At 63.0% G+C, this 55,227-nt stretch carries 53 protein-coding genes, 1 tRNA gene and 1 riboswitch (2 of these 55 only partly in view); of the genes, 22 read left to right on the top strand and 32 right to left on the bottom strand.

All coding sequences use genetic code 11. From position 1 onward, the window contains the following. Positions 1–983: the 3' portion of an ornithine carbamoyltransferase gene (gene argF, locus FYJ44_RS05540; RefSeq protein ID WP_154509961.1), read on the top strand. It extends 40 nt beyond the left edge of the window; only the last 983 of its 1,023 coding nucleotides appear in the window; its start codon lies off the left edge, out of view; it ends in the stop codon at positions 981–983. Between the two features lie 232 nt (positions 984–1,215). Here argF and FYJ44_RS05535 read toward each other — a convergent pair whose 3' ends face one another. Next, positions 1,216–1,803, bottom strand: a complete 588-nt coding sequence (locus FYJ44_RS05535; RefSeq protein WP_154509959.1) for a lysozyme inhibitor LprI family protein — start codon at positions 1,801–1,803, stop codon at positions 1,216–1,218. Between the two features lie 91 nt (positions 1,804–1,894). After that, the gene (locus FYJ44_RS05530) at positions 1,895–2,584 is read right to left on the bottom strand and encodes a LexA family transcriptional regulator (RefSeq protein WP_154509957.1); all 690 of its coding nucleotides are present in this window, start codon (positions 2,582–2,584) and stop codon (positions 1,895–1,897) included. Positions 2,585–2,891: 307 nt separating this feature from the next. On the opposite strand from FYJ44_RS05530, the gene FYJ44_RS05525 reads away from it, so the two are divergent. Next, entirely contained in the window at positions 2,892–3,125 is a 234-nt protein-coding gene (locus tag FYJ44_RS05525; protein ID WP_154509955.1) for a molecular chaperone DnaJ, read from the top strand. An 80-nt stretch (positions 3,126–3,205) separates the two neighbouring features. Here the strand turns inward: FYJ44_RS05525 and speB are convergent, their stop codons facing one another. The 4 genes from speB to dctP (FYJ44_RS05505) form a co-directional block, all read right to left on the bottom strand. Then, the gene (gene speB, locus FYJ44_RS05520) at positions 3,206–4,159 is read right to left on the bottom strand and encodes an agmatinase (protein WP_154509953.1); all 954 of its coding nucleotides are present in this window, start codon (positions 4,157–4,159) and stop codon (positions 3,206–3,208) included. A 31-nt stretch (positions 4,160–4,190) separates the two neighbouring features. After that, on the bottom strand, positions 4,191–5,504 hold the full coding sequence (locus FYJ44_RS05515) for a TRAP transporter large permease (RefSeq protein WP_154509951.1): 1,314 nt from the start codon (positions 5,502–5,504) through the stop codon (positions 4,191–4,193). Continuing rightward, positions 5,501–6,007, bottom strand: coding sequence for a TRAP transporter small permease subunit (locus tag FYJ44_RS05510; protein WP_154509950.1), 507 nt, complete (start codon positions 6,005–6,007; stop codon positions 5,501–5,503). Before FYJ44_RS05510 ends, FYJ44_RS05515 begins: the two co-directional genes overlap by 4 nt. Positions 6,008–6,108: 101 nt before the next feature. Next, positions 6,109–7,107, bottom strand: a complete 999-nt coding sequence (gene dctP, locus FYJ44_RS05505) for a TRAP transporter substrate-binding protein DctP (RefSeq protein ID WP_154509948.1) — start codon at positions 7,105–7,107, stop codon at positions 6,109–6,111. A gap of 409 nt (positions 7,108–7,516) precedes the next feature. On the opposite strand from dctP (FYJ44_RS05505), the gene FYJ44_RS05500 reads away from it, so the two are divergent. After that, the gene (locus FYJ44_RS05500) at positions 7,517–8,245 is read left to right on the top strand and encodes a GntR family transcriptional regulator (protein ID WP_195840960.1); all 729 of its coding nucleotides are present in this window, start codon (positions 7,517–7,519) and stop codon (positions 8,243–8,245) included. 94 nt (positions 8,246–8,339) lie between these two features. On the opposite strand, the gene FYJ44_RS05495 is transcribed toward FYJ44_RS05500, so the two are convergent. Then, on the bottom strand, positions 8,340–9,359 hold the full coding sequence (locus tag FYJ44_RS05495) for an FUSC family protein (RefSeq protein WP_154509944.1): 1,020 nt from the start codon (positions 9,357–9,359) through the stop codon (positions 8,340–8,342). A 153-nt stretch (positions 9,360–9,512) separates the two neighbouring features. Here FYJ44_RS05495 and FYJ44_RS05490 point away from each other — a divergent pair, with 153 nt between their 5' ends. From FYJ44_RS05490 to FYJ44_RS05465, 6 genes are all read left to right on the top strand, one after another. Beyond that, positions 9,513–9,968, top strand: coding sequence for a LexA family protein (locus FYJ44_RS05490; protein WP_154509942.1), 456 nt, complete (start codon positions 9,513–9,515; stop codon positions 9,966–9,968). Then, positions 9,949–11,250 carry a Y-family DNA polymerase gene (locus FYJ44_RS05485; protein ID WP_154509940.1) on the top strand — a complete coding sequence of 434 codons (1,302 nt, stop codon included), beginning with the start codon at positions 9,949–9,951 and terminating at the stop codon, positions 11,248–11,250. The genes FYJ44_RS05490 and FYJ44_RS05485 overlap by 20 nt, the downstream gene beginning before the upstream one ends. 103 nt (positions 11,251–11,353) lie before the next feature. After that, positions 11,354–12,121, top strand: coding sequence for a GntR family transcriptional regulator (locus tag FYJ44_RS05480; RefSeq protein WP_154509938.1), 768 nt, complete (start codon positions 11,354–11,356; stop codon positions 12,119–12,121). 336 nt (positions 12,122–12,457) lie between these two features. Next, entirely contained in the window at positions 12,458–13,714 is a 1,257-nt protein-coding gene (locus tag FYJ44_RS05475) for an aconitase X (protein WP_154509936.1), read from the top strand. Further along, positions 13,711–14,118, top strand: a complete 408-nt coding sequence (locus FYJ44_RS05470; RefSeq protein WP_154509934.1) for an aconitase X swivel domain-containing protein — start codon at positions 13,711–13,713, stop codon at positions 14,116–14,118. The genes FYJ44_RS05475 and FYJ44_RS05470 overlap by 4 nt, the downstream gene beginning before the upstream one ends. Positions 14,119–14,480: 362 nt before the next feature. Continuing rightward, positions 14,481–15,731 carry an SLC13 family permease gene (locus FYJ44_RS05465; protein WP_154509932.1) on the top strand — a complete coding sequence of 417 codons (1,251 nt, stop codon included), beginning with the start codon at positions 14,481–14,483 and terminating at the stop codon, positions 15,729–15,731. Between the two features lie 93 nt (positions 15,732–15,824). Here the strand turns inward: FYJ44_RS05465 and FYJ44_RS05460 are convergent, their stop codons facing one another. The 5 genes from FYJ44_RS05460 to FYJ44_RS05440 form a co-directional block, all read right to left on the bottom strand. Further along, positions 15,825–16,751 carry an Lcl C-terminal domain-containing protein gene (locus FYJ44_RS05460; protein ID WP_154509930.1) on the bottom strand — a complete coding sequence of 309 codons (927 nt, stop codon included), beginning with the start codon at positions 16,749–16,751 and terminating at the stop codon, positions 15,825–15,827. A 218-nt stretch (positions 16,752–16,969) separates the two neighbouring features. Next, positions 16,970–17,045: transfer RNA gene (locus tag FYJ44_RS05455), tRNA-Asn, on the bottom strand. Between the two features lie 72 nt (positions 17,046–17,117). Beyond that, complete coding sequence (locus FYJ44_RS05450; protein ID WP_154509928.1) at positions 17,118–17,741, bottom strand: epoxyqueuosine reductase QueH; 624 nt, start codon at positions 17,739–17,741, stop codon at positions 17,118–17,120. Continuing rightward, entirely contained in the window at positions 17,714–20,245 is a 2,532-nt protein-coding gene (locus FYJ44_RS14590; protein WP_154509926.1) for an Rne/Rng family ribonuclease, read from the bottom strand. Before FYJ44_RS14590 ends, FYJ44_RS05450 begins: the two co-directional genes overlap by 28 nt. 232 nt (positions 20,246–20,477) lie before the next feature. Continuing rightward, positions 20,478–21,167: a metallophosphoesterase family protein gene (locus FYJ44_RS05440; RefSeq protein WP_154509924.1), complete on the bottom strand. Its 690-nt coding sequence runs from the start codon at positions 21,165–21,167 to the stop codon at positions 20,478–20,480. 114 nt (positions 21,168–21,281) lie between these two features. On the opposite strand from FYJ44_RS05440, the gene FYJ44_RS05435 reads away from it, so the two are divergent. The 6 genes from FYJ44_RS05435 to cobI all read left to right on the top strand — a co-directional run bounded on the left by FYJ44_RS05435 (position 21,282) and on the right by cobI (position 26,503). Next, positions 21,282–21,887 (top strand): 5-formyltetrahydrofolate cyclo-ligase, encoded by a 606-nt coding sequence (locus FYJ44_RS05435; protein WP_229772517.1) that lies wholly within the window; start codon positions 21,282–21,284, stop codon positions 21,885–21,887. Further along, complete coding sequence (locus tag FYJ44_RS05430) at positions 21,878–22,642, top strand: purine nucleoside phosphorylase YfiH/LACC1 family protein (protein WP_288230917.1); 765 nt, start codon at positions 21,878–21,880, stop codon at positions 22,640–22,642. Before FYJ44_RS05435 ends, FYJ44_RS05430 begins: the two co-directional genes overlap by 10 nt. A gap of 36 nt (positions 22,643–22,678) precedes the next feature. Then, a riboswitch (cobalamin riboswitch) is annotated at positions 22,679–22,872 on the top strand. Positions 22,873–23,012: 140 nt separating this feature from the next. Beyond that, positions 23,013–24,074 carry a FecCD family ABC transporter permease gene (locus tag FYJ44_RS05425; RefSeq protein ID WP_154509920.1) on the top strand — a complete coding sequence of 354 codons (1,062 nt, stop codon included), beginning with the start codon at positions 23,013–23,015 and terminating at the stop codon, positions 24,072–24,074. A 32-nt stretch (positions 24,075–24,106) separates the two neighbouring features. Then, positions 24,107–24,949, top strand: a complete 843-nt coding sequence (locus FYJ44_RS05420; protein WP_154510159.1) for an ABC transporter ATP-binding protein — start codon at positions 24,107–24,109, stop codon at positions 24,947–24,949. Between the two features lie 19 nt (positions 24,950–24,968). Next, a complete protein-coding gene (locus FYJ44_RS05415) occupies positions 24,969–25,787 on the top strand; it encodes an ABC transporter substrate-binding protein (protein ID WP_308579421.1) in 819 nt (272 codons plus the stop codon). Beyond that, positions 25,784–26,503, top strand: coding sequence for a precorrin-2 C(20)-methyltransferase (cobI, locus tag FYJ44_RS05410; protein ID WP_154509918.1), 720 nt, complete (start codon positions 25,784–25,786; stop codon positions 26,501–26,503). The genes FYJ44_RS05415 and cobI overlap by 4 nt, the downstream gene beginning before the upstream one ends. Before the next feature lie 151 nt (positions 26,504–26,654). Here the strand turns inward: cobI and FYJ44_RS05405 are convergent, their stop codons facing one another. The 3 genes from FYJ44_RS05405 to rfbF form a co-directional block, all read right to left on the bottom strand. Then, on the bottom strand, positions 26,655–27,134 hold the full coding sequence (locus tag FYJ44_RS05405; RefSeq protein WP_154510155.1) for a dTDP-4-dehydrorhamnose 3,5-epimerase family protein: 480 nt from the start codon (positions 27,132–27,134) through the stop codon (positions 26,655–26,657). A 53-nt stretch (positions 27,135–27,187) separates the two neighbouring features. Next, complete coding sequence (gene rfbG / locus FYJ44_RS05400; protein ID WP_154509916.1) at positions 27,188–28,321, bottom strand: CDP-glucose 4,6-dehydratase; 1,134 nt, start codon at positions 28,319–28,321, stop codon at positions 27,188–27,190. Positions 28,322–28,390: 69 nt separating this feature from the next. Beyond that, positions 28,391–29,155 carry a glucose-1-phosphate cytidylyltransferase gene (gene rfbF, locus FYJ44_RS05395; RefSeq protein ID WP_154509914.1) on the bottom strand — a complete coding sequence of 255 codons (765 nt, stop codon included), beginning with the start codon at positions 29,153–29,155 and terminating at the stop codon, positions 28,391–28,393. A gap of 202 nt (positions 29,156–29,357) precedes the next feature. On the opposite strand from rfbF, the gene FYJ44_RS05390 reads away from it, so the two are divergent. Together FYJ44_RS05390 and tnpA are read left to right on the top strand one after the other, a co-directional pair. Continuing rightward, complete coding sequence (locus tag FYJ44_RS05390; RefSeq protein ID WP_154509912.1) at positions 29,358–30,053, top strand: hypothetical protein; 696 nt, start codon at positions 29,358–29,360, stop codon at positions 30,051–30,053. Between the two features lie 264 nt (positions 30,054–30,317). Continuing rightward, the gene (gene tnpA / locus FYJ44_RS05385; protein WP_154509910.1) at positions 30,318–30,776 is read left to right on the top strand and encodes an IS200/IS605 family transposase; all 459 of its coding nucleotides are present in this window, start codon (positions 30,318–30,320) and stop codon (positions 30,774–30,776) included. A gap of 172 nt (positions 30,777–30,948) precedes the next feature. On the opposite strand, the gene FYJ44_RS05380 is transcribed toward tnpA, so the two are convergent. From FYJ44_RS05380 to FYJ44_RS05345, 8 genes are all read right to left on the bottom strand, one after another. After that, on the bottom strand, positions 30,949–32,274 hold the full coding sequence (locus tag FYJ44_RS05380) for an MmgE/PrpD family protein (RefSeq protein ID WP_195840959.1): 1,326 nt from the start codon (positions 32,272–32,274) through the stop codon (positions 30,949–30,951). A 131-nt stretch (positions 32,275–32,405) separates the two neighbouring features. After that, positions 32,406–33,407, bottom strand: a complete 1,002-nt coding sequence (dctP, locus tag FYJ44_RS05375) for a TRAP transporter substrate-binding protein DctP (RefSeq protein WP_195840958.1) — start codon at positions 33,405–33,407, stop codon at positions 32,406–32,408. A 52-nt stretch (positions 33,408–33,459) separates the two neighbouring features. After that, the gene (locus FYJ44_RS05370) at positions 33,460–34,761 is read right to left on the bottom strand and encodes a TRAP transporter large permease (RefSeq protein ID WP_154509904.1); all 1,302 of its coding nucleotides are present in this window, start codon (positions 34,759–34,761) and stop codon (positions 33,460–33,462) included. After that, positions 34,752–35,240 (bottom strand): TRAP transporter small permease, encoded by a 489-nt coding sequence (locus FYJ44_RS05365; protein ID WP_154509902.1) that lies wholly within the window; start codon positions 35,238–35,240, stop codon positions 34,752–34,754. Before FYJ44_RS05365 ends, FYJ44_RS05370 begins: the two co-directional genes overlap by 10 nt. A 44-nt stretch (positions 35,241–35,284) precedes the next feature. Continuing rightward, a complete protein-coding gene (locus FYJ44_RS05360; protein ID WP_154509900.1) occupies positions 35,285–35,560 on the bottom strand; it encodes a Rid family hydrolase in 276 nt (91 codons plus the stop codon). A 12-nt stretch (positions 35,561–35,572) separates the two neighbouring features. Beyond that, positions 35,573–36,451: a MurR/RpiR family transcriptional regulator gene (locus FYJ44_RS05355; protein ID WP_195840957.1), complete on the bottom strand. Its 879-nt coding sequence runs from the start codon at positions 36,449–36,451 to the stop codon at positions 35,573–35,575. Between the two features lie 195 nt (positions 36,452–36,646). Then, on the bottom strand, positions 36,647–38,296 hold the full coding sequence (hflX, locus tag FYJ44_RS05350; RefSeq protein ID WP_326833670.1) for a GTPase HflX: 1,650 nt from the start codon (positions 38,294–38,296) through the stop codon (positions 36,647–36,649). A 47-nt stretch (positions 38,297–38,343) separates the two neighbouring features. Continuing rightward, positions 38,344–38,934, bottom strand: a complete 591-nt coding sequence (locus FYJ44_RS05345; protein WP_154509894.1) for an IMP cyclohydrolase — start codon at positions 38,932–38,934, stop codon at positions 38,344–38,346. A gap of 206 nt (positions 38,935–39,140) precedes the next feature. Between FYJ44_RS05345 and FYJ44_RS05340 the strand changes: the two genes are divergently transcribed. After that, positions 39,141–39,947, top strand: coding sequence for an exodeoxyribonuclease III (locus FYJ44_RS05340; protein ID WP_154509892.1), 807 nt, complete (start codon positions 39,141–39,143; stop codon positions 39,945–39,947). Positions 39,948–40,050: 103 nt separating this feature from the next. On the opposite strand, the gene FYJ44_RS05335 is transcribed toward FYJ44_RS05340, so the two are convergent. Next, on the bottom strand, positions 40,051–40,419 hold the full coding sequence (locus tag FYJ44_RS05335; protein WP_154509890.1) for a hypothetical protein: 369 nt from the start codon (positions 40,417–40,419) through the stop codon (positions 40,051–40,053). Between the two features lie 233 nt (positions 40,420–40,652). Here FYJ44_RS05335 and FYJ44_RS05330 point away from each other — a divergent pair, with 233 nt between their 5' ends. Continuing rightward, positions 40,653–44,627 carry an EAL domain-containing protein gene (locus FYJ44_RS05330; protein WP_154509888.1) on the top strand — a complete coding sequence of 1,325 codons (3,975 nt, stop codon included), beginning with the start codon at positions 40,653–40,655 and terminating at the stop codon, positions 44,625–44,627. 87 nt (positions 44,628–44,714) lie between these two features. Here FYJ44_RS05330 and FYJ44_RS05325 read toward each other — a convergent pair whose 3' ends face one another. From FYJ44_RS05325 to FYJ44_RS05300, 6 genes are all read right to left on the bottom strand, one after another. Next, positions 44,715–45,026 carry a pseudouridine synthase gene (locus tag FYJ44_RS05325; protein WP_154509886.1) on the bottom strand — a complete coding sequence of 104 codons (312 nt, stop codon included), beginning with the start codon at positions 45,024–45,026 and terminating at the stop codon, positions 44,715–44,717. Between the two features lie 142 nt (positions 45,027–45,168). Further along, entirely contained in the window at positions 45,169–45,795 is a 627-nt protein-coding gene (locus tag FYJ44_RS05320) for a tetratricopeptide repeat protein (RefSeq protein WP_154509884.1), read from the bottom strand. Continuing rightward, positions 45,792–46,184: a hypothetical protein gene (locus FYJ44_RS05315; protein ID WP_154509882.1), complete on the bottom strand. Its 393-nt coding sequence runs from the start codon at positions 46,182–46,184 to the stop codon at positions 45,792–45,794. Before FYJ44_RS05315 ends, FYJ44_RS05320 begins: the two co-directional genes overlap by 4 nt. 6 nt (positions 46,185–46,190) lie before the next feature. Next, positions 46,191–46,859 (bottom strand): YkgJ family cysteine cluster protein, encoded by a 669-nt coding sequence (locus FYJ44_RS05310; RefSeq protein WP_154509880.1) that lies wholly within the window; start codon positions 46,857–46,859, stop codon positions 46,191–46,193. A 133-nt stretch (positions 46,860–46,992) separates the two neighbouring features. Next, positions 46,993–47,181 (bottom strand): ferredoxin, encoded by a 189-nt coding sequence (locus FYJ44_RS05305; RefSeq protein ID WP_022655044.1) that lies wholly within the window; start codon positions 47,179–47,181, stop codon positions 46,993–46,995. 189 nt (positions 47,182–47,370) lie between these two features. Further along, positions 47,371–48,738, bottom strand: a complete 1,368-nt coding sequence (locus FYJ44_RS05300; RefSeq protein WP_154509878.1) for a trypsin-like peptidase domain-containing protein — start codon at positions 48,736–48,738, stop codon at positions 47,371–47,373. Between the two features lie 400 nt (positions 48,739–49,138). Here FYJ44_RS05300 and cobT point away from each other — a divergent pair, with 400 nt between their 5' ends. Together cobT and FYJ44_RS05285 are read left to right on the top strand one after the other, a co-directional pair. Further along, positions 49,139–50,278, top strand: a complete 1,140-nt coding sequence (gene cobT, locus FYJ44_RS05290) for a nicotinate-nucleotide--dimethylbenzimidazole phosphoribosyltransferase (protein WP_154509874.1) — start codon at positions 49,139–49,141, stop codon at positions 50,276–50,278. Beyond that, the gene (locus FYJ44_RS05285) at positions 50,279–51,301 is read left to right on the top strand and encodes an ABC transporter ATP-binding protein (RefSeq protein ID WP_154509872.1); all 1,023 of its coding nucleotides are present in this window, start codon (positions 50,279–50,281) and stop codon (positions 51,299–51,301) included. 64 nt (positions 51,302–51,365) lie between these two features. Here the strand turns inward: FYJ44_RS05285 and speA are convergent, their stop codons facing one another. Continuing rightward, on the bottom strand, positions 51,366–53,282 hold the full coding sequence (gene speA, locus FYJ44_RS05280) for a biosynthetic arginine decarboxylase (RefSeq protein WP_154509870.1): 1,917 nt from the start codon (positions 53,280–53,282) through the stop codon (positions 51,366–51,368). A gap of 225 nt (positions 53,283–53,507) precedes the next feature. Between speA and FYJ44_RS05275 the strand changes: the two genes are divergently transcribed. Then, positions 53,508–54,599 carry an efflux RND transporter periplasmic adaptor subunit gene (locus tag FYJ44_RS05275; RefSeq protein ID WP_154509868.1) on the top strand — a complete coding sequence of 364 codons (1,092 nt, stop codon included), beginning with the start codon at positions 53,508–53,510 and terminating at the stop codon, positions 54,597–54,599. Between the two features lie 17 nt (positions 54,600–54,616). Here FYJ44_RS05275 and FYJ44_RS05270 read toward each other — a convergent pair whose 3' ends face one another. Further along, positions 54,617–55,227, bottom strand: partial view of a YigZ family protein gene (locus FYJ44_RS05270; protein ID WP_154509866.1) — the 3' portion only. The gene runs 31 nt beyond the window's last position; 611 of the gene's 642 nt are visible here — the last part of the coding sequence; the start codon falls outside the window, past its right edge — the gene reads right to left on this strand; its stop codon occupies positions 54,617–54,619.

Below are 55,227 nucleotides of genomic sequence, written 5' to 3'. Positions count from 1 at the left end.
ATTTCACCCCGGAAGATCTGACCTATCTTCTGGATCTGGCAGCCTGGCTCAAGGCTGCCAAGAAAGCGCGGCGCGAGCCCAAATTCATGAAGGACAAAAATATTGTGATCCTTTTTGAAAAGGATTCCACGCGCACCCGCTGCTCCTTTGAAGTGGCCGCCCATGATCAGGGCGCGCACGTCACCTATCTGGGACCGTCCGGCTCGCAGATGGGCAAAAAGGAATCCATGGCCGATACGGCCCGTGTGTTGTCCCGCTTTTTTGACGGCATTGAGTACCGGGGCTATGCGCAGGCCCGCGTGGAAGCCCTGGCCGAATTCTCTTCCGTGCCGGTCTGGAACGGACTGACCAATGAATGGCATCCCACCCAGCTTCTGGCCGACATGCTGACCATGCGCGAGTGCTGCCCCAAGCCTCTGAACCGGCAATGCCTGGCGTATCTGGGCGACGCCCGCTACAATATGGGCAATTCCCTGATGATCGGTTCGGCCATGCTGGGCGTAAACTTCCGCTCCGTGGCCCCCAAGGCCCTCTGGACCTCGGACGAAGTCTTTGAAATGGCGCGGCATATCGCCCGGGACACCGGGGCCGAAATCACGCGCACCGAAAGCGTGGAAGAGGGCGTCAAGGGGTGCGATTTCCTTTACACTGACGTCTGGGTTTCCATGGGCGAGCCGGACGCGGTCTGGAAGGAGCGTATCGAGTTGCTCACTCCCTACCGGGTGGACATGGCCGTCATGGACAAGACGGGCAATCCGGACTGCAAGTTCCTGCATTGCCTGCCCAGCTTCCACAACCGAGACACAGTGGTGGGCGAGGATATTTACCGGCGTTTCGGGCTTGAGTGCATGGAAGTGGACGACGCTGTTTTTGAATCCGGACGCAACATGGCTTTTGAAGAAGCGGAAAACCGGATGCATACCATCAAGGCCGTGATGGTGGCCACTCTGGCTGAAGAGCCGCTGGTCTTCGAGCGGGCCTAGGCTCAGCCCCCATTAAACCGCAGACCGAGAAAAGCTGAATTTTTTCAGGCAGGCGTAAAGCAGGAATTGTCTGAAGCTGCATTGGCACACTGCAAGGTCAATTTCTGTTTTGCAACTCCGCTGTTATGGAAAAAAGGCAGCTTTGCAGCAGGCGGTTTAATGGGGGCTGAGCCTAGGCAGGCTGAAAAGCCAGGTTCCGGAGCGGAGCGCGTTCCGCGCCGCCGGACCGGGTTTACTGCTGGCTGACGCTTTTCTCCAGGTCGTCCAGCCAGCGGGTCATGCGCGCGGTCTGCTCCAGATACCAGAGGGCGGAAATCACTGTCGCCAGCGTGCCGCCCTCGGGATCATACATGGCGGCCGATCCGTTTTTACGCAGGCTCTCCCAGGCGTCCAGCGTGTCATTCAGGGCTTTGGCCCGTTCTTCGGAAAGCATGGGAACAAGGCGGGCGCGCCGCTCGGCCAGATGCTTTTCCAGGCGTTCCACCTCGGCGTTCATGCAGTCCTGCATGGGGACAGTGACGCCCGCCGCCGCGTCCATGCAGACATGGTAATCCCGGCTGAGCAGCCGGTCCACCACGGCGGCGTTTTCCGCATCTCCGCCCTCATTTCCGGCCGTATCCGGAGCCGCATCGTCGGAAGGTTCATCGGCGTCCGGCGTGGTGGGAGCGGAGGCGGAAGGCGCAACCTCGGGCGTTGCCGCCACAGGCGCGGTCTGCCCGGAATCGGCGGCGACAACCGGTACGGAGCCGAAGCCCGCCAGCAAGAGCAAAGCAAGCAGCAGGGGAACCGGGATAGCGGAAGCAGCACAATATTTCAGCATGAACAACTCCTTCGGCGTGGGCGCGGCTGCGGTCTTCGCTGTTGATCAGCCTAGCCGAGAGCAGGGAGGGACACAAGCAACCGGATCCCGGTCAGCGGTATTCGCGGCCGGACCAGAGTACGCGACCGATGACCCGGAACTGGTCCGCGCAGTCGCCGCGCAGATCCAGACTCAGCGGCGGATAGGCCGGATTGACGCTGTGCAGGATGATCTTGCCCGGCAGTTTGTCGATGCGCTTGATGTAGATGGCGTCCTCAAAGCCCACGGCATAAAGACGGCCCGGACTGATTTCGGTCTGGCCCCGGTCCAGAAGCACCAGATCATTGTCAAAGATTTCCGGCACCATGCTGTCGCCGGACACCCGCATCAGCACCATGCGTCGGGGGTTGCCCTTGCGGCGCAGAAAATCGCCGCGAAAAGCATAGCCGCCCTCGGTGTCGGCGCTGACTTCCATGCTTCCGGTTCCGGCGGATAACCGCGCTTCGGCCAGCGGAATGGTGATCAACTCGGTTTCGCAGTCTTCCTGTATGCTGGGCAGTTCACCTTCGGCGGCTTCGGGCAGGCGCATGGGGCCGCTGCCGAAAAAGAGCCAGTGGGCATTGACACCGGTCTGCGCGGCGCAGGCCTGAATCCAGGCCGGCGGCACTTCGCCGCGTTTGCGCGCGCCGCTCACGGATTGGGGCGTGATGCCCAGGGCGCGGGCCAGTTCGGCGTCGCTGGCGGCATCCAAAGCCTGCAGCAGCCGGGCCAGAGTCTGGGAAAAAGACGTGTTGTCGGACATGGTAAACCTCATGATCCTGCGGTAAAGCGCGAAAGCGCGCACACTGATGCGCTCATTTTTTCAGGTTGATTGAAGTAAATCTTAAATGAATTATATCAACCTTAACTATTGATAGCAAGGGCTTTACTTCGTAAAAAACTGAAGCTTGATCCGGCATGTCGGGGAAAATTCGCGATGGGGAGTGACGAAGCATTGACCATGCCACATGCATCAGGTTATCCAGGCCCGTGCGGCGAGGGCGACGGTCCATATGGGCCGTATTTCGCGCGCCTTTTTGTAACCTTTTCCCCCTTGAGAGGAGCGCGCCATGCAACTCTGTGAACAATGCGACGGTACCGGCAGGATTTCCTGCGGAGCCTGCTGGAACGGCCAGCGCCGGCCCATGTGCCCTGAGTGTACCGGCCGGGGCGTGATCCGGACCGAATACGGCGATCTGCCCTGTCCCCGTTGTCGGGGCAACGGCAAAGTGACGCCCGTGAGCTGTCCGCACTGCGGCAACAGCACGCCCTGTCCGGTCTGCAAGGGCAGCGGCAAGGTATAAGCGCCCGTAGCGCGTATGTAAAAGACCCCGGAATGCACGACATTCCGGGGTCTTTTACACAAAAATATCCGGACGTGCACTCAGGCAGCCGAACGTCCGGCCGATTTTTTCAGGGCCAGGGCGGCCAGAAAGGCGTGAACCATGGAAGCCCCGGCCAGGGCTGTAATGCCGGACGGGTCCTTGTCCGGCAGCACTTCCACCAGATCCATGCCCACGGTCCGCGTCTCCCGGCAGATGGTCCGCAACAGAGTCAGGCCTTCATAGGTATTGAAGCCCTCCACCTCGGGCGTGCCGGTGCCCGGCGCGCAAGAGGCGTCCAGAAAGTCGATGTCAAAGCTGACGAAGACCGGGCAGTGCGCCGTCCGCTCCAGGGCTTCGGCGGCAACGGCCTCCAGGCCCCGCCGGTGCAGTTCCTCGCCCATGACGATGCGCAGTCCCTGCTCTTTGGGCCAGGCCAGGGCGTCACGGCTGTACAGCGGGCCGCGAATGCCGATCTGAATGGAATGCTGCGGCAGGATCAGCCCTTCCTTGAGAGCGTGGTAAAAGGGCGTGCCGTGGTTGTAGGGCTTGCCGTAATAGCCGGGGATGGTGTCGCTGTGCGCGTCAAAGTGCACCAGGGCCACCGGCCCGCGTGCGGCTTTGACGGCCCGCAGCACGCCCAGGCTGATGGAATGATCGCCCCCCAGCACCACGGGCACGGCGCGGGACTTGAAGAAGGGGATCAGCCCGTCGCGGATTTTGTCCAGGCTCTCGGCCATGTAGCCGGGGATGGTGTCGATGTCGCCGCAGTCAGTCACGTTGAGCCACTGGTTGATGTCCACGTCCAGCACCGGACAGTAGGGCTTGAGAATGGTGGAGGCTTCGCGCAGGGCCGTCGGGCCGAAGCGCGCGCCGGGCCGGTAGGAGACGCCGCTGTCAAAGGGCACGCCCAGCACCACGGCGTCGGCGTCTCCCGCATCGTTGTGCCAGGGTTGGCGCATGAAGGTGCGGATGCCGCAAAAGCGGGGGGATTGCAGGGAATCTACAGTGGCCATGGGCAAAATTCCTCCTGTGGAATGCGCGTTGTCAGGAAAAGATACGGTTGGGCAGCCAGGTGACCAACTGCGGGAAAAGCATCAGCAGGATCAGCAGCAGAGCCTGAATGGCGATGAAGGGCAGCGCGCCCAGATAGATGTCCTTGAGGAGCACGTCCTTGGGCGCCACGGCCTTCATGTAAAAGAGGTTCAGTCCATAGGGCGGCGTGATGTAGGCCATCTGCATGTTGACCACGAAAAGCACGCCGAACCAGACCGGGTCCAGCCCCAGACCGGTGATGATGGGAATGTAGATGGGCATGCACATGAACAGTATGGCGATGTCGTCCATGAACATGCCCAGAATGAAGAAGGAAAGCTGGATGACCGCCATGACCGCCAGCGGGTCAGGGTCCAGGCCCAGCACCAGCCGGCGGATCATGGCCGTGGCCCCCAGGCCGGTATAGACTTTGCTGAAGATCAGGGCCGCGATGATCAGAAATCCCGCGAAGCCGCAAATGGCGAAGGTCTGCGTGCAGGCCGCGCGCAGCATGGCGAGGCTCAGCCGCCGCTTGACCGCCGCGCAGAACATGGCCCCTATGGCGCCTATGGCCGCGGCCTCGGTAGGCGAGGTGACGCCCAGGAAAATACAGCCCAGGATGGAAAAAATCAGGGCCAGCGGCAGGATCAGGGCCGCCAGAGAACGCAGCCGGACCGGCAGGGGCGCGCGTTCTTCCTCGCTCAAGGCCGGGGCCGCCTCCGGTCTGAGCCAGGCCAGCACGGCGATGTAAAGCACGTACAGACCGGCCAGCAGCAGGCCCGGCACAATGCCGCCCGCAAAAAGTCTGCCCACGGAAACTCCGGTCAGAAAGGAATACATGACCATCATCATGCTGGGCGGGATCAGGAAACCCAGCGCGCCGCCGGCCTGCACAATGCCCACGGCCAGCCGTTTGTCATAGCGTTTGGCCAGCATGGCCGGCACGGCGATGACGCCCATGGAGAGCACCGTGGCGCTGCTCACCCCCAGCATGGCGGCCATCAGCGCGCAGATCAGCACCGTGCCGATGCCCAGAGCCCCGCGCAGCCGTCCGGACCAGAGGTAGACCGTGTCGAAGAGGTCCTTGGCGATTTTGGATTCGTGCAGCACGAAACCCATGAAGATGAACAGGGGAACGGCGCTGAGCACGATATTGTTCATCAGTTCCAGGGTGGAAAAGTAGACGATGTCCAGCGCGCCCTCGCCCCAGAGAAAAACGGCGGCCAGGGTGCCCACCGAACCCAGGCAGTAGACGATGGGCAGGCCCGTGCCCATGAGAAAAAGCATGGAAAGGAACATCAGGGCCGTGACGGCATAGGCGCTCATGGCAGCTCTCCGCCCGTGCGGGCCAGGTGAAAATTGCGCAGAAATTCCGCCAGGCTCTGCAAAAGCATCAGCAGTACGGCCACGGGGATCAGGGCCTTGAGATGGTAGACCGGCTGGCCCCAGGCCGAAGAGGAAAGCTCGCGCAATTGCCAGGATTCCACGGCATAGAGCGCCGAGGTGTAGAAAAGGCCGGCGAAAAAGGTGAAGGTAAAGGCATACGTCAGGCAGTTGACCACGGCCCTGACCCTGGGGCTGAGGCGCGCGGCGAAAATGTCCACGCCCACCTGGACTTTTTGCAGGATGGAGCTGGGCCCGGCGTAGATCATGTACACGCCGAAAATCATCATGCTCAATTCCGCCCCCCAGAGAGTGGGGGCGTTGAAACAATAGCGCATGAGCACGTCGTAGAGCATCACGCCCGCCAGCGGGATGATCAGCCACATGGCCGCGTTGCTGATGGCCGTGTTCAGGGCGTCGATCCAGCGGATCAGTCTGGGCAGCATGATCGTCCTCCTCTGTGGGAGTGTGCGTCCTTCGGATTCCCGCCGTCCGGCTGCCCTGTCGCAGGCAGACGGACGGCGGGGCCGGAAATTGAGGGCTGAGTCTAGAGGCGGCCCTTGGCCGCGGCGAAGTCCTTGAGAATGTCCACGCCCTGGCGGGCGTCAGGCGATTTTTTTGCCTCTTCCTCCCAGATCTGCTCGGCGGCCTTGACCAGGATTTTCTGATCCGCCTCGGGGAAGGTGGTCATTTTATCCTTGAAGATTTCCTTCATGACGTTCAGGCTTTCGTCCTCGCCCCAGATGTAATAGGCCCAGCGGGTCTGGTCCGCGGCGGCGTTGAAGGCGGCGCGGATATCTTCAGGAAAGCTTTCCCACAGTTTTTTGTTGATGATCAGGGTGTCCGTGATGGGATCAATGAGCGGGGTGACGTTCAGCCAGCCCGCCACTTCATAGAATTTGGTCTCCTTGTATTCGGCGGCGCTGCCGTAGACCACGCCGTCTATCTGGCCGGTGGTCAGGGCCATGTAAATGTCTTCCGGGGGCAGGTTGACCACGTTGACCCCCACGGAACTAAGCATCTTGGCCGCCGCGCCCACGGCGCGGATTTTCATCTTGCGCATGTCGTCCAAAGAGCGGATGGGCTGTTTGCTCAGGGTGTGGTAGGGGGCGGCCCAGGTGGGACCGAGGTAGACCACGCCCAGGCGGGCGTAGTCGTCGCCGAAGAGTTTTTTCAGGCCGCGCCGTTCGTAGAGCACCTCGGCTTCCACCGCCGACATCCAGGACATGGGCAAGCCGGATTCCAGCGGGCCGGTTTTCCGTTCGGTGAAGTGGTGCCCCATGCCGTGGCCGATGTCGATCATACCGTTGCGCACGGATTTGAGAATGTTGGCCGAACCCACCAACTCGCCGCCGGTGAAGACCTGGATTTCCACCCGACCGCCGCTGAGCCTGTTCACCTGTTCCGCGAAATATTTGGCGCCCATGGCCGTGGTGGGGGAGTAGTAGGTCTGCATTTTGAGCGTGTACTGGGCGGCCGAAACCGGCGCGGCTCCCAGGATGCATGCGGCCAGAATCAGTGCTGCTGTGGCGAATTGTTTGAACATCTTGAGCCTCCTTGTATGGGTGGGGCGAAAGGCGGGGCCTGTCGCACGCTGGAACACCGCAACGCCGCCGCAAGGGCTGATGGGATTGTCCGCCGTGTTTGATATCCGTCGAACGGAAATGGGGCGAGCCTAGATGTTTATACTAAAATATGTACTGATGCATCTGTTGATAGCATCATGGCAAAACTCCAGACAAAAGGGAAGCCCCGCAGCCGCATTTTTTCCACTTGCCGCAAGATATTGGAATTGTTAATTGATAATATACTAAAATAGTTAGATATTTTTTATTGAAAATCCGAAACGCGCCAGACCGCCGGATGTGGGCAGGCCCGCCGCCATCATCGGCCGCTTGAAGCGGCGTTGGGGGCGTGGTACGAAACTGCTCATGCATGGTAAAAAGGATGGGTTCATGTCCAGACAGGACGTAAAGGGCGAAAACAGCAAAAATGCGCGCCGGAAGAGTGCCGCCCTGGCTGGGGAACGGAAAAACGAACATCTGTCCAGCCGCGCGCTGGTCTATGACTATTTGCAGAGCCAGATGAAGCAGGGCGCGCTGCTGCCCGGCAGCGTGCTGGATCTCAAGGCCATCAGCCAAAAGCTGGGCATCAGCAGCACCCCGCTCAGGGATTCGCTGATCCGGTTGGAGGCCGAGGGTTATCTGACCATCCACCCGCGCAGCAAGGTGGTCATCAATACGCTGGAACTGGCGGATTTCCCCTTTCTGTACGAGATTATGGGCGGGTTGGAGTACACGGTCATCGCCGCCTCCATGGAGGCTTACACGCCGGAAATCGTCGCGGAGATGCGGCGGCTCAACGCTGAAATGAAAGAGGCCATTCTGGGCGGCGACATGAGCGTTTACGACAGCACGCATTACGCCTTTCACGAAATTTTTTTCGAAGTCTCGCCCAATATTTTCGCCAAGCGCATTCTCACCCCCATCAAGAACCGGCTCTGGGATTTCCCGCGCAAGAATTTCGTGCAGGACTGGTATCTGGCGGCCGTGACCGAGCACGGTTTGATTGTGGACGCCATTGAGGCCCGCTCGCGGGAAAAGCTCATGCATGTGCTCAAGGAACTACACTGGGATTTCAAGTACAACGAGCGGCACATCCGCAAGGTTTATAACCTGGGCTGACAGTCCGGACGCGGAAACGGGATGAGGCGGTCAAGCGATTGAAAACGCCCTCTGAGCGTGAGGTTCAGGGGGCGTTTCGCGTGGCGGAAAAGTCTCAGGCCGCCGGTCGGGCCGGGCTTTCTCCCCTGTGCCGCAGCCTGCGGATCAGGCGCAGCGTGAGATTGGAGGCCAGCACCCAGGCGCAGGCGATGACCGTATCAATGAGCCGCCAGCGCAGCAGGGGGATGTCCCCGCCCATGCGAAGCATGGAAATGTCGATGAGCAGCAGCACCGCGCAGGTGATGACAAAACTGAACAATATGTAATGCCCCTTGGCGAAAGGCATGGCGAAGGCCGCCAGGGCGATGCCCACGGCGATGTGCAGGGGGTCGGTCACATTGTACAGGATCACGGCGGCGACCAGCACGCCCGCCAGGGTGCCCAAGGTCCGGGCCCATATCCGGAACAGTTCCGTGGCGCCGTCGCTGTGCATCACGTACAGCACGGTCAGGCCCACCCAGGCCGGGTCGCTGAAGGCGAAATGCCGCGCCGCCAGGGTGGAGAGCAGCACGGTCACCGGCACGGCCACGCCGAACAGGCGGCCGTTGGTGGCCCCGTGCAGAAAGGCCGTGAACTCCTCCAGCGGCGTGGCGGCGTCCTCCTCCTCAAAGATCATGGCCACCAGGCTCAGGCAGACACCCAGCGCGATGCCGCCGAGAAAGGCCAGGGCCATGGGCGGAGAGGGGGAAAAGCCGAACGAGGTCAGCAGCACGGAGGAGGCCACATATTTGACCATCAGGCTCAGGTAGGCCTGATCCGGCCTGGGCAGGGCCGCCAGCCAGCTGAGCAGAAAAAGCAGAATCAGCACAAGGTCATGCCGTCCCCGCAGGGCGACGCCCAGAGCGGCGGCCAGCACCACCAGCAGTCCGCCGATGCTGATGCCCGTCACGCGGGCCAGAGCGCCGTGCCGGGGGGCGATGAGCAGGGCGAACATGGCGCCGAAGGCGGCGGTGGAAACCAGGGAAAACGCTTGCAGGGCCACGCCCAACAGTACGGGCGTGGTCAGGGCCACGACGAACAGCAGGCCGCTGCCCGCTGTGGCGGCAGTTTTTTTGATCCGGGACGCGAAATGCATATATTCTCCAACTGAAGGCGGCGCGCCTTCTCCCCAGCATTCCTCACTCTCCCTTTCAGACCTACAATGCCCGGCATGGGCCGTCAATGCGGCGCGGGCCGGGGCGCGGGCCTGGAGGTTGCCAGGCGGGGCGTCCGCCGCTATGTATGAGCTATGGATATGCCGTCCTTTTCCTCCGCCCTTGAGCTGCTGGGCGCGTCGGCCCCGGCGCGTCCCGGCGGACGCGAGGGCCTGCCGCTCTATCTTTCGCCCGTGGAAGCGGGTTTTCCCTCCCCGGCGGAGGACTATCTGGACCGCAGGCTTGATCTGCACGAATACCTGGTGCGCAATGAGGCGGCCACCTTTTTTCTGCGCGCGCACGGCGATTCCATGCTGGGCGCGGGCATCCACGACGGCGATCTGCTCATTGTGGACCGCTCGGTGGAGGCCGGGCACAAGCGGGTGGTCATTGCCGCCCTGGACGGCGAACTGACCGTCAAACGCCTGCTGCGCCGCGGGAGCCGGGTACTGCTGGCTCCGGAAAATCCGCGCTTTTCGCCCATCGACATCACTGAGCACGAATATGTTCATATCTGGGGCGTGGTGACCCATGTCGTCCACAAATTGTAAGAAACCGCTCTGGGCCCTGGTGGACTGCAACAACTTCTACGCCTCCTGCGAAAAGCTGTTCAGGCCGGATCTGGCCGCGCGCCCGGTGGTGGTGCTGTCCAACAATGACGGCTGCATCGTTTCCCGCTCCGCCGAGGCCAAGGCGCTGGGCATTCCCATGGGCGCGCCGGAATTCAAGATCCGTCCCTTGCTCAGGGAACTGGGCGTGGAGGTTTTTTCCTCCAACTACGCCCTGTACGGCGATATTTCCACGCGCATCCTCGCCATTCTGGAGCGGCACTGCCCGCTGGTGGAGCCCTATTCCATCGACGAGGCCTTTCTGCGCCTGGATGCGCCCCTGCGCGCCAATCTGCCCGAATTCAGCCGCGCCCTGCGCGACATTATTTTGCGCTGGACCGGCATCAGCGTGTCCATCGGCCTGGCGGAAACGCGCACCCTGGCCAAGGTGGCCAATTACGTGGCCAAAAGCAGGGCGGCATACGGCGGGGTCTTTTCCCTGGCCCGGCCCGAGGCGGAAATCGACGCCGTGCTGGCCCGGACGCCTGTGGGGGAAGTCTGGGGCGTGGGCCGCCGACAGGTCAAACGGCTGCACGCCGAGGGCGTCTGTACGGCCCTGGATCTGAAGCGGGCCGGGGATCTCTGGCTGCGCAAGCGGCTTACCGTGGCGGGCTGGCGCACGGCTCTGGAACTGCGCGGTCTGCCCTGCATCGGGGAAGACAACACGCCCGTGCCGCGCAAGGCCCTGATGTCTTCGCGCTCCTTCGCGCACAAAGTCCGGAAACGCGAAATGCTGGCCCAGGCCCTTTCCTGTTTCGCGGCGCGGGCCGGGGCGCGTCTGCGCCGGGAGAGCCTTGTGGCCGGAGGCATGGCTGTGCACATTCGCACCTCCCGCCATGAAAGCGCGCGGTTTTACGACCAGACGCTCCAGGTGCGCTTTCCCGAACCCACGGCGGACAGCCATGCCCTGATCCACGCTGCATTGCAGGGCTTGGAACGCATCTACCGGCCGGGATTCGGCTATGCCAAGGCCGGGGTCATGCTTTTTGATCTGGAGGACAGGGAGCGTCTCCAGGCCCGGCTGCTGGCGGCGGAAGATCCGGCACGGCAGCGGCGGCGGGAACGCCTGATGGACTCCCTGGACGCCATCAACCGGCGTTTCGGCCGGGATGCCGTGACCTTCGGCGCGCAGGGCCTGGGCGAGGCCCCCTGGCATATGCGCCGGGAGCATTGTTCACCCCGGCTGACCACAGACTGGAAGGAACTGCCCTTGGCCCGCTGCTGAGCCGGGCGGCGTGTAGTAGAATATTTTTCAGCCGGGCTTGACAGGCGCGCGCCCTCTGGCTATCAGAAAGTAAATGTCTTCTATTGTATGCGGATGGTGAAAGATGAATAAAACGGACCGCCAGCTCCCGCCCATGGAAAGCCTGGAACGCGAAAGCGTCCGCTCCCTGTATGAACAGGCGGCGGACCGATTGCGCGCCCATCTCATGGGTATGAGCCCGGGCGAACGCATCCCCACGGAGGCCGAACTGACCCGTTTTTTCCAGGTGGGGCGTTCCACCATCCGTAAGGCCCTGCAACGCCTGGTGGAAGAGGGCCTGCTGGTGCGCAGTCCCGGCAAGGGAACCTTTATCGCGCGGGCCGTGCCGTGCATCATCCACTCCATTGACCGCGTTTCGGCCTTTATGGACACTTTTCGGCGCAACAGCGAGGACGTGCAAACGCGGATGATCGACTTCGGCTGGCTGGGAGGGGATGCGTCGCTGCCGGAGAAGTTGCGTGGCTGGCCCCGACCCATCCTGCGCTTCGACCGCCTCTATGTGTCGCGCGGCCTTCCGCATGCCGTTGCGCGAGTCTGTTTGCCGTTTACCATCGGCAGGCATATCAGCTCGGCGGATGTGGAGTCCACCCCGGTGTACAGAATGCTGCGGGAAAAATTCGGGCAGGAGCCGGCGGGGTCGGAATTCCTGGTCAGTTGCGAACAAGCGCCCAAAAATATCAGCGACCTCTTGGAGCTGTCCCCCAGCACGTCTCTGCTGGTGCTGGAGCGCATCACCAGGGACGCAACGGGCAATCCACTGGAATTCACGACGCATTTTCTGCGTCCGGACATTTACCGGCTCAGCGTGAACCTGAGGGAAGGGGAGGTATAGAATCTCCGTTTCTGTATGGCCCTCTCTGCCGGAGCAGGCTCGTCCGTGCGAAGGCCGGATAATGCCTGGGCGCTCTCCGCGAAGCTTGGCGAAGCGGCGTTCCCGGCCGCCGGGAATACCTGGCGGAGAGCGGAGATTTTTGGGGGCAGTGGGGTAAACCCATTGCGGTAATGGTGATGTTAGCGGCCAATTTTTTTTGGAATAAAATGTATGCTATTGTATGATGATAAAAGAAAATAAATAAACCGTTCATGGCGCCCGGCGGGACATGAACATTTCCAAGTCAATACCGGCGCGGCCATCCGGCCGCTCCTTCAACCCCTACAGGAGGCGGATATGGATACCGGAACAATGCGCTTGACGGATGAGGAAAAAGGCATGCTGCGCGGCGAACAGGGAGAGGCCGTCAAAGAGGCGCTGGCCTATCAGATTGAAGTGGGAAATTTTTTCAAGGCCGAACGGTTCGTGCCCATCGCCAATGCGCATGTCATGGCGGACATTGAGCTGATCGGCGACGGCGGGCTGGATTTCCTGCGGCGTTTGAAGGGGCTGGGTGGGCGTTGCGCGGTGGACACCACCACCAACGCCCGCTGCATGGACATGCGCTACGCCGCGAGTCTGGGGCAGGACAGCGGCGAAATGGCCAAGGAAGAGGAGATCATGCGCCTGCTGGAAGAACTGCGGATGATCCGTATTGATTCCTGCATCAATTATCAGACCTACTATCAGCCGACGCTGGGCGAGCACCTGGCCTGGGGCGACACGGGCACCGTCATTGCCGCCAATTCCATTTTCGGGGCGCGCGCCAACTTCGAATCCGGCAATGCCAGCCTTTCGGCGGCCATCACCGGGCGCACGCCCGCCTATGGTTTCCACCTGGACGCATGCCGACGCGGCACCATCGCGGTGCGGCTGGAAGCCGACATGCGGGATGTGGCGGACTGGGGCGCTCTGGGCAGGCTGGTGGGGCATCCCAACCAGGATTATTTCGCCGTGCCGGTCTTCGAGGGCGTGCGGCGGCGTCCCACGCCGGACGAACTCAAGCACCTGGGTTGCGCCTTGGCCAGTTACGGTTCCATGGCCATGTATCACATGGTCGGCGTCACGCCCGAGGCCCGCAACCGCGAGGAGGCCTTTGGCGGCCGGGAACCGCAGAAAACCATGACCGTCACCGGGGAAGACCTGGACAGGCTTTATCAGAGCTATTCCTATCTGGACGGCGCGGAAAATGTGGTCGTTTTCTCCGGCCCGCAACTTTCCATCTTTGAACTGCGCCACCTGGCGGAGCTTTTCCAGGGGCGCAAGGTGGCCAGAGGCATGCACGCTTTCGTGACCACCAACAACAGCGTCATGTCCAACGCCCGGCGTCTGGGCTACGCGCAGACTCTGGAAGAGGCGGGCGTACAGCTGATGGAAGGCGTCTGTTTTTACCTGCTGCAAAATCTGTCCAATATCAGAAAGATGAACGGCTGGATCAATCTGATTTCCAATTCCGGCAAGATCGTCAACACCATCACGGCCCACCGTTTCAACACCGTGCTGCGTCATACTTCGCAGTGCGTGGACATCGCCTGCACAGGAGAGCTGCAATGAGCGAAATCATCACTGTCGTCCGCGCTATGGGCAAGACTGTCAGCGGACAGGTTGTCGTGTTCAGGGAAGGCTTCAGCCCGCGTTACGATCTGGACCGCACCAGCGGCATCATCTCCCGGCGGGGCCACAGCGCGGAGGGGCAATCCATCAAGGACAAAATTCTGGTCATCCCCACGGCCAAGGGCGGGGTGGCCGGCGGCTGGGCCTTCCGCGACCTGGTCTGCAAGGGCTTCGCGCCCAGGGCTTTTGTCTTCGGCAAGCTCAATCCCGTCATGGTTCAGGGGGCTGTGTTCGCGGGCACCCCCATCACCGAGGGCTGGCGGCCGGACGCTCTGGACCTGCTCCGCACGGGCGATATCGTCCGCGTTGATCCGGCGCGGCTGCGCATCGAAAAATTGTCCTGACCCCGTCCACCGGAAAACGCAGCTTCGGGACCGGCGGCAAGCTGGAATTCTTCCGGTTTTCCAGCCGGTTTCCGTACCTTGAAACAGCGGGCAATCCGCTCAGGCACATGGAGCAGTGAACATATGTAACTGTTCCGGCGGCGGCGTGGAACGGGTCTCACGCCTGCCGCCAAAGCCCTTCAACCGGTCGCGGAAGCGAACAGTGCCGCTGCGGGCGGTTCGGAAGCCGGACGGAGAAGGACGGATTCGCCGCGGGTCAGGAGCGTACCGCTGGGCAGGGCGGCCGCAGCGACAGGTTGAAGGGCCGTCGGCTTTGAGAGTGGTTGCAAATTCAAAGCGGATATACTCAAGGAGAAGCAGGCATGACAACAGTGCAGATACTCGCCTTGATCTGGCTGGCTCTGGTATTCGCCGTCAGCTTATGGCAGCGCATCAACCTCGGTCTGATCATGATTCCCGCCGCCTTCGCGCTGGCCGAGTTCGCCGGGGTGCCGGTCAAAAGCCTTTACGCCGGTTTTCCCACCAAACTGGTGCTTCTGGTGCTCGGGGTGGCCTTTTTATGGAATCATGTGCAGGAAAGCGGGCTGGCTGATATCTTTGTGTCGGGAATGGTGCGGACGGCACGCGGCAGGGCTTTTCTGCTGCCTTGGGTCATGGGCTTTCTTACGGCGGTGATCTGCGCCGTGGGAGCTCTGCCCGCCGCCGCGTTGGCCATCACCACTCCGGTGGCCATGGAAATCGCCCGGCGCGAAAGCATCCGGGCCAGCCTGATGGGCACAGTGGTCATTCAGGGGGCGTGTGTCGGAGGATTCTCGCCCTTTAATCCCTGGGGCAATCTGGTGGCCATGCAGGCGGTTCAGAACGGCATTGCTTTTGACGGCGGGCAGTTTTTTCTGTTTCAGGCGGCCCTGGCCGTGGCCGTGGGTCTGACGGGTTTTTTCTGCTTCGGCGGCCTGAAGCTGCTGAGGCGCGGCGGGCGGACCGGGGCGGTTCCGGTTCCCAGCCGGGCGGAAGAGAGCGGAACCGCGCGCTCCGGTCTGACGCCCTATCAATGGTGTTGCCTGGCGGCCGTGCTGTGTTTCATCATGCTGGTGCTGCGGCGTTTTGACGTGGGTCTGACGGCCTTCGCAATAGGCATGGTCCTGCAGATCATCTTCCGCACCAACGGCAAGCAGGCCATCGCCAAACTGCCGTGGGGCATTGCCCTGATGATCGGCGGCGTGCTGCTGTATGTAGGCCTGCTGGAAAAAATGGGCGTGCTGCATGCCATCGGCGCAACGCTGGCGGGTATGGAAAATCCATCCCTGGTCCGCTACGGAATCAGCCTGCTGGGAACCATCATCGCCAATTTTGAATCTTCCTCCGTGGCGGTGCTGGGTCTTGTGATTCCGGTAGCCATCAAGTCCATGGGGAGCGTTGTTCAGCCCTTGCTGGCGAATATGCAGCTGGCCCTGCTTTCCGGCAGCATCGCGGTCATGGCGGCCAGCCCTTTTCACATCGGCGGCGCCCTGATTCTGGCTGAAGCCGACGATGTGGACGGCACGTTCAGGGAATTGCTGCTCTGGGTGATCTGTCTGACGCTGGTGCTGCCGTTTCTGGCTTTTTTGCTGTAAGACGCGCGCTCGTCTTCGGCAAACAATACGAACAGGCCTGTCTCTCGGGAGGCGGCCTGCTCGTTGTTTTTATGCTCCTGAAAAGAAGTATTCTCAGCTGCGCACCGGCCAGAGACAGAAACCGGCGTCAGGTTTGAAGCCCACGCCCACCATGCCGTCTCGGGTGTAGAGCGCCCAGGCGTAGCGGGCTTCATAGACGCTGGTGGTGGAAGACCAGTAGACGTCGCGCACGCGGGTAAAGGGATGTCCGGCGGACAGGGCCGGGGAATCGGCCTGAAGGTCCATCAGGCTTTCCAGTTCCCGGATATTGGGCATACGCCAGTCCGTTGCCGCGTCCAGCGCCTCGCGGTTGAGTCCGTCCACGGCCGCCAGGGCTTCTTCCCAGGTCAGGGGTCGGCCCACGGGGTCGGCGTTCCGGCTCCAGATCAGGCCGCTGAGCGTGTCGCGCACCGAAGCGCCTTCCGCGCAGAAGCGTCCCTCAGGTGAGATGGAAAGGGCGGCGGAGGCTTCCATTTCCGGCAGGCAGACCGGCCAGACCAGGGCCGCCTCATCCTTGCGGACGCGGGCCACCCGGCCCCCGCCCAGATGGATGTGCCAGGCCTGTTCCGGCAGACGGCGGCAGGTGTCGGCGGTCCAGTAATAGCCGGAAAAAACATTGGCGAAGGGCTGCCCGGCGGGCAGAGCCGGATTGATATGCTGATGGCTGAGCAGGGAAAAAAGCAGCCGCCGGGGCGGCAACTGCCAGTTGGCGCAGCCGTATGCCTTGCGGGCCGCCATGTCCGCCACCACGGCGTGGGCTTCCGCCCAATTGAGGGGAAAGTCGGCGGGATTGGCGTTACGGGTCCACAGCGCGCCGCTCAACGTGTCCAGCACCACGTCGCCGTGAACCTGAAAGCGCTTCGCAGCGGGCATAAGATGTTTGGGCCACGCGGCGTCCTGGGCGGAACCCAGGCAATCCATGATTTTTCCGGCGGCGTTATAACAGCGGGCCTGATCGGTTTCCAGCAGTGGGGGGTACATGCGTCTCCTTGAGATAAAGCGTTGCGTTCACGCTATCCCAAAGCGGGACAATGAAAAAGGGGCAGGCCCCATGAGCCGAGCTCCCTTTTTCGAGATATTTTTATTTTCGGGACATCACGAGATGCGCTTATTCCTTCCTGGTGACGCGGAAATTTTTTTCGGGCAGTTCAAACAGAAAAAGCCCTTGCGAGATTTCATCGCAAGGGCTGATTTCTTTTTGGCTCCCCGAGACGGACTTGAACCGCCAACCTAGTGATTAACAGTCACCCGCTCTGCCAATTGAGCTATCGGGGATCGCTGAAGGCAAAAAACTTTTTACGGAAAAGCCTTCGCAAGGTCAAGCGAAAATATGCGATTCTGTAAAAATCAGTGAATCGCCGCCGTTTTTTTACAACGCTCAAGCTGCTTGCGGTAGCGGTCCGCCTCGCTGTAGACGCAGCCGCAGTAGGGCTGGCGGTACAGGCCCCACTCCTTGGAGCGGTCAATGCCCGCCTGCCAGTCCGTACGGAAATCGCGGTAGACAAAGCCGGGACCGCCTTTTTCCGCCAGGCGGCGGCCCGCCGCGGCAATAACCTCGTGCGGTTGATAGCGGGAGTAGAGCAGGCTGGTGCTGAAGCTGGCGAAGCCCAGAGAGGCGGCCTCGGCAAAGGCGGCCTCCACGCGGCTTTCACAACACCAGGCGCAACGCGCGGGCGGTTCGTCCCGCCCGGCCACGGCGCGCAACCAGGCCGTAATATTCCACGCCGCGTCCGCGTACAGAATCTCCACCCCCAGCCGCTCGGCGCACTGCCCGGCGGCTTCGCGGCGGCGCAGATATTCGGCCAGCGGCTGCACATTGGGATTCATGAACCAGGCCGTAACCACATAGCCCTCGTCCTGCAGGCGGGTAATGGGCATGATGGCGCACGGTCCGCAGCAGACGTGCAGCAGCAGGCTGTTGTCGCCGCGCGCCGTTACGGGCTCTAGGTGCGAATTGCTATTTCCAGGCATTTTCCGAAATCCTGCTCCATCTCGCGCAAGGTGTCGCGCTTGTGGTTGAGCAGATAGAGGCCCAGTTCCCGCGAGGTTTCAAAAACGCACTTTTCGCCGTTGGTCGCGCGCAACATGCGGCGCAGCTCGCGCAGGCCCTGCAGGGCCTGCCATTCCAGGTTGCGGCGCTGGCCTGTGCCGCCGCAGGCCGGGCAGGGCTCCATGGTGATGGCCAGAGCCGAGGAGCCCGTGCGCTGGCGCACCAGTTCCAGCAGGCCGAAGGAGCTCATGCGGGCCACGTCGTGGCGGGCGCGGTCGTTTTTCATGGCCTGGCGCAGGGTTTTCTCCACATCCAGGACATGCTTCTTGTCGCGCATTTCAATGAAGTCAATGACCACCTGCCCGCCTATGTCGCGCAGCCGGAGCTGGCGGGCGATGGTTTCGGCGGCCTCCATATTGGTTTTGTAGGCCATGGCCTCGAAATTGCCCTTGCCGGAAATCTTGCCCGAGTTGATGTCGATAGCCATCAGGGCCTCGGTCTGGTCAAAGACCAGACGGCCGCCCGAGGGCAGAATCACTTCGCGGGAATAGATCTGATCCAGCTGGCGGCGCAGGTTGAAGCGCTCCCACATGGACTGGCGGATATCGCCGTGCAGGCGCACCAGATCCTTTTTGCGCGGGAAGAGCAGGCTGACCGTGTCGCGGATGCCCTGCGCCACGTCTTCATTGTCCACCCAGATTTCGCAGACGTCGTCGGTGAGGTAGTCGCGCACCGCGCGTTCGGAGAGGCCGGGTTCCTGATGGATCAGGGCCGGAGCCGAAACCTCGGTGGCTTTTTTGCGGATGTCGCGCCAAAGGCGTTTCAGATACTGAAGATCGTTTTTCAGCGTGGTTTTGGTGGTGCCCGCGCTCACCGTGCGCACGATGACGCCCAGGCCCTGGCCGGGATCAATGCCGTTCATCATTTCACGCAGGCGGGCGCGCTCTTCGTCGTTTTCCACCTTGCGGGAAACGCCGATCTGCTCCTGCCCCGGCGTGAGCACAAGAAAACGCCCGGCCAGCGACAGCCATGTGGTCAGAAACGCGCCCTTGTTTCCGGTGGGTTCCTTGACCACCTGCACCAGTACTTCCTGGCCCGCTTTGAGCACCTTCTGGATGGGCGGAAACTTCTTGCCCTTGGCCGGTTCGTGGTGGGCCTGCCAGTATTCGGGGTGGATTTCGTCGATCTGCAAAAAGCCGTTCTTGCCCGCGCCGTAGCTCACAAAAGCGGCCTGAAGATTGGTGTCGATATTGTGGATGACGCCCTTGTAAATATTGCCCTTGATTTTGCGCTGGTGGAGCATGTCCAGATAATATTCCAGCAGGCTGCCTTCTTCGGCCACGGCCACTTCCACCTGTTCGCCGGGCAGCACGCTGATGAACATGCGCCGCTTGCCCGTGGCCGCGTCGGCTTTGGCCTTGGCCGCCGCGGCGCGCACGGTGGATTTTTTGCCGCTTTCGTTCTCGGCGGCCGGGGCGCTCTTGCCTTTTTTCCCCCTGCCCTTGGGGGCGGGAATCTCGGGGGCGGTTTCGGCGGCATCGTCCGGGGAGACGGCGTCGGCGTCGCCGCTGTCGTAATCTTCCTGGAGCGTATGGACCGTCGCGCCGGTTTCGTCCGTCGCGTCTTCATCCGCGCTCATGTCATCCGTGGCGGTTGCGCGGTTTTTGCGGTTCCGGCCGCGTCCGCCGCGCCGTCCGCGACGGCTTTTGCGGCGAGGCGTGTCGGCGCTGTCCTCGTCCTCGCTTCCGGCTGTGGCCTCCCCGGCTTCCATGGGCCGGTTTTCTTCCGGCTCCGCCCGTTCAGCCGATTCCGCCGCTGCTGTCAATCCCGCCGGGGCGTTCCCGGTCCGGGAATTTTTTTGGGGGGCTTTGGCGGCAGGAGCGTCCGTCGTGGACGCGGGCAACGCCTCCTCCGCCGTCAAAGCCGGGGCGACATCGGTTTGCGTCGCGCTATCCGCAGGCGCTGCGGTTTTTTTTGCACGCGGACCTCGCGTGGTGCTGCGGGCGCGTCCGGGAGCGGCGGCCGCGCTTGACGGTGCCGCCTCAGCGTCATCCGGCCCGGATACCGCCGGGGCCGCGGCTTTTGTTCCGGATTTGGCTGTGGCGGTGCGGCTTTTGCCCGTGCTCCGGCTCGGCGCGCGTTGGGCCTTGGCCGGGCTTTCCTCAACGCCTTCCGGGCTTTTGGCCGCCGTACGCCTGCCGCCGCGCGGCTTGCGCGCGGGAGCGTCCGTGGGGCTTTCCGTGGCGGCGTCGGCATCCGGCGCGGCCGCCTTGGCACTTTGGGCGCGGGGCGTGCGGGCCGTTTGAGCGGCGGGCTTTTTGGCGCTGCGGGAAGATGTGCGGCGTTTGGGGGCGGGAGCTTCCGCCGGGGCTTCGCCGGAAACGGCGGGGGCTGTGGAGGCGGAAACGGAAGAAACAGAGGCGTCCTGGCTTGCGCCATCCGTGGCGGGGGACGCGGCCACGGAGAAATCCTGGTCAGTGGTCATGAAAATCCTTCTGGCGGCAGTCTGAAAACAGCGCCGCGAAAAAATTTGTGGGTCGGTCTGCCGGACTCCGTATGAGATATCGCGGCAGCAGCGCCATTACGGGCGCGCGTTTGCCGCAGGCATGCCGAACCTTATTTCAATAAGATACGTCTTTTGTAAAAATATGCAAGAAGTCCTGTGCGGCCCGCCCCGCAGTACAGACGGCCGGAAGAAAGGCTCCGCGCGGACGGCGTCAGCAATTTTCGAGCACGCGCAACTCCGCCGACAAGCGGCCGGAATTGGAGCGCAACACCACGTAGCCGCCCTGAGCCAGCGCGCCGGGATTGACCACCACGGTGCGGCCCACGCGGTCCACGGCTCTGGCCTCATGGATATGGCCGCAGAGGCAGATGTCGGGCTGGGCTTCCTCCAGAAATTCGCGCACCGCCGTGGAACCCACATGGACATCGCCGGGGATTACGTCGCAGGCCGTATCCTTGGGCGGGTTATGGGAAACCAGCACCGTGTGCGGATAGCGACGGGCGCGCTGCCAGCAGGCGTCCAGCCAGGTCGCGAAGGTGGATTCGGGAAACTCGCTGGGCGTGCCGAAGGGCGTGAAGGTGGAGGCCCCCACGCCGAAAATGGCCGTATCCGGCGTCAGTTCGCGGGTGATGGTATGCAGGTTCCAGCCCTGCTCGCTAAGCCATGTGTCCACTTCGGGCCGGTCCATATTGCCGATCTGAGCCCAGACCGGCAGGTCGCGGGCGCGCAGAGCCTCCATGACCAGTTCGGCCTGCTTGACGCCGCCGGTGATGGTCAGGTCGCCGGTGACGATGATGCCGTCAGCCTGGGCCAGTTCCGGAATCCGCTCGAAGCAGGCGGGCTCGTCGTGGATGTCGCCTACGGCGATCCAGAGATAATCCTGCGCATCGGCACTTGGCATGGCGTCCCATCCTTTGTTATAAGAATCGTAACGCAATCCTGCCATAACTCGCCACGGATGGAAAGGCCCGCCATGCATCCCACACAGCCCGCATTCACCTTATCCGCGGAACCCATGGAATCCGAGGCGTCCGTCGCGGCGCGCAAGGCCGCCCTGCGCGAGCGCATCCGCAAACTGCGCCGCAACCACCCGCCGGGCCTGGCGCGGGCGCGCAGTCTGGAGGCCCAGCAACGCCTGCTGGAGGCCCCCTGCTGGCGCAACGCGCGCTCCGTGGCGCTCTATGTGGCGCTCAAGGGCGAACTGTCCACCGACAAATTGCTGGATGCGGCCTGGAAGAGCGGACGCACGGTCTGGCTGCCGCGCGTCCGGCCCGAAGAGCCGGGGTGCATGGAATTCGTGGCCTGCACGGGGCCGGAGCAATTGCGGCCCGGCCCTTTCGGCCTGCGCGAACCGGAGGACAGTCTGCCGGGTCTGGGCCCGGAAGAGGCGGGCAAGGCCTTCAAGCCGGATCTGCTGGTGCTGCCGGGTCTGGCCTTTGACCGGCGCGGCGGCCGCCTGGGTTTCGGCGGCGGCTATTATGACCGCTTTCTGGACAGCGGACTGACCTGCCCGCGCGTGGGCCTGTGTTTCGCCTTCCAGATCACCAAAAACCTGCCCCTCGAACAGTGGGACCAGCGCGTGCACTATCTCTGCACGGAAGAGCAATTCCTGTGTCTGTAAATTACATTCCCTTTCAGTTCCCCGGCCTTGAAAACGTCCGCTGCGCCTTTCAGGTCCGCGCGGCCATGCCCGGCGGCAGGTATCGCGACGCGTATGACGGCGGCAACATCTCCTTCAGCACGGACGACGACCCGGACCGTGTGACGGGCAACCGCCGGGGCATGCTGGCGGCCTTGCAGGCGTGCGGGCTTGCGGCCTGGGCGGAACTCAATCAGGTGCACGGCGACGCGCTGGTCTTTGAGCCGGAAGCCGTGGCCTGCGAAGCCCGGCCCGCGGCGGAGGGCGACGGCATGGTCACCTCCCGGCCCGGCCTGGGCCTGCTGATCAAGACAGCGGACTGCCAGCCCATCTTGCTGGCGCATAAAAGCGGCCGCTATGTGGCGGCCCTGCACGCGGGCTGGCGGGGCAACCGTTGCGATTTTCCGGGCACGGGCGTGGCCCGTTTCTGCGCGCGCTATGATCTCAAAGCCCGCGACCTGCTGGCTGTGCGCGGTCCCAGCCTGGGACCTGGGCGGGCGGAATTCGTCAATTTCGAGCGGGAATGGAGCGACGACTTCCGGCCTTGGTTCGACCTGGACACGCAAACCATGGATCTCTGGAGTCTTACCCGCTATCAGTTGCGGCAGGCGGGCCTGCCCGAGCGCCAGATTTACGGCCTGGATCTCTGCACGGCCTCCAATACCGCGCAATTCTTCTCCTACCGGCGGGAGAAAAAGTCCGGCCGTCAGGCCAGCCTGATCTGGATCGCGGCCTGAGCCGCGCCCGCATTGACAGCGCGCCGCGCCGCGCCTAAGGTGCCTTGTGGCAACGGTAGCCGGACCCGCCGTAGCGGCGCGCACCGGCTTGAAAAGGGAATCCCGTGTGAAACGGGAGCGGACCCGCCGCCGTGAGATCCATCAACCGCGCCCCATCTTGCGCCACTGGAAACGGGAAGGCCGGGGCAAAGGGATCAAGCCGGAAGACCTGCCGTTGTCCCAACTGCCCGCCGTAAACGAGCATTTCAGGTGTTGGATGCTCAAGGCGCGGCAACGTCTCCGGCAACGGGTTTTTGCCGGTCAGGCAGAGGAAATACGGGCCTCTTCCAGTATGGAAGAGGCCTTTTTTTGTCCGCAAGCCCCGCAGTGTATGCCTACAGACGCCGCTTTTGCTTTTTCCAGGCCGCCCGAATCGCGGTCCCTGCGCCTTGCGCTGGCCGGACTGGCCGCGCTCTGGCTCATTTCTCTGCCGCTGGCCTGCCTGCCGGGGCCGTTCCCGCTGGGCGCGGGCGAGGTCTTTCAGACGCTGGCCGTCAGCCTGGGCCTGAGCGACGCGCCGGTGGACGCCTCCCGCCTGCTGGTGGTGGGGCAGATCCGTCTGGCGCGGGTCTGCCTGGCGGCCTTGTGCGGCGGGGCTTTGGCCGTGGCGGGTGTGGCCTTGCAGGGCGTGCTGCGCAATCCCTTGGCCGATCCCTTTACGCTGGGTATTTCCGCGGGCGCGGCCTGCGGCGCGAGCATGGCTATAGCGCTGGGCGGCGGTCTGGCCGTCTGGTTCGGACTCTCCCAAGCCGGGCTGGTGGCTCCCGCCGCCTTGGCCGGAGCCCTGCTGGCCCTGTGCGGCGCGTTGTGGCTGGGACGGAGCAGGGGGGATTTCAGCCGCGAAAGCGTGATTCTGGCGGGCATTGCCGTGGCCGCCTTTCTGGGAGCCCTGGTGGCTCTGGTCAAGGCCCTTAACGAAGAATCCGTGACCAGCATCGTGTTCTGGATTCTGGGTTCCCTCCAGGGACGGGGCTGGGACAGTCTGCCCCTGCTGCTGGGTACGTTTGCGCCGGGTTTGCTGGCTGTGGGGCTGGGCTGGCGGGCCCTGGACGTGCTTTCCCTGGGTGACGAGCAGGCCGCGCAACTGGGCCTCAACGTGGGCCGGGCGCGCTTCTGGTTCCTGGCCGGGGCCAGTTGCATGACGGCGGGGTGCGTGGCCGTGGCCGGGGTGATCGGCTTTGTGGGCCTGGTGGTGCCGCATGTGCTGCGCCTCTTGCTGGGGCCGGGACACGGTCCCCTGCTGACGGGCGCGTTTTTCGGCGGCGGTGTGCTGCTGATCTGGGCCGACGTGCTGGCCCGCAGCGTGTTGGGCGGCGGTCAGGAATTGCCCGTGGGCGTGGTCACGGCCCTGCTGGGCGGACCGTTTTTCGCCCTGCTAGTGCGGAGTCGCTGATGCCCGGCGAAAGACTTCTGTCCGAAAAAGTGATGCTGGACGTGCGCGGCCTGACGGCGGGCTATGGCGCGCGGCCCGTGCTGCGCGGCATAAGCCTGAAGGCGCGCGGCGGCGAAAGTGTGGCCCTGCTTGGACCCAACGGCAGCGGCAAGACAACTTTGCTGCGCTGCATTTCCGGCGTGTTGCGGCCCCAGGGCGGCGACATATGCCTGGCCGGCAAATCGCTGGAGCGCCTGCGTCCGCGTGAGCGCGCCCGGCTGGTCGCTGTGGTGCCGCAGCGTGCGGAATGTCCGCCCGGCCTGAGCGTGCGCCACATGGCGCTGCTGGGGCGCTATCCCTATCTCTCCTGGCTGGGCAGCTACGGGCGGCGGGATTACGAAGCCGTGGAGCGGGCTCTGGCCGCCACCGGAGCCGCCGGGCTGGTCGGACGCCGCGTGGACGAACTGTCCGGCGGGGAGCTGCAGCGGGTGCTGCTGGCGCGGGCTCTGGCCCAGGAAAGCCCGCTGCTGTTGCTGGACGAACTGGCCGCCGGTCTGGATCTGGCCCGCATGGTGGAGCTGTTCGACTTGCTGGAGCGCCGCCGGGCCGCCGGGGCCTGTGTGCTGATGGCCATGCACGACTGCAACCTAGCCTCCCTGTATGCCACCCGGCTGATCGGCCTGAAAAACGGACAAATGCTTTTTGACGGTCCCGCGTCCGAGATTTTTACCGAGGAGAAGCTCAGTGCCTTGTACGACATTCCCATCCGCGTTTTTCCGCATCCTCGTTGGGGACTGCCCCAGGCTCTGCCGGGCCGCGCATCCGGGCCGTGGAGCGGCGATTTTTCTGCCGCTGCTTCTGACCCTGACGATCCTGCTGCCGACGGGGCGGACTGAGGCCGCCGCGCCCATTGAAGTGACGGACGACACGGGCGTCAGCGTGCGGCTGGACAGGCCCGCCACGCGGATCATCGCCTTGTACGGCGCTTACAGCGAATTGCTGCTGGCCCTGGACGCGCGCAATCTGCTGGCGGCCCGCACCGTGGCCGACGCCCAGTTGCCGGAACTGGCGGACCTGCCCGCCGTCGGAACCCACATGCGGCCCAACGCGGAGCTGATCGTGGCCCAAAAGCCGGACCTGGTTCTCCAGCTTGCCGGACGGCGCGAGGCCCTGTTGCAGACCGAGGCTCTGCGCAAGCTGGGCGTCAATGTGCTGACCTTTGAAATGGATTCCTTTGACAAGATGTTCGGCGTGCTGGAGAAGCTGGGACGGCTCACGGGCCGGGAGCGGCAAGCCGCCGGGCTGATCCGGGACTGGAGCGCGCGCCTGGCGGCGCTGCGGGCGCGTAACGCGGGCCGGAAGCCGTTGCGCGTTTTTTATGAAGTACGCTATCCCAACCTGCTGGCCGCCGGACAGGGCAGCATCGTTAATGAAATTATCGCCGCGGCGGGCGGTGAAAACGTGGTCGGCGACGACAAAAAGCTGGTGCGTTTCAATGAAGAGGCCCTGATCCAGGCGGACCCGGACGCTTACCTGATCCAGAAGGGCCCCATGAATCCCGATCCGCAGCCGCTGACCGAACGCGCCCATTACCGGGATCTGCGCGCCGCGCGCGCGGGCCGCGTGCTGGTGGTGGACGAGGACCGCTTCGCCCGGCCCGGCCCCAGGTCCGTGGAGGCGGCGGAAGAACTGGAAAAATGGTTACACCCAGCGGATGAGCGAGAAAAGCAATGAACGGAACTCTTTACGGCGTGGGCGTGGGCCCCGGCGCGCCCGACCTGCTGACCCTGCGGGCCGTGAATGTGCTGCGCGCGGTGGATGTGATTCTGGCGGCGGCTTCGCCGCGCAACGACTATTCCGCCGCCCTGGATACGGCCCGGCCCCATCTTCGGCCCGACGCGCGTCTGCTGCGGCTGGAATTTCCCATGACCCGCGACGCCGGAGTCTTGCGGGAAGCCTGGCTCAAGGCCGCCCAGGCCGCACGCGAGGTGCTGGAAGGCGGCGAAAGCGCGGCCTTCCTGACCATCGGCGATCCGCTGATCTACAGCACTTTCGGTTATCTGCTGCGCACCCTGCGGGAAATCGCGCCCCATCTGCCGGTGGAAATCGTGCCGGGCATCACCTCCTTCCAGGCCGCCGCCGCGCGCACGGGCACGGTGCTCTGCGAGGGCGGCGAGAGCCTGCGCATTCTGCCCGGCATCAACGGACGGGATAATCTGGCGGCGGAACTGGCTGGCGCGGATACGGCGGTGATCCTCAAGGCCTACCGCAACTTCCCGGGCATTTGCGAGGCCTTGCGCGCCACGGAGCGCTTGGCGGACGGCCTGCTGGCCAGTCATGTGGAACAGCCGGAAGAACGCATCCGGCGCGGCGTGGACGGGATGGACGGCACGCCGCCCTATATGTCGTTGATTATAAGCCGGAATCCGGCGGCGAAGCCGGGCCAATGACGGCAGTTTCAGACGGATGACGGCGAGGGCCGCCGCGAGGGCGGCCCGTCAAGGCGTCACAAGAGATTCTTTCTGAAGTTATCAAAAAACAACGTGGCGCGGCGAAGCAGCCGGCTGAATCCGGCCCGTTTTTTCTGGTTCCGGGCTATGCTCAGCGTTCGCCGGACTGCGCGGCGCTCTCCCAGGCATAGGGGATGGCCGGATCGTCAGGCGGGCGGCGTTCTCCTTCGGCGGGGTCGTGGGGAATGTCCGCGCAGTTGCAGATCAGGGCGGCTTCCTCGCCCAAGGCCGTGAAGCCGTACCAGACGCCCACGGGAATGCGCAGCAGGCCGTAGTGTTCCGGCCTGCCCAAGGCCAGTTCGCAGAGCACGCCGCGCGTGGGCGAACCGGGACGGTCGTCGTAGAGCACGATCTTGAGCAGGCCGCGCGGCACGGCGAAAAGCTGGGTCTGGCGGCTGTGGCGCTTCCAGGCCTTCACCGCGCCGGGCAGCACTTCCGAGAAATAGATTTCTCCGAAGCCCGCCGTGAAATCGGGCAGCAGGGGCGAATGGGGCCGCAGCATGTGCAGCACCGGCCCGCCCGGCGTGGGAATCACCGCCAGAGGCTGGAACAGCGCGCCGACAATACCCATATCCCGCGCGGTGGGGGAGTCCACGGCCGTGTTCTCCGGAACGCGCGCGTCCATCAGCGCACCCAGACCTGGCCGCGCTGCTCGGCGGCGTTGGTGTAGGCTGCGATCTGGCCCAGGCTGAAATCCAGCATATCCGGCGGCGTACGGTCGTCCCGGCCCCGGTAGAAGCGATGGTACCATTCGGCGGTATAGCGGATGGTTTCGTCAAAGTTGAGGGTAGCTTTCCAGCCCAGATGGGCCAGGGCCTTGTCGCAGCAGAGTTTGAGCAGTGTGCATTCCTTCATGCCGGCCTGTCCGGCCGCGTCCGTTTGATGCTCAAAGCCGGGCCAGTGGCGGGCCAGGGCTTGCACCACTTCGGCCACGGTATTGTTGACGTCCGCCGCCGGGCCGAAGTTGTAGGCTTGGCCGCGCGGGTCGAACGGCAAGCCGGTCGTCGCGCCGTCCGTCCCGTTGCTGTCCAGCAGGCGCGCGCCCAGCCAGAGGTAGCCGGAAAGCGGTTCCAGCACGAGCTGCCAGGGCCGCGTGGCCCAGGGGCTGCGGATCTGTACGGCCCGGCCTTCGGCCCAGGCCCGCGCGCAGTCGGGCACGATGCGGTCCAGAGCCCAGTCGCCGCCGCCGATCACATTGCCCGCGCGCACCGTGGCGCAGGCCGGGCCTTCCCTGAAAAAGCTCTGGAAATAGGAGTGGGCGATGATTTCCGCGCAGCCCTTGGAGGCGGAATAGGGATCGGCTCCGCCCAGATGGTCGGTTTCGCGGTAGCCCCAGACCCATTCGTCATTGCGGTAGCACTTGTCCGAGGTGATCATGACCACGGCCCGCACCGAGGGACAGGCGCGCACGGCTTCCAGCACGTTCATGGTGCCGAGCATGTTGGCCTCAAAGGTGCCCGCCGGATCCTCGTAGGACTTGCGCACCAGGGCCTGGGCTGCCAGATGGAAAACCACCTCCGGCTTGAAGCGCCGGACGGCGTCAAGCATGGCCCGCCGGTCGCGTATGTCGCCGCGCATGTCTTCCAGATGCGCGCCCAGATTCATGGCCGCGAAATGCGACGGCTCCGTGGGAATGCCGTCGGAAAAGCCGCCCACTGTCGCGCCCAGCCGCGTGAGCCAGGCCGCCAGCCAGGAACCCTTGAAACCCGTATGCCCGGTGACGAAGACCCGGCGTCCTTGATATGCGTTGGCAAACATGATTGATCCTTACTCGTGGGGGAAAACGGGATTTTTTATCCCTGATACGCGCAAAAGAACCGGCCCGCGCTATACCCAGAAGGCCCGGCCGCTGTCCCAGAGCTCATTCAGTTTCAGAGAGTCGCGCAGGGTGTCCATGCACTGCCACTGGCCGGGATGCGGGTACATGGAGAGCTGCCCCTCGGCGGCCAGTTGCTGCAAGGGTTCCTTTTCCAGATCGCAGTTTTCGTCCTCGCTCAGATAGTCGAGGAAACGGCGCTCAAAGACGAAAAAGCCGCAGTTGATGTATTCGTTGAGCACGGGCTTTTCCTCCCAGGAGAGGATCTTGCCCGCCGCGTCCGTGCGGACCGCGCCGAAACGCGAAGGCATGCGCACGCCGGTGAAGGTGCCGATGGTGCCGGACTGTTCGTGGAATTCCAGCAACTTGTTCAGGTCGATGTCCGCCACGCCGTCGCCGTAGGTGACCATGAAGCGGTCGCTGTCGATATACTTGGACACACGCTTGATGCGGCCGCCCTTGAGGGTTTCCTGGCCAGTGTCGCAGAGGGTCACCCGCCAGTCTTCGATATGGCCGGGGTGCGCGGTGATTGTGCCGCTTTTGAGCTCCACGGTGAAGTCCGTGTTGCGGATGTTGTAGTCATGGAAATATTGCTTGATGACCTCGCCCTTGTAGCCCAGAGGCAGGATGAAATCCTTGAAGCCGAAGCGGGCGTAGATGGACATGATGTGCCAGAGCACGGGCCGTCCGCCGATTTCCACCATAGGCTTGGGTTTGACCGAGGTTTCCTCGCGCAGGCGCGTGCCCTTGCCGCCGCACATAATGATCACTTTCATAAAAGCCTCCTGACGTCGCTTGCGGGGCACGCGCCCCGTAAGACTCGGCTACCTGTAGCAGAAGGCCGCGCGGAAAAAAAGCCCCGCCCGGCAGGGCGGGCCGCCGCTGTTTCCAGGGCTTTGCATTATGCCGTGCCGCGCGCTATAGTCTTTCCGTTGGAACAACAGTACCGCGCCCCGGCGCGTATAACATGAGGTTGCTATGAATATGTTGCGTCGGCCGTCTTCCCTTCTTCTGGTGGCGGCCCTGTTGACGGCTTTGCTCACGGCCTGTTTCGCCTCCGGCCCGCAGAAAACCCTGAACAGGCTGGCTGAGGCTCTGGACAAAAACGACAGCGCGGCTTTTCTGGCCCAGCTGGATATGAAAACCTTCGCGGCCAACCAGATCAAAAACCTGACCCGTGAGGATCAGGCCCTGAGTTCCCTGGACTCTCTGGGCCGTATGCTGGGGCTGGGCGGCATGGACGACCTGCTGGGCAGCGTGCTGAATATGGAAAACCGCTTACAGGGCCAGTACACGCGCGGCGTGAGCACGGGCGAAATGATGGCCCAGTGCCGCGAAGCCCAGAGCCCGGACTGCCCCTGGGTGCCTGAATCCCTGAAACAGGCTCAGGTAATTGAACTGAGCGATACGGCGGCGGTGGCCAGGGTCACCACGCCCGCTAGGATGACCAGTTGGCTGGCCCTGCGCAAAAAAGGCGACAACTGGCTGGTGGTGGGGCAGGCCATACTGGAAAACACGGCCAAGGCCTATGCGGCCGACGTTGCCGCGCCGCCGGTTTCCGGCGCGCCGTCGGCACGGCCGGATGGCGGGAACAAGGACAACGGAAGCAAGGACAAGGCCAATCCCGGCGGCGGGGCGGACAAGCCCGCTGAGGGCGGCGTGGTGAATATTTAGAGCATTTTTAAAGTTGAAATGCTCCGCAAGGATTTGTCTCATAAAACCTTGCACCCGGTCAGGATGATTTTGTTCCCTTGAATAACAGCGGGCGGCCCAATGTTGAAAAAACATTGGGCCGCTTTGTTGTATGAAGAAACCCCCCCGCTAGGCGGGGGGTTCCCAAAAGCTTAAAGCTATGAGTATGACAGCAAAACTCCTTTTGATTTGTTAAAAGGTCTCGCGGTCTGGCAACTGCGAGTCAACAAATCAAAAGGAGGTCACATGGGTGACGTCAAAAGTCTAGCCCACACACGGTGGAACTGCAAATATCACGTGGTATTTGCGCCCAAATATCGCCGGCAGGTGTTTTACGGAGAGAAGAAAAGAGCCATCGGAGAAATACTGCGTAAATTGTGTGAGTGGAAGGATGTGAACATTGTGGAAGCTGAATGTTGCCCGGACCACATTCACATGCTGCTTGAAATCCCACCCAAAATGAGTGTGTCGAGTTTTATGGGGTATTTGAAGGGCAAGAGCAGTTTGATGATCTACGAGCAATTTGGTGATCTCAAGTTCAAATATCGCAGTCGCGAATTTTGGTGCCGTGGTTTTTACGTGGATACGGTAGGTAAAAACAAAGCGAAAATACAGGATTACATAAAGCATCAGTTGGAACAGGACAAACTTGGTGCGCAACTGAGCCTTCCCTACCCAGGAAGCCCGTTTACGGGCCGCAAGTAGCAGAAATGCGAATGTCAGATCGCACATGCGCCTGGAAGGGCGCGGCTGGTAAGAAAGCCTTACAGGCGCATATGAAGAACCCCCGGCTAGGCCGGGGGGTCTCTTTTTCCGGGAGCGTTCCGCGTAACCGGATGCCGTGCTCTGGGCACAGTCTTTCCCAGCCGCGCGGGCATCAAGGCCTGGGGCGCGGCAGGAGTTGTCTGGCGTCCTCCAGGGATTCCGCGCGCCAGGCGCATCCGGCCAATCGTTGCGCCTCGGCTTCGCCGCAGAGGGGCGTGGTGAGCCGCAGGAATTTTTCGTGCAATTCGGCGTCAGAGGGGCTGTCTTCCGCCTCCCATGGGGGTTCCAGCGGGCCTGACGCATAGGTGCGGCCCCGCGCCTCCAGAATCACTTCCGCAAGAGTCCGGGCCGGGAACTCCCGTTCAAAGTCCTCGCGCACCTCCACCTCCACCTTGTCCTGAAGCGCCAGGACTTCTGGGGCTGCGAGCCGGGGCGGAAGAACCTGAACGCCGCTCACGCAGCCGTCCGCCAGGGCCACGGCCACGGGATACGTCAGATTGTACTGGGCCTGCTCGGTATCCCCGGGATGGTCGCGGCTCAATGCGGCGGCATGGCTGAACGTGTATACGCGGATTCTGTCGATGTCGCCGGGGGCAAGATCATACTTCCGGGCCAGGGCCAGGGCTCCGGCCACGGCGGCGTGGGTCCAGCGGCAGCAGCAGAAGGGTTTGAAATAAAGATGTAAAAAATGAAAGTCCCGGCCCAGTCCGTTCATGTCCGGATCCGCCGCTTCGCTGAACAGAGGCTCCGGAGCGGTGAAGCCTTCACGCGCCAAAAGCAGGGAGGACATGGCCGTAAAGGCTCCCCAGCCGACGCCGTCCTTGGCCATGCAGGGGGTTTGCACTCCCCGCAGGATCAAACCCAGAGGGCTGTGGTAATCCGTGGCGCCCAGAGCCTGGCGCAAAACGGCGCGCGGCAGCCGCAACAGGCGTCCTCCGGCGGCGGCCGCGCCCAGAGAAGCCCACGCGCCTGAAGTGAAGACATTGTGGTCGTCCGTATTGCGCAAAAGCCCCGCCCTGATGGCAACCTCATAGCCGACGACCAGGGCTTCCAGCAGCGAGGCCCCGCTGACGGGCGAGGGCGCGGTTTCGGCCAGAGCCAGAAGCACGGGCAACAGGCATGCGCCGGGCCTTCCTTGGGTGGGGCGGTAGCCGTGTTCCACATCCAGGGCATTGGAGGCAAAGCCGTTGGCGAAAGCGGCCCCAAGCAGCGAGGCCGTGCCTCCGGCCAGCAGGGTGCAGCGCTCTTTCGGGGTTTCCGGCAGATGGGCGACGGCCAGGCGCGCGCTCAAGGCCGCCAGCGGCGTTTGGCAACCGGCCAGGAGCGCGCCGAGGCCGTCCAGCAGGCAGCGCCGCGCCTGGCGGACCACGGCGGCGTCGCTTCGGCTCAGATCGAATTGCGTGATGAAGTCCAGAACCGTGTCGGTGCCGGTGCGCATGGGAGCATCCTTTATGGCGGGGCCGTTTCGTTTCAAATGTGTCCCGGCGGCTGCATGAATCAAAATGCTTGCGGTGTCCGCCCGCGCCGCGTCCGGAATTTCTTGCGAACGCGGCGCGGTGCGGGATTTGTTTATTCCGTGATGGATTCCAGGGCCTTGCTTATCCACGTTTTGTCGATTTTTTCGCTCAGGGCGGGCCAGCATTGTTCCCTGGCGGCTTTGGCAAAGGCGTCGATCACTTCCGGCGACACATCCACCACGCTTACTCCGGCCTGCTGCAGTTTGGAACGGTAACTGGCGTCCAGGGCGGTGAAGTCGGCATAGCGACGGGCTTCAAGCTCTCCGGCGGCTTGGGTGACGGCCTTTTTCTGCGCCTCGGGCAGCCCTTCCCAGAGTTTGAGGTTGATCATGACCGGCCAGAGCTGAATGAAGTCGTTGAGCGGGATGTAATATTTCACCAGATCGCGGTAGTTCACATAGTTGCCCACGGCTCCGAAGCCCAGCACGCCGTCCACGATGCCCGTTTGCAGGGCGGTGAAGGTGTCGGACATGGGAATGGGCGTGGGCTGGTAGCCCATGCTTTCGGCATGCAGGGCGAACGAGGGATCATTGGGGACACGCAGCTTGATTCCCTTGGGCGCGCCGGGTTTGTCCCAGTCCTTGGGCAGTGTTTTGCTGCCCACGCCGCCGAAGAACAGAGGAACATACGTGACGGGATAGATGTTCTGGCCGATGAAGAGCTGATCCAGGGCGGTACGGAAAGGCGCGCCCACGGCCAGATTTTTTTGCAGCATGGCTACGTTTTTGAACAGGTAGGGGAAATAGAGGAACGAGATGCGCTTGTCTGCCTGGGAACTGGGCGGCTGGGTGGCCATTTCCAGCCCTCCCATGGAGACTCGTTGCTGCATGACCGTCCAGTCCCCCAGTTGCATGGCCGGAAAAACCTTGATCTTGATCGCTCCGTTGGTCAGTTCGCCCACGCGCCGGGCGAAGTCCTGAATGGCAAGATCTTCCGGCGTGTCTTTGGGCAGGGTGTGCCCCAGTTTCCATACCTTGCCGGCCGAGGCGGGCGTGACGCCGAACGCGCAGAGCAACAAGACCGCGCATAACAATGCCGTGAAATGCCTGAACATCTGGAGCCTCCTTGTCCGTTGGCGGTTTTTCCCCTTGCGCGGGGAAGAGAGATCAGACGAGCCCGAAGAACCGCGGCAGCCACATGGCCAGGGGCTCATAAAAAGTCACCAGAAAGCACATGGGGATGTAGCCGAGGCAGAGCAGCAGCATCACGGGGCCCACGATGTCCGCGAATTCCACCTTGCCGATGCGCATGCTGAAATAGAGAATGCCCGCGAAAGGCGGGGTCAGCGTGCCCATGGAAAGGTTGACGCCGATAATGGCCGCGAAATGCACGGGATGGATGCCCATGGCCTTGACCAGAGGCAGCAGCAGGGGCGACATCAGCAGGATGCCCGTCACGTCGTTGAGGATCATGCCGACGAAGATGAGCACGGCGTTGATCAGCAACAGCAGGACGGCCTTGTTCTGCGTGACGCCGAGCAGAAAATCGGCCAGTTCCTGCGGCAGGCCGCCGAAGACGAATTGCTGGCTGAGCATGAGCCCGAAAAGGACCATGACCATGATGGAACCCACCGCCGTGGCCGATTCCTTGGCGGCCATGCTGATGGCCCCGGGCCGGAGGCCCCGGTAAACGAACAGACCCACGGGGATGGCGTAGGCGCAGGCCACGGCGGCGGATTCGGTTGGCGTCATGATGCCGCCGTAAATCCCGCCGAGGATGATGACGGGCATCATCAGGGCGGGCAGGGCCGCCAGGCCGGTTTTCGGCAGTTTTTTCACGGCCTGGCCGAAAGACTCGCTGGAAACGCGGATGGGCCGCCGCCGGACGTAACAGCTGTTCACCACGCAGAAAACCAGCATGAGAATCAGGCCCGGCAGAAGCGTGGAAAGAAAGCAGGCCAGGATGGACGTTTCCGTGACCCATCCGTAGACCACCATATTGATGCTCGGCGGGATGAGCAGCCCCAGCACCGAGGCGTTGGCGATAAGGGCCGTGGCATACGCCCGGTCGTAGCCCTGCGCTTCCATGCGCGGGATGAGCAGCGGCCCGGTGGCGGCCACGCCGGTGAGGCCGCTGCCGGAGATGGCGCCGATGATGGCGCAGGCCACCACCGCCACGGAGCCCAGAGCCCCCTTGAAGCGCCCCAGCAGCAGATTGCACAGGCGCAGCAGGGCGTCGGCGATGCCGCTTTCGCTCATGAGGTTGCCCGCGAAGACAAACAGCGGAATGCAGAGCAGCACGGGATTGATAAGCTGTTCAAAGCCCCAGAGGTACATGCCGCTCATGCTGCCGATGTCTGTGCAAAGCACCATGTACATGAGCGCGCCGCCAAAGCAGAAGGGCAGCGGCGTGCCGAAGGACAGCAGGAAAACCAGAATGGCGATGCTGATAACGAGATCTACGAGCATAGCGGTTTCCCCTTTTGAAGCAACGCCCGCATGCGCCGGGCGCTTCTGGCGAGCTGGAGCAGGGTGTACCAGGTGACGAGCAGCATGCCCGCGCACAGGGCGGTTTCACCGATGGTCATGGGGAGGAAAAGGTAGCCGGTCTTTCTGTCCGCCTCGAAGGTGTAGAAGAAATATTCCACGGCATACCAGGTGAGCCAGCAGGAAATCACGGCGCTGAAGCACTGCGCGCACAGGTCGAAAAACGCCGTCTGCCGGGGGCCTGAAAAGAAGACCGGCAGGATTTTCGCCACGATCTGCGTATTTTCGCGCGAGGCGTTGGCACAGCCCAGCATGTACAGCCAGACCGCCGGAAAGATGATGGATTCGTCCAGCCACATGATGGGCATTTCCAGAATGTAGCGCAGGAGAACCTGCAGGCATTCCATGGCGGCCACCAGACAGAGCAGAAAAGTGAGCAGACAGCGGAAGACACGTTCCATAAGACCCCCCTTGTGCCTTGTGCGGCGCCGGAGCGCGTGAATCCTCAACCCTTCCGGGGCGATACCGCCGCCAGGAGTTCAATTTCCACCTTGGCGTTCAGGGCCATGGCCGTTGTGGCCACACAGCAGCGCGCCGGGTAGCCCGACATGAAATAGTTTTTGTATTCCTCATTCACGGCGGCATCGGGACCGGCCATCCGGCCTGTGGACGGGTCGACCCCGATCTGCCCCGATGTCAGCAGCAGACCATTGTGAATGACGGCATGGCTGTACGGGCCGATGGCGGCGGGCGCGTCCGGGGCGGTGACAGTGACTTTCATGGCGAAATTCCTTTAGTGTTTGGCGTGCGTGGCGTTGCGCAGAAAAAAGGATTCCTCGACCAGAGCGTCGTAATCGCGCAGGCGCTGTTCCGTGGCCGTGTACTGGGCATGCCCGAACTCGACGCAGAGAATGTTGATCAGGGCCATGACCGGCCCCATGAGGTCGATATACGACACGATGTCCACATCCAGCGTGAAAAGGATGTCGCTCAGGGGAGCCAGAGGAGAAAATTCGCTGTTGGTGATGCCTACCACCACGGCCTTTCTGCGTTTGGCCTGGGCGGCCAGGTCCACCGCCACGCGCGAATAGCGCGGAAAGGCGATGCAGAACACCAGGCTGTGTTCGTCCAACCGTGAAATGGCGGCGGCCTGCATGACGTCGGAACCGCTGAGGGAGCAGACCTTGTCGCTGATTTTCGCCAGAAGCTGTTCAAAATACACGGCAAAGGGATAGGCGCTCATTCTGCCCACAACACTGATGGAAACGCATTCCCGCATTTTTTTGACGCAGCGGCTGATGGCCTCGGCGGGAAGATTGTTGAGCAGCTTGTGCATGTTGATCATGTCCCGCTCCACCACGGCGTGGGCGACGCCGCCAGCGGCGGCGCAGGCATTCTGCGCGTAGGCGTGGCGGAAAAAGCCCGCGTGGGAAATGTCATCTTCAATGACGCGCTGCACCGAGCGGGAGAATTCCAGAAAGCCCTTGTAGCCCAGGGAGCGGCAGAAACGGCTTACCGTGGGCCGCGAAACGCCGATGCGTTCGGCGAATTCCGAGAGAGAAAGCAGGCCCAGCATTTGGGGATGTTCGCAGATGAAGATGCCCACTTTTTTTTGCAGGGCGGGCAGGGTCGGGATGGCGGTTTTGATTTCGTCGAGCAATTTTTGAACCATTTCATTCACCATTGTATTTTATGTTCTTTTTTTTTCATTTATAGAGAAAAAAAGAACACGTCAATCATTTATGAAAAAAAATTTTCATAACAGGGTGTATGGACGACGGCAAGAAGAAGATATCCGGCCCGAGGACCGAGGCCTGGCGGGCAGCCGGGCCTTTGCCCCTGCCGGGAAAGCGTGGCGGGAAGAACGTCAGTTCAGGGAGAAGGGCAGATCCGCAATGACGGGCGGTCCGGTCCGGATCAGCAGATCGCTTTCCAGGCGTTCCAGCAGCGGGGCGAGGCCGTCCCCGCTTTTGGCCGAGATAGGCAGGGCCAGGGGAAAGGCGTCGGCCAGTTCGGCCCGTGCCGGCACAGCGAGCTGATCCCACTTGTTGAGCACCAGCAGGCGCGGCACGCGGTCCAGTTCCATGTCGGCCAGAATGGTTTCCACTGCCGTGATCTGCTGGAGCAGGTCGGGATGCGAGGCGTCAGCCACATGCACCAGCAGATCGGCGGCCTCCAGCTCTTCCAGTGTGGCGCGGAAGGCATCCGTGAGTTCTTTGGGCAGATTGCGGATAAAGCCCACGGTATCAGCCAGAATGATCTCCCGTTCCGCCGGAAAGCGCAGCCGCCGCGTGGTGGGGTCCAGCGTGGCGAACAGCTTGTTTTCCGCCAGCACTTCCGAGCGGGTCAGGGTGTTCAGCAGGGTGGACTTGCCCGCATTGGTGTAACCCACCAGGGCGGCCAGGGGGATGCCCTGGCGCGAGCGGCGGGCCCGGGTGAAGGCGCGCTGCCGCCGCAACTGGTCCAGTTCCTTGCGGATGCGCGCCATGCGCTCGCGGCTTTTGCGGCGGTCCGTCTCCAGCTTGGTTTCGCCGGGGCCGCGTCCGCCGATGCCGCCCATGAGCCGGTCCATGGCCCGGTTTTTGCCCACCAGACGCGGCTGGGTATAGCGCAACTGGGCCAGCTCCACCTGGAGTTTGCCCGCCCTGCTCACGGCATGCTGGGCGAAAATGTCCAGAATGAGCTGGGTGCGGTCAATAACCTTGCGCTCGGTGATGTCAGCCAGATTGTGCAGCTGGGCGGGCGAAAGTTCGCCGTCGAAGATCAGCATGCCCGCGCGGCCCTGCAGGGCCAGCACCTCCAGTTCCGCCACCTTGCCCTTGCCCAGAATCAGGCGCGGGTTGACCTGGGCCACGCGCTGAACCATACGCCCGGCCACGGTCAGCCCGGCGGTGCGGGCCAGTTCGGCCAGTTCGTCCAGATTGCGCTCCTGCAGAACGCGGGGCTGGGCCGCCACGGAAACCAGCAGGGCGCGCGGCGCGTCCACGGCTTCCCGCGCGTCTTCGCCGCGCCGGGCCAGCTCTTCCTCCAGAGCCTCGGCTGTGGCCGCGAATTGCGCGGCAGTGCGGTCCCAGGGCTGCGGCGCGTCCAGATGGTAGGGCTTGTCCGCCGCGCCGGAAGGCAGCAAATGAGCGGCCTGCCATTGCACGGGATCGCCCGTGGGGTTCACGCTCAGGGCGATGACCGCGTCCAGCCGCAGGAAGAGCATGTCCATAAGGTCTTCCTGGCTGACGCCGTCCGGGGAAAGATGGGTGTGCAGCAGGCGCAGGCCGCGCAGGCGTTCCTGCCCGGTCCGCCCGCGCGGCAGCTCGGGAATCAGGATGCTGCCCGCTTGGCCCACCAGGACCATCTGCACCCGGCCCTTGCGGTCGATGAGCAGGCCCAGTTGGCGGCCCAACGCGCGCGACAGGAGAGCCAGCTCGCGGGCCTGCTCGGTGGTGTAGACGTCCGCCGCCGGAAAACGGCGGTTGAACAGACGGTTCAGAGCGTTGAGCTGGCTCGGCTTGAGCCCCTGCACATTGCCTTCTGGCTTGGGAATGGTGCGCCTTCCTTGCAGTATGCGGATTACGGCCGCAGGTAGGAGGTGATCAGCGCGTCGTAGCGCGACGTGGCCTCAAAAGCCCGCGAAGCCATGATCTGCCGGAAGTTAAGGCTCACGCTCATCTCGTGCTGGCGCAGTTCGTCCATGGCCGCGCCGTACCACTGGGGCGAGGGCAGTACCAGGACGCTGTGGAAATTTTTGGCCGCCGCGCGCAGCATGCAGGGGCCGCCGATGTCGATTTCCTCCACGGCGTCTTCCAGGGAAAGGTGGCGCTCCACCGCTCCGGCGAAGTCGTAGAGATTGACGCAGACCAGATCAAAGGGGCGGATGCCTTTTTCGGCCAGGGTCTGCATGTGGAAGGGGTCATCCTTGTTGGCCAGGATGCCCGCGTGGATTTTGGGGTGCAGGGTCTTGACCCGGCCGCCCAGGATTTCCGGAAAGCCGGTCACCGTGCTGACGGCGGTGACGGGCAGGCCCGCCGCTTCCAGCACTTTCTGGGTGCCGCCGGTGGAAATCAGCTCCACGTCGCGGGAAGTGAGAAACGTGGCGAAATCCACCAGGCCGCTCTTGTCCGTGACGCTCAGGATGGCGCGACGGATTGGCAGAACTTCCATACAGGGGCTCCTTCAAAGGTGAACCGGGCACAGGCGGCAGGGACCGCGCGGCCCCTGAAAAACCGCCATCCGGCGGATTCGGCGGCCTGTCCGGCAACACCTTTCGTGTAACGAAAAAGCGCCGCGCGCGCAATGGGGCGCGCACCCGTCCGGCGCGGCTTGCCCCCGGCGGCGGCCTTGGCTATGCTGCGGCCTGTGGAGGACATATGCTCATCAAACTTGTCTCCTGGAATGTAAACGGCCTGCGGGCTCTCTCCGCCAAGCCGGAATGGGAGTGGTTCGCGCGCACCGACGCCGGGATCGTGGCCCTGCAGGAAACCAAGGCCCACCCGGACCAGCTCAAGGAAGAGCTGGTCAGCCCGGCGGGCTGGGAGGCCCACTGGTCCTCAAGCATCGTAAAAAAAGGCTATTCCGGGGTGGCGGTCTTCAGTCGGCTGAAGCCTCTGGCCGTGCGCGCGGAGCTGCCCGATCCCCAGTGGCAGGGCGAAGGCCGCCTGCTGCATCTGGAATTTCAGGATTTTCATTTTTTCAACGGCTATTTTCCCAACGGCGGGGCCGAGGAACTGGATGAAAACGGCAAGCCCACGGGCCGCTTCAAGCGTGTGCCCTACAAGATGGGCTTTTTCGAGGCTTTTCTCAGCTATGCGCAAGAGTGTCGCAAAAGCAAACCCATTGTGGTCTGCGGCGATTTCAATATTGCCCACAAGCCCGTGGACCTGGCCCGGCCCAAACAGAACGTGAAAAACACCGGTTTTCTGCCCGAGGAGCGCGCCTTTCTGGACCGCTTCACGGCCCTGGGCTACGTGGACACCTTCCGCAAGGTGCACGGTGAGGCGCCGGACCAGTATTCCTGGTGGTCGTACAAAACCCGCGCGCGGGAAAAGAACATCGGTTGGCGCATTGACTACTTCTTCGTATCCGAGGAACTCGTCCCGGCGGTCAGCGACGCCTGGATCGAAAGCGACGTCCGCGGTTCGGACCACTGCCCGGTGGGCCTGGCTCTGGATGTGTAAGCTCAGCGGCCCTGCCGACGGGCGGACTTCCGAACAGTACGGCCGGGAATCGGTTATGGCGTCCGGAAGAAGATTGAAGCTTGAGTGTCAAAAAATCCTTAATCTACAGTATGTTGTGATATTTTTTGAGTGTATTTTCTTGACGTTGCGGATGTTTTTGTTGCATCCTGAAGACACGGCACCGGCTCGGATTCGTCATGCCGTATGGCGGATTCCCGCATATTCCTCTCTGGTAAAGCAAATTATCTTTAGAAGCGCCGTAAGGCTCGAGGATTCGTTCGGCCGAAGCGACCGGCGTCACGCCGCACACGGTGCGGCGTGAGAGCACTTCAGCGTTGAAATGCTCTGTTTGTAGTGCGCCCTTAGAGCATCTAACACTTGAAGTGCCCGTTTGCGACGGGCAAAACCGCTTCTTGTATTTTGTGGCAAGGATTTGCAGACAAATTCTTGCAGAGTAGCTGACGCGTTTCATGCGTGAACTACTTCAGCCGTTGCTCCGCTCAAGCGCGAGGTCCTCATTCCGGCGGATACCGGGCGATCTGAATGCCGCGACGTTCTCGCGGCAAAATTTCAGGGAAAAGTTGAAGATACCCGGCCCGGCCGGGATACAACGGAAAGGAAGCGTCGCGGGCCCAGTCCGCCGCGCGGTGCGCGGCGGACGGAAAACGCGCCGCAGGTGCGGGCTGCACCCGGGAAGGGGGAATTGTGAAAAAGCAGACAGTTTTGCCCGATGCACGGCTTGGGGATTCGGGTGCGGTCCGGGAAGCCGCTGTGCGGCGCGGCGGTTTTGAGGCGCGCGATGTTCCGTGTGCGCTGTTTGCGCTGAAAGACGATGAAGATTTTACCATAATCTTCGGCAATGCGGCTTTTTATGAACTGCTGGATTGCCCGTTGGAAAAAGTGCGTTCCAACTACGGCAATCGCCTGACGGCTCTGGCGGACGCCGCGTCGCTGAAGGCGCTGAGCGTCTGGTGCCGAAAGGCAGGGGCGGCCTCGCCCCTGCGTCTGGAACAGAAATTTCGTGGACCCGGCGGCAGGGAAATCCGGCTGCATACCGAAGTCGTCCGCGGTTGCGCGGCGGAAGGCATATTGTACTGCGCGGCTTTTGATGTGAGCGACGGTTGGCGGCGTGAGCAGGAGCTGACCCGGCGACTGGCAACCGCCCGGCTGGCGGTGGACCAGATCGGGCTGGAAATATTTACGTATGACGTGGACGCCCGCTCGGCCCGCTATGAGTTGGCGCGCGACGTGCTGGACAGGGTGGGAGCGCCGGCGGCGGACGTTCTGTCAGTCCCGCCCGGCTCACCGGCCTGCCCTGATTTTCCCGCGACGCTTCTGGCCTCCGGCGTGGTGGCGCCGGACTTTGCGGACGCGGTGGCCGACGTATTCCGCAGTCTGGAGAGCGGCGAGCCGCGTGCCGTATGCGAATGGAAAACGGCGGACGTGGGCGGGCGGTACGCCTGGATGCGCCTTTCGCTGGTGGCGATGCAGGCGGAGGAGAGTTCCGGACGCCGGGCGGTGGGCATTCTGGAGGATATTTCGCGCGAAAAGGAAACGCTGCTGAATTACCTCAACGAGACCCGGTTCTATCAGTCCATGCTGTCCGAAAAAGACGCCTACGCGCAGCTTGACGTCACCGAGGACAGGCTCATCCGCGTGGGCGGCATGTGGAATCTGTACAACGAAATCATCCATACGGTCAGCTATTCGTCCCTGTTTGAAGAATTCGTCAACAAGGTGGTCCATCCCGACGACCGGAAACACTATTTTGAACTTATGCAATGCCGGAATTTCGAGCAGTCGTGGGCCAACGGCATTGACCGTCTGGGCTGCGAATTCCGGCGCATTGTGGAACAGAACAAGATGATGTGGATGGAGCTGAAGGTTCATTTGTTTCAGGATCCCATGACCAGACACCTTCTTGCCTTGTTCTACATCAAAAATATCGACGCCGGGAAAAAGCAGCAGATTCAACTCGTGTACGAGGCCGAGCGCGACCCGCTGACCGGCGTGTTCAATAGAAAAGCGGCGGAAACGGCCATTCGGGACTATCTGAAGCGGGTGCAGGAAGACGAAGTCTGCGCGTTCATAATCCTGGATATGGATAATTTCAAAGAGATCAACGACGTATACGGCCACAAGGCGGGCGACGAAGTGCTGGTCAAACTGGCCGGTCTGGTCAGTCGGACGTTCCGGCGCAGCGACATTATCGGCCGTTTCGGCGGCGACGAATTCATCCTGTTTTTGAAAAATATCGGCTCCGAGGCCCGGGTGCGGGAGCGGCTGGACGTGCTCTACACGGTGCTCGGCGAGCAGAAGGAGCCGGAGCTTTCCTGCAGCCTGGGCGTGGTCCTGGCACAGGGGGGCGCTTTCTACGAGAAGCTTTTCCGGCATGCGGACACCGCCCTCTACGACGCCAAGAGCGGCGGAAAAGGTTCCTATGTGTTTTATAACGGCCGGGAAGGCGGCCCGCTGGGAGGTCTGAAGACCCGGCGGGAGCGAGGGGCCGGAACCGCGGGGAAAACGCGCCGGCCCGTGGAGGAAACGCCGCGGGAAGAGGAAGATCCCTTTGCCTCGTTTGTGGGCGGCGAAGGCGATATGGCCTATCTGGTGGATCCCGACAACTTCAATCTCATCTGCGGCAACAAGGCTTTCTACGAGCGCATCGGCCGGTCCGAGGCGGAATGTATCGGCATGAAGTGCTATGAGGTCATGCACAAGCGCGACAGCCCCTGCCCGTTTTGCAGCAAGGCCAGTTGGTCCGCGGACAAGTTCTTTTTGTGGAAAAACCTCAACAGCGCGCTGGAGCAGGAATTTCTGATCAAAAACAAGCTGGTCCATTGGCGGGGCAGGGAGGCCCTGCTGGCCCTGGCCATCGACATTTCCAACGACAAAAGTATTGTGGATTCGCTGGAAAACGGCGCCACGGAAAGCCACAGCATTATCAGCGGCATCCAGCGCATGAGCGAAGCCCACGATCTGGAGTCGGCCATGCGCAGCGGCCTGGAAACCGTGGGCAGCTTTTTCCGGGCCGACGCCGTGCGGCTCTGGGAATGCCGCGACCCGGCGGAGGGCTACCGCTGCGCCCACATCTGGCACAAGTCACAGTCCGGCACCGGGCTTTTCCCGAGCGAGGAGGACAGGCGGATCGTGAGCTCGTGGCTGCGGGACCGCGAATGGGGCCGACCGATCATGATTGAGCACCGCGAGGTCATGCTCTGTTATTCCTTCGACATGTACCAGTCCATGAAGCGCAACGGCATCGACAACCAGCGCTGGCTGCAGCTGCGTGACGGCGAAACCGAGTTGGGCTGCCTGTGCATCGAAAACATCTCCAGCAATTTTCAGAACATGGCCTTTCTGGAATCGTTCAGCGGCTTTCTGGTCGGCGAGTGGAAAAAACGCCGGCTGATGGAAAGCATCCTGTATGCCGGCAGCCATGACGCGTGGACCGGACTGTACAGCCGCAGCAGCTATGAAAAATACCTCCGAGACTATGACGCCAACGCGGTTTCCTCGCTGGGCGTCATGACGGCCAACCTGAACAACCTCAAAGGCATCAACAGTACGCGCGGCTTTCAGACCGGAGATCATTACATCAAAAAATTCGCGTCCATTCTTCGCGATGTGTTTTTGGATCAGGGGCTGCTGTTCCGGATCAACGGCGACGAGTTTGTGGCCCTGGCCGAGGACATGCCGCTTGAGGACTGGGACGGGAAAGTGGCGGAAGTCGGGAGCCGGGTGGAGGAATTCGGGCATTTCAGCGCGGCCGTGGGAGCCGCCTGGGACAATGCGGAAAAGGACGTGGACCGGCTGCTGGAACTGGCGGGCCAGTTCATGAAGGTGGAAAAACGGCGTTATTACGATTCGGGCAGGGGCGGCGTGGACAGCGAGCGCCGGGCCGTGCTGCACGAATTGCTCGCTTCGCTGGAAAAGCGGGAATTTGAAATTTTTCTTCAGCCGAAGGTGGAGCTCCGGAACCGGACGCTGACCGGCGCGGAAGCCCTGATCCGGTACCGGGACAAGACGGCGGGCCTCGTTTCGCCCGCCCGGTTCATCCCTTCTCTGGAAAAAAACAGCCTGATCCGTTACGTGGATCTGTTCGCCTTTGAGGAGGTCTGCCGCCTGCAGGAAAAATGGAAACGACGGGGTTTCGTCTGTCCGGCGCTCTCCGTGAATTTTTCCCGCCTGACCCTGCTTGAACGCGACATCGTGTCCAGCATGGAAACGATTCTGGCCCGGTACGACGTGTCGCGCCGCAACCTGGAAATTGAAATCACCGAAAGCCTGGCCGATCTGGGCAAAGGCTTGCTCCACCAGGCTGCCGGGAATCTGTACAACGCCGGATTTTCCATTTCGCTGGACGACTTCGGCACCAAGTACACCAATCTTTCCGCGCTGGGCGACATTGATTTTCATGTGCTCAAGCTGGACAAAAGCCTGATCAGCTCGCTCCGCTTGCAGAAACGCAAGCGGATTATTCTCAAGAACGTCATCCGGATGTGCCGCGACATGCGGATTGAAGTGATTGCCGAAGGCGTGGAAAATGAGGAGCAGGAACACATTTTGCGCGAACTCGGCTGCGGTTTGGGCCAGGGATTTCTCTACGACAGGCCCATGCCCGTGGCGGAGTTCGAGGCAAAGTACCTGGGCGGGCCGCCGCTTGCGGGAAGCGACTGAGCGTGCCCCGGGGGCTGCCGTGGCGCAACCGCCGATTGGCAGCGGGATTTTCCGGCCGGCAGGGGGAATGGCGTTTTTTGCGCGGAATCAGTCCAGCAGGCCCAGCAGGCGCGCCACCCGCTGCTCGTTGAGGCCGGAGTGGACCTGAATCAACTCCTGGCTTTGCAGGGCGGCCTTCTCTTCCACCTGGGCCAGGGTCTGAGAAACTTCTTCCATACCGGGCAGATGGGGCGTGACCGGAGCGCATTCTTCCGGAGAGGGCAGCTCGGGCGCAGCGGCTTCGGCGGCTGCGCCAGCCGTTTCCGCCGGGCGGGCGGGGAGCATGGTGTTGACCCGCTCCTGAAAAGTGGGGAAATACGGTCCCAGATCATTATTGCGAAAGCGAAATTCCAGTTCCATGCGCTTGTGCTCCTTCTTGCTTGCGGGCCGGACCAGGGGAAGCCCGGACACGAAAAAACGCGGACGTCGGAAAATTTGACCGTCCGCGTTTTTATCAGCAAGAAATATGCCGAAAACACGCTGTGCGGAGCGCGACCCCGCTTTATTTTCTGTGGGGCTTCAGTTCTTCCAGAAAGCCTTCCGGCACCTCAAAGCCCAACTCGCGCGCCTTGTCCGCGGCCTCGATGGCCTGGTCGTATTCCTTGAGGTCAAAGAGGGCCAGGGCCAGATTGTTCCAGGCCGGGGCAAAGCCCGGTTCCTGGGCCAGCAGATCCCGGCAGGTTTCCTCACAGGCCTTGAAGTCGCCCTTCATGTAATAGGCCGTGGACAGGGCGTTCTTGGCCTGCACGAATTTGGGGTCCCATTTCAGGGCCTTGCGCAGGGCGGTGATGGCCTTGTCCGGCTCGCCGCGCTGGAGGTGCACAAAAGCGATGTTGCTCCAGGGAATGGGGAATTTGGCCCGGCAGTTGGCGGCTTCCTCGTTGTAGCGCAGACAGCCTTCGAGGTCGCCGCGTTCAAGGCAGATGCCGCCCAGCTGCACATAGGCTTCGGCCAGGTGCGGAGAATTGCGCACCGCGTTGAGCAGCGCTTCCTCGGCGGCCACAAAATCGCGCTTGGTCAGCAGGGCCAGACCCAGGTTATAGTAGTGGGTGGCGCATTGCTCGTTGGCCTCAATTTCCTTTTTGAGGTCCGCGATATATTCGTCCAGATCGTCGTAGCGCTCTTTCATTCGATATGCCCTTCTTTTTTCAAAAGATCGTGGTACCAGAGGCAGAAGTCAAAAATGCCCTGGTATTTTTCGTCCTTGTTGACCACGCCCAGGGCGCATTCCATGGCGCCCTTGCCGTAATCATTGCTGTACGGCCCTTTCCGGGCCGCCTCACGCAGAAATTCATTGACCAGCTGCTGGGTGGTGCGCTTGCTCACATCCATGCGCAGATCCAGCGGATCGTTGGGCTTCTGGAAGGGATCCCAGGTTTCATAGCCGATGCGGTCCACGAACTTGCGGCGGCGCGGATTCATTTTTTCGTAGATCTCGCGCTTGAGCTTTTCCTGTTCGTCCGTGAGCGTCTGCGGCGTGCCGTCGCGGAAAACAGTGGCCGGAATGCTGTCGAACATGGGGGCCTAATCCTCGGGTTTGGCCGGGCCGATGCCCAGATATGCCTCGTCGTAGCGGGTGAGCAGAGCCATGGACAGGGGCACGTAAACTTCGTGCAGCTCCGTGAAGCGGGATTCCACGGTTTCGGCCACCTCCCGGCTGAGTTCCTCAAGCCGGGCCTGGATTTTGTCCAGATGCACGGTGGGGTAGGCTTTGCCCTTTTCAAAGGCCGAAAAGCCGCAGACGTGTCCCTGCCCGGCAATGGCTGTGGGCACGCCGTACAGGCGGCAGGTGATGGGCCGCGCCGCGTAAAGCAGACAGCGGTCCTCCTGGTCCAGCAGGGGACAGCGCAGCCGGGCCTGGGCGGCCTGGGCCATGATGGCCTCCGGGCTTTCCCCGTCTTTTTCGGCGCGGAACAGTTCCCGCTTCAGGCGGGTGAGACGACGGTCGCTTTCCGAGGCGCGGGTGAGGATGTCCGAACGCTCCGGCCCGTGGGCGAAAGCCGCCTCAAAGGCGCGGTTCAGGTACATGGCCTCCACCAGCGAGAGATCAAACAGGGCGTGGCAGCAGTCGCTACAGCCTTCCTTGCAGGTCACGCAACCGGGCTGCGCCTCGCGCACGCGCGCGAACAGGGCGTCGGTCTCGGCCCGCAAGGTTTCGTAGCGGGAAAATATGGGGCTCAGATCGGGGATCATGGCTTTCCTACGACAACGCGGACGGGTTACAGCAGTGCCGCCAGACGCACACACGCCCGGCGGCACTGTGGAAAGAACAAATGTTCCGTAAACGGGTCAGCAACGGAATGCCGCGTGGGCATTGCACCGTTAACTAGGCTTCTTCAACAGTGATGGCGCTGGTTTCGCAGACTTCCACACAGGATTCGCAGCCGAGGCATTCTTCGGCGTTCACGGGTTCGGACTTGCCGTCCTTGATTTCATAGACTTCCACAGGGCAAACGTCCACGCATTCGCCGCAACCCACGCATTTGTCGTTATCAACACTCACATTGTAGCCCATTGTTTCCTCCCAAAGTAACTTTGTGTTCTGCTTGATGCAGGGGCGGCTGGAAACCGCTTGTGAAAGGGATAGCTTCAGCCCTTGGCCCTGTCAAGTGCCTCCGGTCTTTTTGCCCGGTCCGGCCCATGCGGGCTTCGCCATACAAATAAAGCCGTTGCGCCTTTTGGCAAGGGCGGCCTGCCGCCGGGCTCAGAGCACCAGACGCGCGTAGTAGCCCCGGCCGTCGCGCACCACCTGCAAAAGCACCTGTCCGGCGAGGCGCTCTTTGCGGAAGGCCTGGAGCAGCTCGGCCATATTTTTGATCCGCGCGCCGCCCACGCCGGTGATCACATCACCCTTGCGCAGAAAGGCGGCCGGACCGTCGGGGCGCACACTCTGGATGACCGGACCCTGCCTGGATTCCCGCACGCCCAGACCCCAGCGGCGTTCCATGAGTTTTTGGGCCGTGGCGTCGTCAAAGGGCGCGGGCGTCACGTCCAGAGTGATATTCTTTTCACCCCGGCGCAGGCTGAGGCGCAGGCTTTCTCCGCCGGTCTGGTTGCGCAGCACATTGATGTAGTCGCGCCGGTCGCGCACGGGTGTGGCATTGATGCTTTCAATGATGTCGCCGGGCGTGATGCCCGCCTTGGCCGCCGGCGTGCCCTCAAAGACCGCGCCCACCAGCACGCCGCGCGCCTCCCGCAAGCCCAGGGCCATGGCCATGCGGCTGTCCAGATCTTCGGCCATAAGTCCCAGCCAGAGCGGAGCCACCCGACCCTGGCCCATGAGGTCGGCCATGACCCGGCGGGCCTTGTTGATGGGAATGGCGAAGCCGATGCCCTCGGCCCGGGCGTCCACGGCGGTGTTGATGCCGATGAGTCCGCCCTCGATGTTCAGCAGCGGGCCGCCGCTGTTGCCGGGATTGATGGCCGCGTCGGTCTGGATCAGATCCGTGAACACGCCGCCGTCGTTGCGGATGGTGCGGCCCAAGGCCGAAACCACGCCCGTGGTCACCGTATGGTTGAAGCCGAAGGGGTTGCCGATGGCGATGACGGTTTCGCCGGGCATGATGTCGGCGGAGTCGCCCAGACGCACGGCGGGAAGGTCGCGCGCGCCTTTGATTTCCAGCACGGCAATGTCGAAATCCGGTTCCGCGCCTTTGACCGTGGCGGGAAATTCGCGCCCGTCCAGCAGATGGACCATGACTTCGTCGCCGCCCGCGATGACGTGGGCGTTGGTCAGCACCAGACCCTTTGGGCCGTCCACAATGACGCCGGACCCCAGGCTGACGCGCTTCTGCCGTCCGGGCCGCGCGCCGGGAAAGCCGTCAAAACCCGGAAAACCGGGGCTGAAGCCGGGGCCGAAAAAGCGTTCCAGAGGTGAGACGCGCTGCCCTTCAATAATGTGGGTGCTGGTGATGTTGACCACCGCCGGGGCCACGGCCTGCACGGCGCGGACCACCGGGGTCATACGCGGACTGTCCGGTGCGGGAGCGGCCGGGCTCCCGGCGGGGAACCCGGCCAGCAGGCAGAAAAGAAGCAGAAAACCACGGACGCTCTGGGCTGCAAAATTGGGCATGATTACCTTCCGCAATACATTTCAGCGCCCGGCCGGATCTGTCCCGATCCGTTCCTGGCCGCCTCGAAGGAAGCGGGGGCTGCGGCCGCGCGTTGTTCGATCCGAACCGTTTCGACCACAGGAACAGCGTGCGCTGCCAGCGCGCCCCGGATGGGCAGACCCACCAGGGCGGTGAGCAGACAGAACAAGAAGAAAAGAGCCGCCCTGCGGGCGTTGCGAGCTATATTGTACATAATTCACCTCGTCAGATAAAGTCCCGCCGCCTCAATAAACCCGGCCGGGCGGCGGTGTAAGCGGCATGTCCGGTTATGGAAGCATTGCCGATCTGTTTGCTAGGTAATTATCATTCCCGGCTTGTAAAGACCTTGCGTCGCCGTCCCGTACAGGCTACAAACCGCCAATGGACAAGAAAATCAGTTTCACTCAGGCCGAATTGGAACGGCTTTTTCCAGGACTGCGCATTGAGCGTCCGCGCCGGGAGGATCTGGACGCGGCCCAGGCCCATCTGGACAATCTGACCAAGCCGCGCGGCAGTCTGGGGCGGCTGGAGGAACTGGCCCGGCGTCTGTACGCCATGCGCCGTGGCGAACTGCCGCTTTCCGTGAGTCCGGCCCTGATGCTGACCGTGGCCGGGGACCACGGCGTGGCCGCCCAAGGCGTTTCGCCCTTTCCCCAGGCCGTGACCAGGCAGATGGTCATGAATTTTCTGCACGGCGGCGCGGCGGTCAACGTGCTCTGCCGGTGCGGCGGCCTGGATTTGCGGGTGGTGGACGCCGGTTGCGCGGGCGGGCCGTTCACGCCGCATCCCATGCTGCTGGACCGGCGTCTGGGCGACGGCACGGCGGACATGAGCCGTGGCCCGGCCATGAGCCGCGAGACCTGCCTGAACGGTCTGCGCCGGGGCGTGGATCTGGCCGCCGAGGCGGCCGGGCGGGGCTACCGCTGCCTGGGCACGGGAGAAATGGGCATTGCCAACTCCACAGCGGGCACGGCCCTCTATTGCGCCCTGCTGGGCCTGGACCCGGACGCGCTCACCGGTCCCGGCGCGGGTTCCGATCCTGCCATGGTCCGGCACAAGGCGGGCATCGTGCGCGAGGCCCTGCGGGTCAATGCGTCCCTGCTGGCCTCCGGCGATCCGGTGGATATTCTGGCCGCCGTGGGCGGCTTTGAGATCGCCGTGATGAGCGGCATCATGCTGGGCGCGGCGGCGCAACGGCTGCCCGTGCTGGTGGACGGCTTCATCTGCAGCGCGGCCTATGCGGCTGCTCTGGCCATCTGCCCGGCCCTGGCCGACTATGCCGTGCTTTCCCACGCCTCGGCCGAACCGGGGCACAGCCCGGCGCTGTCCAGGCTGGCCCATGACGGAGCCGCCCCGGATGGCGGCGGGGAACCCCTGCTCCATCTGGGCATGCGCCTGGGCGAAGGCACGGGCGGGGCCCTGGCCTATCATCTGCTGCGCGGCGCGGCGGCCATATATAATGATATGGCCACCTTTGACGCGGCGGGCGTGACGGCCACCGAAGCGGACAGGACGGCGTAAATGGCGGCCTGTGAAGCTCCCGTGAGCGGCGCGATCAGCGCGGTTGACGCGACCGGCGCGGCCGACGCGACGCCCCTACTGGCGCTGGACGGCGTGAGCCGCCGCTTTACGGTGCGGCGCGGCTGGTTCGGGGAGCAACGGGAGCTTACCGCCGTGGATGGCGTGAGCCTCGGCCTGCGCCGCGGCGAAAGTCTCGGTCTGGTGGGTGAATCCGGCTGCGGCAAATCCACGCTGGGGCGTCTGGTCTGCGGTCTGCTGGCTCCTTCCGCGGGCCGGGTGCTGCTGGAGGGCAGGGCGTTGCCCCCGGCCGGAGCGGACAGCTGGGCCGCCGGGCGCATCCAGATGGTTTTTCAGGATCCTTTTTCCTCGCTCAATCCGCGTCTTTCCGTGCGGGCTTCCGTGGCCGAACCCCTGGCCGCCCGGAGTATGCCCCGCGCCGAGCGCCGCCGTCTGGCCGACGAAATGCTTGCCACCGTGGGCCTGAAAGGGGTGGGCGGACGGTATCCGCATGAATTTTCCGGCGGCCAGCGCCAGCGTATCGCCGTGGCCAGGGCGCTGGTCACCAGCCCGGACGTGATCGTCTGCGACGAGCCGGTTTCAGCGCTGGACGCCTCTGTGCAGGCCCAGGTGCTCAATCTGCTGTGCGACGTGCAGGAGCGCTTCAGCCCGGCCTATCTCTTCATCTCGCACGATCTGGCGGTGGTGGGCTTCATCTGCCCGCGTATTATGGTCATGTATCTCGGGCAGGTGGTGGAGGAGGCCCCGCGTGAACGGCTGTTCGCGGGCGCGGCCCATCCTTACAGCCAGGCCCTGCTGGCGGCCATGCCCACGGGCATGGCGGGAGAGCGCGGCGTGGAGTCCCTGCCGCAGGCCCTGGAAGGGGAACTGCCCAGCCCGCTCAAGCCGCCGTCAGGCTGCCGTTTTCATCCGCGTTGCCCCAAAGCCGTGGAAATCTGCCGCCGCGAAGCCCCGGCCTGGAAGGATCTGGCTCCCGGCTGGCGGGCGCGCTGTCATCTGCTGTGAATGAAAAACCCCGCTTTTGGCGGGGTCTTAAGGCTCTGCGGCTGTATGCTGTCTCCGCGCGGACCTATCTCTCGAAATAGGTGTAGCCGCGCAGACCGTCCTCAAAAGCCTGCATGACGGCGAAGCGCTCGCTGGGCGAGATGCGGCCCTGGCGCACGGCCTGTTCGGCGGTGCTGCGCAAATCTTCAAGGATGCGGCGCGGGTCGTATTCCACGTAGCTCAGGATGTCGGCCACGGAGTCTCCGCGAATTTCACGCACGTATTCGTAGCTGCCGTCTTCCGAGGCGCGGATGGAGACCACGTTGGTGTCGCCCATCAGGTTATGCAGGTCGCCCAGCGTTTCCTGATAGGCTCCCACCAGAAAGACGCCCAGATAATATTCCTCGCCGTCGCGCAGGGGATGCAGGTCCAGGGTGGACTTCATGCCCTGCGGGTCGATGAAGTGGTCGATGCGGCCGTCGGAATCGCAGGTGATGTCCGAAATAATGCCCTGGCGCGAGGGAAATTCCTTGAGCCGGTGCACGGGCATGATCGGAAAGAGCTGATCAATGGCCCAGGAGTCGGGCAGGGACTGGAACACGCTGAAGTTGCCGTAATAAATGTCCGCCAGGCTTACGTCGATGTCCGCCAGGTCGCGCGGCACGTTCTTGAGCCGGGTTTTCTCCTGGGCGATGCGCATGATGATGGCCCAGAAAAAGCGCTCGGCCAGAGTGCGCTGGCGCAGGTTGACCCGGCCCGTGGAAAAGAGCTGGCGCATTTCGTCGCGGTAATAGATGGCGTCGTTGTAGCATTCCTGAAGATTGCGCAGGGAAATGCCGGAGAGCACCTCGCGCAGGTTGCGTACGGGCTCCGGCGCATCCTCGGGCAGCTCGTCGGGCAACTGCACTTCCTCCACCACGCTGACATCCAGAATATTGAAGAGCAGCACCGAATAATAGGCCACCGTGGCCCGGCCGGATTCGGTGATGATGTGCGGGTGCGGCACCTGCTCCTCATCCAGGATGCTCATAATGGCTTCCACCACGTCCGCGCAGTATTCGTCCAGATTGTAGTTGCGCGAGGAAACGTAATTGGTGTGCGAGCCGTCGTAATCCACGGCCAGACCGCCGCCCAGATCCAGATAGCCCATGGGCGCGCCTTCCTGCACCAGACCCACATAGAGGCGCGCGCCTTCCATGACCCCGGTGCGGATGTCCCGGATGTTGGAGACCTGGGAACCCAGGTGGTAGTGCAGCAGGCGGAAGCAGTCCAACATGTCGTGGGCTTTGAGTGTGTCCACCACGTCGACGATCTGGGCCGGGGACAGGCCGAAGGTGGAGCGCTCCCCGCCGGAATCCGTCCAGTGCCCGCCCGCTTTGACCGCCAGCTTGGCCCGCACGCCGAGGTTGGGCCGTACGCCCAGAGCCTTGGCGCGCTCCAGCAGCACGTCCAGCTCGCCGGGCATTTCCAGCACGAAAAAGACGTTGAAGCCCAGGCGCAGGGCCTGAAGCCCCAGGTCGATGAATTCCTCGTCCTTGTAACCGTTGCAGACGATGCAGGCCTCGGTGTCGCGCATCAGCGAGACGGCGGCGATCAATTCTGCCTTGGAGCCCACTTCCAGCCCGTGGTGGTAGCGCGCGCCGAACTGGGCGATTTTTTCCACCACCTGCTGCTGCTGGTTGACCTTGATGGGGAACACGCCCCGGTACTCGCCGGTGTAGCCCAGATTTTTGATGGCCTTGCGGAAGGACTCATGGATGCTGGCAATGCGCGAGTCCAGAATGTTTTCCACCCGCAGGAGCACGGGCATGTCGTAGCCGCGCTCATGCAGACCGGCGATGATTTCCGGCAGGGGAATCTGCGGGCCTTTGGGACCCTGCGGGCAGACGATCACCTCGCCCTCGTCCGAAACATTGAAATAGCCGGCGCCCCAGTTGCGGATGCCGTAAAGTTCGATGGAATCTTCCACCCGCCACTGCTGCAATGCGCGGTTTTTGGCCAACGTGTTCTCCTTGAGTGCCGCCGCCCGGCGGGAAACAATGAGGGCATGCGCCCCGAAGCCGCGCCATTATGCCGTGAAAACGCGCAAAGTCAATGTGAGCGGGCGTTGCGGCCTCCGGGCGGTTCCGGCCTCCCGCATGTCCGCACTTGACGAAGGGCGGGGCATGCTTCACTTTTAAAAGTATATGTCGTCGGCATGTGGCCGCAATCCGTTTTGAGGACGATTATGAGACATTTTCCGTACAGTTGTTTGTTGTTGCCGCTGCTGGCGGTTCTGTTGACCGCCTGTTCGGGCGACGACGGCAAGACCGGCGGCCCGCCGCCCGCGCCCGTGCATGTCCGGCCCGTGGCGCGCGCCGACGTGCCGCGTCTGCTGCATGTGGTGGGCAATGTCAAGGCTTCGGCCACGGTGGGGGTCAAACCCAGGGTCACGGGCGAGATCCAGGAAATCCATTTCAGGGAAGGTCAGGACGTACGGGAAGGGGATCCGCTGATCGGCATTGATCCGCGTCCCTTTGAGGCCGCATTGCGCGAAAAGCGCGGTCTGCTGGCCAAATCCCAGGCCCAGTTGAGCAAGGCCAACGACGACATGCGCCGCTACGGCAAGCTGGTGGGCGGCGGCTATGTGAGCCGCGAGGCCTACGAGCAGACCGCCACCGAAGCGGCGGCCCTCAAGGCCACGGTGCAGTCGGACAAGGCCGCCGTGGAAAGCGCGGCCCTGGATCTTTCCTACTGCACGGTGACCGCGCCCATCAGCGGTCGGGTGGGCGCTCTCAATGTGGACAAGGGCAATATGGTCAAGACCACGGACGACACGCCCGTAGTGACCATCGACACGCTCTCGCCCATCTATGTGAATTTTTCCGTGCCCGAGGCGCATCTGCCGGTGATTCTGGAGCGCATGCGCCAGGGCAAGGTGTCCATCAGGGCCACACCCACGGGCGGAACAGTGGAAAGCGGCCTGCTGACCCTGGTGGACAATACCGTGGACACGCGCACCGGCACCATCCGCCTGCGCGGCACGTTTGAAAATTCTGACCGCCGCCTCTGGCCCGGCCAGTTTGTGGAAGTGGAACTGCCTCTGGGCGTGGCGCGGCAGGCATTGACCGTGCCCAGCCGCGCCGTGCAGTTTGGCCGCGAGGAATCCTACGTCTATCTGGTCGGCAAGGATGATCGCGCCGTGTACCGCAAGGTCAAGGTGCTCTTCGAGCATCAGGGCGTCAGCGTGGTGGAGGGCGAACTGGCCGAAGGCGACCGGGTGGTGGTGGACGGCCAGGTGCGGCTGGCGCCGGGTCTGGCGGTGCAGGTTCTGGAATAACATCCGCGCCGGATTTTTTATCCGCCGTCCGCATCAGTTTCCAGAACCCGGCAGAGCGCCGCGCCGTTGCTCGCACCGGCCACGGCCCTGCAAAAGGCCGCCGCCTGTTCTTCCGGCAGGCTGAGGCGCAACCGGGCCTCGGCCTGGTAATCCTCATCCGCGATCTTGGCCTCAAAGGCGGGCAGAAGGCGGCGCAACGCGTCCAGGTGGGCGTAGCTCACGGTGCATTCCAGCCGGGACAGCGGCACTTGTTCGGCCAGGGCCAGACCTGTCAGATTTTCGCGTACCGAGTCCTGATAGGCCCGAACCAGCCCTCCGGTACCCAGCTTGACCCCGCCGAACCAGCGCGTCACCACTACGCAGATCTCCCCGATGCCGCAGTGCAGCAGCACTTGCAGCATGGGCCGCCCGGCCGTGCCGTGGGGTTCGCCGTCGTCGGAGGAGCCGATCCGCGCGGTGTGGCCCGGCGCACCCGCGGCATAGGCCCAGCAGTTGTGGGTGGCGTCGGCGTTGGCCCGGCGGATGGATTCCACAAAAGCCCGCGCGGCCTCCGGTCCCGGCGTATGGGCGCATTGGGCCAGAAAGCGGCTGCGGCGGATGAGCAGCTCCGTGCAGTGGGGCCGGTCCG

The organism is Desulfovibrio porci, assembly GCF_009696265.1.
GTDB classification, from domain to species: domain Bacteria; phylum Desulfobacterota; class Desulfovibrionia; order Desulfovibrionales; family Desulfovibrionaceae; genus Desulfovibrio; species Desulfovibrio porci.
Note: the sequence above shows the minus strand (reverse complement) of the source record. Positions and strands in the feature narration are given on the sequence as shown.

Bases quoted from the DNA above. Each gene is read 5' to 3' on its own strand.
- FYJ44_RS05535 (WP_154509959.1), bottom strand. From the start codon at position 1,803: ATGCTGAAATATTGTGCTGCTTCCGCTATCCCGGTTCCCCTGCTGCTT.
- FYJ44_RS05530 (WP_154509957.1), bottom strand. From the start codon at position 2,584: ATGTCCGACAACACGTCTTTTTCCCAGACTCTGGCCCGGCTGCTGCAG.
- FYJ44_RS05525 (WP_154509955.1), top strand. From the start codon at position 2,892: ATGCAACTCTGTGAACAATGCGACGGTACCGGCAGGATTTCCTGCGGA.
- speB (WP_154509953.1), bottom strand. From the start codon at position 4,159: ATGGCCACTGTAGATTCCCTGCAATCCCCCCGCTTTTGCGGCATCCGC.
- FYJ44_RS05515 (WP_154509951.1), bottom strand. From the start codon at position 5,504: ATGAGCGCCTATGCCGTCACGGCCCTGATGTTCCTTTCCATGCTTTTT.
- FYJ44_RS05510 (WP_154509950.1), bottom strand. From the start codon at position 6,007: ATGCTGCCCAGACTGATCCGCTGGATCGACGCCCTGAACACGGCCATC.
- dctP (WP_154509948.1), bottom strand. From the start codon at position 7,107: ATGTTCAAACAATTCGCCACAGCAGCACTGATTCTGGCCGCATGCATC.
- FYJ44_RS05500 (WP_195840960.1), top strand. From the start codon at position 7,517: ATGTCCAGACAGGACGTAAAGGGCGAAAACAGCAAAAATGCGCGCCGG.
- FYJ44_RS05495 (WP_154509944.1), bottom strand. From the start codon at position 9,359: ATGCATTTCGCGTCCCGGATCAAAAAAACTGCCGCCACAGCGGGCAGC.
- FYJ44_RS05490 (WP_154509942.1), top strand. From the start codon at position 9,513: ATGGATATGCCGTCCTTTTCCTCCGCCCTTGAGCTGCTGGGCGCGTCG.
- FYJ44_RS05485 (WP_154509940.1), top strand. From the start codon at position 9,949: ATGTCGTCCACAAATTGTAAGAAACCGCTCTGGGCCCTGGTGGACTGC.
- FYJ44_RS05480 (WP_154509938.1), top strand. From the start codon at position 11,354: ATGAATAAAACGGACCGCCAGCTCCCGCCCATGGAAAGCCTGGAACGC.
- FYJ44_RS05475 (WP_154509936.1), top strand. From the start codon at position 12,458: ATGGATACCGGAACAATGCGCTTGACGGATGAGGAAAAAGGCATGCTG.
- FYJ44_RS05470 (WP_154509934.1), top strand. From the start codon at position 13,711: ATGAGCGAAATCATCACTGTCGTCCGCGCTATGGGCAAGACTGTCAGC.
- FYJ44_RS05465 (WP_154509932.1), top strand. From the start codon at position 14,481: ATGACAACAGTGCAGATACTCGCCTTGATCTGGCTGGCTCTGGTATTC.
- FYJ44_RS05460 (WP_154509930.1), bottom strand. From the start codon at position 16,751: ATGTACCCCCCACTGCTGGAAACCGATCAGGCCCGCTGTTATAACGCC.
- FYJ44_RS05450 (WP_154509928.1), bottom strand. From the start codon at position 17,741: ATGCCTGGAAATAGCAATTCGCACCTAGAGCCCGTAACGGCGCGCGGC.
- FYJ44_RS14590 (WP_154509926.1), bottom strand. From the start codon at position 20,245: ATGACCACTGACCAGGATTTCTCCGTGGCCGCGTCCCCCGCCACGGAT.
- FYJ44_RS05440 (WP_154509924.1), bottom strand. From the start codon at position 21,167: ATGCCAAGTGCCGATGCGCAGGATTATCTCTGGATCGCCGTAGGCGAC.
- FYJ44_RS05435 (WP_229772517.1), top strand. From the start codon at position 21,282: ATGGAATCCGAGGCGTCCGTCGCGGCGCGCAAGGCCGCCCTGCGCGAG.
- FYJ44_RS05425 (WP_154509920.1), top strand. From the start codon at position 23,013: ATGCCTACAGACGCCGCTTTTGCTTTTTCCAGGCCGCCCGAATCGCGG.
- FYJ44_RS05420 (WP_154510159.1), top strand. From the start codon at position 24,107: ATGCTGGACGTGCGCGGCCTGACGGCGGGCTATGGCGCGCGGCCCGTG.
- cobI (WP_154509918.1), top strand. From the start codon at position 25,784: ATGAACGGAACTCTTTACGGCGTGGGCGTGGGCCCCGGCGCGCCCGAC.
- FYJ44_RS05405 (WP_154510155.1), bottom strand. From the start codon at position 27,134: ATGGGTATTGTCGGCGCGCTGTTCCAGCCTCTGGCGGTGATTCCCACG.
- rfbG (WP_154509916.1), bottom strand. From the start codon at position 28,321: ATGTTTGCCAACGCATATCAAGGACGCCGGGTCTTCGTCACCGGGCAT.
- rfbF (WP_154509914.1), bottom strand. From the start codon at position 29,155: ATGAAAGTGATCATTATGTGCGGCGGCAAGGGCACGCGCCTGCGCGAG.
- FYJ44_RS05390 (WP_154509912.1), top strand. From the start codon at position 29,358: ATGAATATGTTGCGTCGGCCGTCTTCCCTTCTTCTGGTGGCGGCCCTG.
- tnpA (WP_154509910.1), top strand. From the start codon at position 30,318: ATGGGTGACGTCAAAAGTCTAGCCCACACACGGTGGAACTGCAAATAT.
- FYJ44_RS05380 (WP_195840959.1), bottom strand. From the start codon at position 32,274: ATGCGCACCGGCACCGACACGGTTCTGGACTTCATCACGCAATTCGAT.
- dctP (WP_195840958.1), bottom strand. From the start codon at position 33,407: ATGTTCAGGCATTTCACGGCATTGTTATGCGCGGTCTTGTTGCTCTGC.
- FYJ44_RS05370 (WP_154509904.1), bottom strand. From the start codon at position 34,761: ATGCTCGTAGATCTCGTTATCAGCATCGCCATTCTGGTTTTCCTGCTG.
- FYJ44_RS05365 (WP_154509902.1), bottom strand. From the start codon at position 35,240: ATGGAACGTGTCTTCCGCTGTCTGCTCACTTTTCTGCTCTGTCTGGTG.
- FYJ44_RS05360 (WP_154509900.1), bottom strand. From the start codon at position 35,560: ATGAAAGTCACTGTCACCGCCCCGGACGCGCCCGCCGCCATCGGCCCG.
- FYJ44_RS05355 (WP_195840957.1), bottom strand. From the start codon at position 36,451: ATGGTTCAAAAATTGCTCGACGAAATCAAAACCGCCATCCCGACCCTG.
- FYJ44_RS05345 (WP_154509894.1), bottom strand. From the start codon at position 38,934: ATGGAAGTTCTGCCAATCCGTCGCGCCATCCTGAGCGTCACGGACAAG.
- FYJ44_RS05340 (WP_154509892.1), top strand. From the start codon at position 39,141: ATGCTCATCAAACTTGTCTCCTGGAATGTAAACGGCCTGCGGGCTCTC.
- FYJ44_RS05335 (WP_154509890.1), bottom strand. From the start codon at position 40,419: ATGAAACGCGTCAGCTACTCTGCAAGAATTTGTCTGCAAATCCTTGCC.
- FYJ44_RS05325 (WP_154509886.1), bottom strand. From the start codon at position 45,026: ATGGAACTGGAATTTCGCTTTCGCAATAATGATCTGGGACCGTATTTC.
- FYJ44_RS05320 (WP_154509884.1), bottom strand. From the start codon at position 45,795: ATGAAAGAGCGCTACGACGATCTGGACGAATATATCGCGGACCTCAAA.
- FYJ44_RS05315 (WP_154509882.1), bottom strand. From the start codon at position 46,184: ATGTTCGACAGCATTCCGGCCACTGTTTTCCGCGACGGCACGCCGCAG.
- FYJ44_RS05310 (WP_154509880.1), bottom strand. From the start codon at position 46,859: ATGATCCCCGATCTGAGCCCCATATTTTCCCGCTACGAAACCTTGCGG.
- FYJ44_RS05305 (WP_022655044.1), bottom strand. From the start codon at position 47,181: ATGGGCTACAATGTGAGTGTTGATAACGACAAATGCGTGGGTTGCGGC.
- FYJ44_RS05300 (WP_154509878.1), bottom strand. From the start codon at position 48,738: ATGCCCAATTTTGCAGCCCAGAGCGTCCGTGGTTTTCTGCTTCTTTTC.
- cobT (WP_154509874.1), top strand. From the start codon at position 49,139: ATGGACAAGAAAATCAGTTTCACTCAGGCCGAATTGGAACGGCTTTTT.
- FYJ44_RS05285 (WP_154509872.1), top strand. From the start codon at position 50,279: ATGGCGGCCTGTGAAGCTCCCGTGAGCGGCGCGATCAGCGCGGTTGAC.
- FYJ44_RS05275 (WP_154509868.1), top strand. From the start codon at position 53,508: ATGAGACATTTTCCGTACAGTTGTTTGTTGTTGCCGCTGCTGGCGGTT.